Source organism: candidate division KSB1 bacterium (assembly GCA_024655945.1).
GTDB lineage: Bacteria > Zhuqueibacterota > Zhuqueibacteria > JANLFK01 > Oleimicrobiaceae > Oleimicrobium.
This window is the reverse complement of sequence record JANLFK010000002.1, coordinates 346,030-403,700: the sequence shown is the minus strand read 5'-3', so window position 1 is coordinate 403,700 and position 57,671 is coordinate 346,030. Positions and strand designations below refer to the sequence as shown.

The following is a 57,671-nucleotide window of genomic DNA, read 5'->3' as shown; positions in this document are numbered from 1 at the left end:
CACCTTCGGCGTAATCGACTTTGTCGATGCGGACCCATACTTCCAGAGCATCTACCCTTACCGCATCATCGGGGTGTTTGGCAAGGGCTGGGACGAGCTCCAGGTGCTGACCGACGAGTTCGTGCGTGCGGCCAAGGAGAAATCGAGGCCGGATCGGCGGGTGATCGTCTCCAATGAACAGGACTTTTTCGAAGATTTCGAGGCGACCTACGGCGACCAGCTCCCGCAACTGTCGTGCTCCTTCGGCAATGAGTGGGACCTCTATTGCGCCTCCATGGCCGAAGTGTCGGCCCGGGTGAAGCGCAGTGTGGAAAAGCTGCGCACCGCCGAAGCGATGGCCGCCCTGGTCGTCACCAGGGACGCCACCTTCATGGCCGGCAGGGAGCAGGCGCGCGACCTGGCGTGGATGAACATGGGGCTTTACTTCGAGCATGCCTGGACCGCCGACGGGCACATCAGCAAAGAGGCGCGGGCAGCATGGCAGCGGCGCACTGCCCAGGCCATCGAGGCCTACGTCGAGTCCCTCTTCCGGGACGCGAAGACTCGCTTAGCGGAGATGATTCCCGCAGGGCCTTTCCCGCGCTTCTACGTCTTCAACTCCCTCAGCTGGCTGCGCACCGATTACGTGGACCTTCCCTACGAAGGCCCCTTCCCCTGCGTCGTCGTGGACGTGGCAACTGGAGAGGAGCTGCCGGCGCAACGCAGCACAATGGCCGGCAAGCCCACATTGCGCGTGCTTGCCTCAGGAGTTCCGCCTGTTGGCTACCGCGTCCTCGAGGTCCGTCCTGGCCAAGGCCGACAATTCCCTGACTGGAGTCAGGTGGAAGGAGGGACTGCCCAGACAGACTCCTATCGCCTGGTCCTTGCGGGAAATGGAGCGATTACCAGTCTGGTAGACAAGCGGCAGGGCAACCCGGAGCTGGCCGGGCAGGCGGGCGGACTGAACAACTTGGGGCCGGGTGCGGGTACCGTGGAGCTCGAAGAGGCTGGCCCGGTTTCGCTGACGCTGAAAGCCACCTGCGGCACGCCGTTGCCCCATGTGACGCGCGTCACCCTGGCGCGCGACGTCGATCGCATCGAGATCGAAAACACCATTACCAGTAACTTCTCTGAGCTCTACACCTGGGACTTTGACTACACACCTCCTGGAGCGGAGGTGTGGCATGAAGAGGTGGGTGCGGTCATCCTGGCGCGTCTCACCTCCGAGGGCGGCCATTACTCGCCGCACACGGCCCGCTACGACTGGTTGACTCTCAATCACTTTGCGGACGTGGGGGGCAACGGACCCGGCTTTGTGTTCTCCAACGCCGACTGCTACTTCATGCGCCTTGGCAACAGCAGGCCTAACTGGTTGGACGTAGCGACACCGCGCATCTCGGTGCTGGCCGGCGGTCAGGTGGATGGCCCGGACATTGGCATCCCTAACCAAGGAGGCGACCGCTACTTTCTGCAGCGGTTTGCTTTGCGGGGCCGCTTCGGCTTCTCTCCTGTGCAGGCCATGCGCTTCGCCTTGGAGCACCAGAATCCACTGGTGGCAGGAAAAGTGGGAGGGGGCTCCGCCTTGCCGGCAGACACTTTTTCCCTGGTGCAGATCGACAATCCGGAGGTCCTCCTCTGGGCCATTAAGCCGGCAGAGGAGAACCCTGCCGGTGAGCTGGTGGTGCGGGTGTGGAATCTTGGCGCGCGTGCGAGCGATTTTCGCCTCTCCTTAGGCGGGGTCTCCATCAACCGTGCCCTGCGGCTCAGCCACATAGAGACACCGCTCGGCGAAGCCACCTGCGACGGCAATTCAGTGGTGAGCCCCATCAATCAGCAGCAGTTGCTCACCTTGGGTCTCGCCATAGAGAGCCCCTCCGGATTACTGCCGGCCCAAGGGCTGGAGGCCGTCTTGGAGGGCCACGCTATCCTCTTGCGCTGGCGCTCGCCCTATGATCCGAAAGTCAGAGGCTTTCGAGTCGAAAAAAGCATCGGCGGGGGCAGCTACGAGGATGTGGCCTTTGTCGAACCGCAAGAAGGGGGCTTGGGCGACATGCTCGAGTACACCTGGCGGGACTTTGCAGTGCCCAAGGGGCTGCTAATCTATCGCATCGCAACTCTCGGCAGCGACGGAAGCGCCTGGTACTGCGCTCCGGTTAGAGTGGAAGCCTCGGTTCCAGATACCTTCGGAATTCGTGGGTGCTTTCCCAATCCCGCCGCAGGGCAGTTGCAAACGCTCTTTGTGATCCCAGAGGAGCCTACCGATTCCTTGCACCTGCAGGCGACACTTCTTGCCGTATACAATCTGCAAGGGCAGATGGTGCGAAAGCTGGTGGACAAACCATTGCCCCCCGGTTTCTACACCACTGCCTGGGATGCCCGCGACGAGCATGGCCAGCCAGTGAGCAGCGGCATCTACCTCTGTGTGTTGCAACACGGCGACAGGACCGATTCCCGGCGAATGGTGATTCTGCGATGAGCACGCCTTGCCAGCGCGAGCAGAGCAACAAGCGAGTCTTCGTTCTCCTCGTGCTCGGCTTTGCCATCTTCTACGCGGTGCAGGTGCCCAGTTGCACGGTCAGTTCGGACGTCATTGTCTTCGCGCTCAGGTCAATTGCCCCGCGGCCCCTCGTCCACCATGCTTACCTTGACGACCGGAGTTTGCTCCATGGGGCACCATTGCCAAATTACCACCTCGCGCACACTGTCCTGCTCTGGCTCGCGTACAAGTTCGTCCCTGGCTGGCTCAGAGAGAGCATCGTGCCTGCCGGGCTCTTTTCCGCCTTATGCGGCGGGCTGATCGTGGGTTTGACTTTCCTGCTGTGGACGCGATTGGGACTGCGCAAGCGAGAGGCGATGGCCGTCGCTTGCGTCGCGGGGATTGTTCCCAGCATCTGGTACCATAGCTTGATCGGCGAAGTCTATGTGCCCCAGCTTGCGGCCGTGCTCCTTTTTGCCCTGCTCTTTTTGTACTCGCGCTACTTCCTGGCTGCGCTGGCCTTGTTGCTTGCCCTGCTTGTCTCCCCGCTGTCGGCTCTGTTATTTCCGCTAGCGTTCTTAGGAGGGTGGAACAAGAGGGCCATCAAGTTTGCAGCGATGGTCGGCGGGTTGGCAGTGCTCGGTTACTTGGCGGTGCACATGGCCCTAGGATCTTCCCCCCTTGCCTTCATCAGGGGAATCGGGCATGAGGCAGTGGCGAGGCCGTTACCTTACAAGCTCCTTTGTCTCGTTGGCATTCTGATGCTGAACCTGAACGTTCTGCTCTTTCTGCTGCTCAAGGGATTGCTGGTGTGCCTGCGGGAGAGAAGGGAGTTGCTCCTCACTCTGGCCTTGGCGACGGCCCCATACCTTTGTCTCCCTCTGGTCAGTGCCGACTTTCTCGTGGACAAGGGCTGCTTCCTGCTGCCACTCTTTTGGGCGCTGGCCATGCCCATTGGGGTCGCCATTGTGCGGGGACGATTCTTGCGCACCGGCGTCCTCCTCTCCCTGGTGGCCGTGACTGTGGTGACAATGGCCGTGTGGACTTTGCCCAGTCAGCATTTGGCCTCACGCCGAGCAGAAGTCGGCGTGACCTTGCGCGCGCGCTTCGGCGATGGGATAAAGGTGATGGGGGACTGGGGAACGGCTCTTCCGGTAACCGTGAGCATGGTGGGATGGGACTATGAGCGGGTGGCCTCGCACTATTTCGATGTTTCGTTCCCGTCACAGGCAGACTTTGAGGCGAGCGGCGAGGATTCGTTGCTCATCGCCGTGGGGAGAAAAGGCTCGCTCCGTCGCCAGGCGGCAAGACTCCCCCTGCCAGGGTTTGCGGTCGAAGGCTATGTGCCCAAAGTCGCCAGCGCCGATGGCCATCTGGAGTCTATCCTCGCCAACGAGCATCTTGCGGTCTACCTCTGGACCAGGCGCCACTGACTGACTGCCGGCGCCCCTGCCCAAAAGACTTCATCAGACTTTAACCGCTTGACTTTTAGCAGCAATTGGGTTATCTTTGTCCCAGGAAACGGGCGAGACCACGTGGACATTGAGGCGGTCGCATGGCGCGAAAGCACTTTGTAGCAGTGGCAGGCAATATCGGCGTTGGCAAGACCACGCTCGCCAGGTTGATTGCCGAGCACTTTGGCTGGCAGCCCTTCTACGAGCGGGTGATCGACAACCCGTATCTCAGCGATTTCTACCGGGACATGAGCAGATGGAGCTTCAACCTGCAGGTCTACTTCCTCTCCAAGCGCTTCATGGACCAGAAGCTGATCAGCGAGAGCCCTGTGTCGTGCGTGCAGGATCGCTCGATCTATGAGGACGCGGAGATCTTTGCCTACATTCTCTACAAGCAGGGACACATGGAGCAGCGCGACTATGACAACTATCGCGAGCTGTTCTACTGTATGACCAGCTACCTGCGCAAACCGGACTTGATTGTCTATCTGCGCGCATCGACGTGGACGCTCATCACGCGCATCCGGCGAAGGGGCCGGGATTTCGAAAAAGGGATCACCCCCGAGTATTTGCATGAGCTTAACCTCGCTTACGAGCGGTGGATCAAGAACGCTAGCAAGGAGATGAATGTGCTGACGGTGGAAGCCGACCAGTTCGAATTCGAGCACGACGTAGCTCGCAGGGAGCAGCTCTTTACGCAGATCAGGGCCTTCTGCCCAGAAGAGTAGCGAGGGAGGAGATTGAGCCATGATGTGGAGAGCAGCAGTTGCGATTGTCGGCCTCTGCCTGTTCCTGCAGGTGCGAGCACAGGAGCGCGCCTCGGACGTGGCCTCTTTCCTGCATTGGTACGGGCACGCCTCGTTCCGCCTCCAGGACGGGGAGCGGCAGATTTACATCGACCCCTGGAAGGTACCTGGCACAGCGCCGCTGGCCGACATTGTGCTGGTGACCCACAGCCACTTCGACCACTTTGCCCCGAGCACTATCGCACAGTTGGCAAAGGGGAACACGCGACTGGTAGCGCCGCGCGACGTCACCGCGCAGGCGGAAAAGTCCAAGGAACTGGCCGGACTGCACGCCAAGCCTGGGAACCTCATCGCGGTTGCCCCAGGGGACACCGTGCAGGTGAATGGGGTGGAGATTGTCGCGGTGCCGGCCTACAACATGGGCAAAGAGTTCCACCCCAAGGCGAACCGGTGGGTAGGATACCTCGTCAGGATGAGCAGCGGGCTGGTGGTTTACCACGCCGGCGACACGGATTTTGTGCCTGAGATGGCACGGCTTCGGCCGGACGTGGCGCTCTTGCCCATAGGCGGCACCTACACCATGGGGCCGGAGGAGGCGGCCAAGGCGGCGCAGGCAATGGGTGCGCGCGTGGTGGTGCCGATGCACTACGGCGAGATCGTCGGCAGCGCCAAGGACGCCGATCGGCTGCGCGAGCTCCTCGGCAAGAGTGTGCTGGTGCTCAGCAGGGAGAAGTAGGCGGGATGCCTTCGCTTGCTGCCGCGAAGGGGCGCAGCGGCATCGTGACGCTGCTGACCGACTTTGGCACGGCAGACGCCTTCGTGGGGGTCATGAAGGGGGTGATTCTCGGCATCAACCCGGCGGCGCGCCTGGTGGACCTTACGCATGAAATCCCGGCCCACGACGTGCAGGCCGCAGCCTTTGTGTTGCACACCGCCTATCGCTTCTTTCCGGCCGGCACGGTGCATGTGGTGGTGGTGGACCCAGGGGTGGGCAGTGCCCGACGTGCCATCGCCGTCGCGGCGGGCGGACAACTCTTCGTGGCGCCGGACAATGGCGTGCTGAGCTACGTCTTCGCCCGTGAGCCGGCCTACGAAGTGGTGGCCATCGAGCGCCGGGACTTGTGCCTTGCGGAGGTGAGCGCCACCTTCCACGGGCGGGATGTCTTTGCCCCTATCGCGGCGCACCTCTCCTTGGGTTTGGCCTTGGAGGAACTGGGGCCGCGTGTCGAGTCGCCGGTGCAGACAGCCATAGCGGAGCCTGTGGTGGAGGGCCGCAGAGTACGAGGCGACGTCGTCTACTTCGACCGCTTTGGCAACGCCATCACCAATCTGCCACGCGGGCTGGTGGCGGACGACGCTCAGGGCGGGGTGAAGGTTGTGGTCGGGGGGCACACGATCCATGGCCTGGCCCAGTGCTACGAGGAGGGAGGAGAAAAGAGCCCCATCGCCTTGTGGGGAAGCAGCGGGTACTTGGAGATTGCGGTGCGAAAGGCCAGCGCACGCGACCTATTGGGTCTGACCAGAGGTCATGAAGTGGTCATTGAATGGTGAGGAGAGTGATGAGGTTTCCTGAACTTCCAGACGGCTTGCCCGAGTACTACCCGCCTGCTTCTCCAGCCTTCCGCCCGAGCAGGCGCGCGCGTCTCTTCTATCGGCTGACTCCACACCGGCCGGTGAGCAACCTGCTGCTCTTTGTGGCTACGGTTGCATCCACCTTCTTTGTGGGTGGAGCGGTGTATTGCCTGTCGATTATGAGCATCTTGCTGGCGCACGAGATGGGGCACTATCTGATGTGCCGGCGGCATGGCGTTGGGGCAACGCTGCCATATTTTATCCCGTTTCCATTCCCGATGCTCAATCCCTTTGGCACCTTAGGAGCGGTGATTCGCATGGATGCGCGCATGCCCGACCGGCGCGCCCTCTTCGACGTGGCAGTGGCCGGACCCTTAGCTGGACTGTGCGTTGCCGTGCCGGTTATCTTTTTTGGCCTGCAGAGTTCGCAGATCGTGGCAAAGGCGGCGGCGGGACCGACAGTTCTCTACCTGGGGGAGTCGCTCCTCTTCAAGCTGATTGCCAAGCTCGCTGTGCCGGGGCTCACGCCGGACGTGGACATCATGCTCGGGCCCATGGCGTTCGCAGGGTGGGCCGGGCTGTTTGTCACCTCCCTCAATCTCTTGCCCATTGGCCAGCTCGATGGCGGCCATGTGCTGTACGCTCTGTTCGGGCAGAAGGCGCAGCGAGCCTACCTCTTCATTCTCATCGTCTTTGGCGTTGTGACCCTGGTCTTCTACCCTGGCTGGGCGTTGCTCATCGTGTTGCTGGTTGTCTTTGGCTTTCGCCACCCTGTGCCACTTGACCCCTGGCTTCCCCTGGACAGCAAGCGCAAGGCATTGGGTTATGCCATGCTGGTGATTTTCGCGATTTCCTTCACGCCCGTGCCGTTTAAGATCTGAGAAAGGCTCTCAGGTGTTCGGCCACACTCGGTCGACACCTGGGTTCGTCAAGGGGTGTGATTTCGAGGAAGAGAGAGATTCATGAACCGGAGACCACTGTTGAAGGAACGCACGAGCGGGGCAATCGAGTGCCCTCTGTGCGGCACATGTGTGCGCAGGAGCTTGCGCCTGCACATCGTCCGCGCCCATGGCGAAGAGGAATTCCGCAAGGTCATACTGGCGGAAGAGAGACGTGGCACGCCTGACGAAGAGATCGGCCAACGCTACGGAGTGTCTTTCGGGACAATTCAGCAGCTGGTGACCGAAACGTATGGTGCTAACGTAAGCAGCTTGAGAGCACGCAAGCGTATCAAGCGCTGGCAACCAGCGCATTTCCGGGAAGAAACGACAACAGTTTGGAGTTTCAGGCAGCGGGGCGACTGGGCCACGCACGACGGCAGGTATCGGGGTAACTGGTCTCCGTATATCCCGCGGAATGTAATCCTGAAGTACTCGAAGCCGGGGGAGGTAGTGCTGGATTACTTCGTTGACGGTGGAACTACGGCTGTGGAGGCCAAACTTTTGGGGCGGAGATGCGTGGCGAGGGACATTAACCCGTCCGCTATCTCCATGACGATCGAGAACTTGAATTTCTCCGTGCCCCCCTCGTTCTTTGGGGAAGCCTTGCCTCACATGTTCGAACCCCAAGTGAGTGTCGGAGATGCGAGGGCGCTGTCGGACATTCGCGACGCAACGATTGACCTCGTTTGTGCTCACCCTCCTTATGCGGGCATTATCCAATACAGCACCCGGATCCCAGGCGACCTTTCCATGTTGTCCATTGGTGAGTTCTTGACCGAAATGCGCAAGGTCGCCATGGAGAGCATGCGTGTTCTTAAGCCAGGGGGAAAGTGTGCCATTCTTATCGGCGACGCGAGGAAAGACAGGCGTGTGGTACCGATCGGCTTCAGTACCATCGGGGTGTTCCTGGAAGCCGGGTTCGGGTTACGCGAGTTGGTGATAAAACGGCAGCATAACTGCAAGACCACAGGCTTTTGGTACACCAGGAGCATTCAGCACAATTTCTTGCTTTTGGCGCACGAATACCTCCCCATCTTCGAAAAGCCACCCGCCAAGCGGGTGGCGGAACAAGGCAGCCTGTGGGCCGATATTCCTGCTCGCTGGCGTGCCGACGTAACGGAGGTGCCCAAGATCGGGGACGAAAACCTCGAGACGACAACAGTCTGGATATTCCCCGAGGAGCGCATCGAGTCAGAAACAAGGCGCAACCTACTCAGAAGATTTGGAATGGCAGGCGGTGCATTCTCGGAAGTGGTGTGCGACGGCGGGCGTGATGCTGGCCTTCCGGAGTCGCACGAACGCATAGGTGTCTTGTACGTTGACCATGCCTCGCAACAAGACCTGAGCGCGTTTGGTCGCTACCGCGCAGCGCTGCGGAACATCGTCACGCAATCGAGGCAGGCCCTTGCCCCGGGCAGCTGTCTAGTCATACGCGCGAGGGATTTCCGTGCCGCCAACCGCTTGGTCCCGGCTGGGTTCTTAGTGTGGAAGGACATGGACCAGCGACAGGACTTCAGGTTGAGGGAGATCATAATTGTGGCGCCCGAGCAAGCCGAAAGAGCAGAGGGAGGAGAGCAACTTAGCATAGTCCACAGCTACCTCCTCGTGTACGAGAAGACGGATACCGAATAGGGACCAAACCACATGAATCCGAGGAAAACCACCACGGGGCTAGTTCTCGAACAGATGATTCTGCCTGCCCTTGCCCACGGCGGATACCGGTGCACGATGCATGTAAACGTGGGGCAACGGCTGGGGGAGGAAGGCATGTCATTGATGCACTTGCAGAGGATGCCAAGGGGAGGCGGTTCCTGATTTCGCTTAAGTGGCAACAAGTTGCGGGTAGCGCCGAGCAGGAGGTACCATTTGAGGCAATGTGCTTGGCGGAGGCTGTGACCTCATCCCATGGAAAGTTCCACAAGGCTTACCTGGTGCTGGGCGGAGACGGCTGGAGGCTTCGCGACTTCTTCGTGGGGAGACAGCTGAAAGAGCTTCTCCGACTGGGGGATTCCGTCGCTGTCGTGACGCTGGAGGCGTTCATCGGGTTAGCCAACCAAGGGAAGCTGTAGTCCTGCCGCTTGCAGCCCGCGCTATGTACCCGCCATGGGTACAGGCCGTTTGCCAAGCGGTGCATTGGAGGAGCAGAGGGGTAGGCACTGAGTCTGCGCTTGCCCGGTGTCCACGGGATGCTTGTACCTCAGCGCCATCTGCCCATGTAAGAGTCAGCGGCCTTCAAAGACAGTCTTCCCGCCGACCACCGTCATCACCACCTTTGCCTCGGCAATTTCCTCAGGCGGGATGCGCATGATGTCGCGATCTAAGACGGCAAAGTCAGCTAATTTGCCAGGTTCCAGCGTGCCCTTTTCTGCCTCTTCGAAGGAGGCGTAGGCGGCGCTTGCCGTGTAGGCGCGCAAGGCCTCTTCTACCGTGATCTTCTGCTCTGGCACCCAACCGTCCGGATTCCTGCCATCGATGGTTCGCCTGGTCACCGCGGCGTGGATGCCCAACAGGGGGGAGGGCGGCGCCACGTACCAGTCGCTGCCAAAGACTAGGTGAGCCCCGCTGTCTATCAGCGAGCGGAAGGCGTAGGTGGTCTTGATGCGCTCCGGACCGATGACCTTTTCTGCCCACCGCCCGTCGTCGATGGCGTGGTACGGTTGCATGCTGGCGATGACTTCCAACTGGGCAAAGCGCGGGATATCGGCAGGGCGCAGGTGTTGGGCATGCTCAATCCGAAATCGCCGATCGCGCGGGCCGTTCCGGGCTGCTACCTGAGCATGGATGTCCAGCAGCAGAGCATTGGCGCGGTCGCCGATGGCGTGTACCGCCACCTGCAGGCCGGCCGAGTCCGCCTGGCTGACCCAGCGAAGAAGGTCCTCCGGCGCGTTTACCAGCAGACCAGAGTCCCCCGGAGTGTCGGTGAAAGGCTCGAAGAAGGCGGCCGTGTGGGAGCCAAGCGAGCCATCCACAAAGCACTTCAGCATGCCGATGCGCAGCCACTCATCACCGCGTCCGTGGGCACGCACCTCCTTGGCGAGAAGTTGCGCAGTGGTAAGCGGCACTGCCGCGTAGATGCGCGTGATGAGCTTGCCAGCGTCGTGAACGCGCCTAAACAGGGCCAGGTCGTCCCAGGTACCCATGTGGTGCACGCTGGTCACGCCCTGGCTGGCGACGTAGCTCATTGCTGCCTGCAAGGCCCGCTCCCTCTGGGTTTGATCCGGCTCTGGAACCACCCGGTCGATGAGCACCATGGCATTGTCCTTGAAGATGCCGGTGGGATTGCCTTGCGCGTCACGAACGATCGTGCCGCCTGCCACGTCGGGGGTCTTTGCCGAGACGCCAGCTGCCTGCATGGCTAAGGAGTTGGCCAGGGCCATGTGCCCGTCGAGGCGGCGCACCCACACTGGGTTGCGCGTGGAGACGGAGTCGATCCACTGGTGCGTGGGCAGCTCGCCTCCCCATAGGGCGTGGTCCCAGTCACCGCCGGTGATCCAGACGCCGGGCCCTACCTGCTCAGCATATGCCTTGATGCGTTTGATGAACTCAGCGGGTGTGGAAGCATCCCGCAGCTGTACCGAAGAGAGGCGAAAGCCCCCTTCGAGAAAGTGCACATGGCAGTCGATGAAGCCTGGGACCACCATCTTCCCTTGCGCGTCGATTACCCGCGTGGTGGCTCCTGCCAAGCGGCCGACTTCTTCGGATGAGCCCACTGAGACGATGCGCTCGTTGGCTACAGCAATGGCCTCTGCCCAGGGTTGAGTCTCGCAGCCTGTCCAGATGCGCGCATTGGTGACGATCAAGGTGGGGCGGACCTTGTCTTCTGAGTCTTGCCGACAAGTGAATGTCAGAAGGGCAAGGCAGATCATGGCGATTCCAAGTCTTAGGCACGACGTGTAAGACACGCCGCCGATGTGTCCGTGCATCAGTGGATTCTCCTTGGCTACGATGTGCACGTTTGCCCCCCGGCCGATGGCTCATGTTCCTCAGGGCCCCAGCCGGCGAGGAATCCTCAACGGGCTTGATCTTTGGGAAGTTGCCCGGCAGTTGAGACCGCACCGCTGCAACAGGGTGTGCAACAAAGGCCCTCTGGGTGCAACGACTTTCACCTCGGCAACGGAGCCGATCCGTGGAAAATGGCTCACGGGCCATATCGCCAGCGACCTCGCCGACCACATCTTGATCCCCGTGCCCGGTCGGCGGCAGCTACGGCCGTAACAACTGGGGGTTGTCCACTTTTGTTCCACAGTGCGGCCGGCCTGTGCTCAGCTACTCCTCAGCGCGTGGCAGCGCAACCCCACTCCCATCGGCTTCCTCTGTGGCAAACTCGGGCATCCCGTGGCCTCTGTCTAAGCTTCGCTCTTCCCGCTCGGCTGCAGCTTGGAGATCGTTCGCGTGCCCATGGATCGCCTCTCCCGCGAGAGAACGACGTTCCGAGTAGGTCCGCGCGCACGGGTAGTTCCCTGACCGTCGGGAGAATACCGCTGGTGCCAGGGTAACAATCCTCGCGCGCCTCGGACACGCGGGACGGGCAGATTGCTCCGTGGTACTCACCCGCATTCGGCCGCACCGAGCTATCCATTTGCTGCGGCACAAATCGCATTGAGGCACCGCGCGGCCAGCGCTCTTTGCACGGAAAGCACTGCCCCGGCGACCAAAGCCGCTTCCCCTTTGCTCATGCCTTAGGTAGCTGACCTACCTGGCCTACGCGGGAACTCCGTCAGTAGGCTTGCCACTTCGTACCGGTCAGCCGCGGGATCGGCATTGATCTCCGCCACTCCTCACACGCTTCAGCAGCAAGGGAGCCGCTTAGCCTTTCTCACGAGAGCACGCCCCAGCTACCCGCATGGCCATGACCTGCTGGGGACATTGCCGGCCTGGTGCCGTCCCTCCAAGCAGTTCCCCTGCGCTCGCGGAGAAGCCGCCAGCTCTATCCTCTCGTATCCCTTTGTTGCTTGAACAAGGCCGGACCCCTCCCTCTGCTCGTTGGAAAGCCACAGGTGACGAGGCCGTTTCAGGAGATGCCGACCTTCCCTGGCCTCATGCTATTTCCTCAGCTCCGTCATGCGTTTCCAAATGAGGTACACGGCCGGATACACCAGGAGCTCCATCGCGAAGCTTGTGAAGATCCCCCCGACCATGGGCGCGGCGATCCGTTTCATCACGTCAGCGCCGGTCTCGTGGCTTTGTGCACACATGATGGGCAAAAGGCCGATAAAGGTGGTGGTAACCGTCATCATCTTCGGGCGGACGCGCCGGACCGCTCCGTGGATGATGGCCTCCTTGAGGTCACCCAATGAGCGCATGAGGCCTTTTCTTCGCCGCTCCTCATAGGCGAGGTCGAGATAGAGGAGCATGATCACGCCTGTCTCGGCATCCACCCCAAGGAGGGCGATGATGCCCGCCCAAACCCCGAGACTCAGATTGTAGCCCAGCAGGTAGAGAAGCCAGACCGCTCCCACCAGGGAGAAGGGCACCGCCAGGAGCACGATGAAAGTCTTGGTGACGGAGTGCGTGTTCGTGTAGAGGAGCAAGACGATGAGGAATAGCGTTAGCGGCACGACCAACATCATCTTCCGCTTCACTCGCGCCATGTACTCGTACTGGCCGGAAAACGCCAGCGAATAGCCTGGAGGAGGCCGGAGTTCCTGCTCGAGGGCCCGTTTCACGTCGCGCACATAGCGACCGATATCGCGGCCCGCCATATCCACGTACACGTAGCCGGCTAGACGCCCGTTCTCGTCGCGGATCATGGAAGGACCCAGGCGCAGCTTCACCTCGGCCACCTGGGAGAGCGGAATCTGAGCGCCATTGGCAGTGGCGACGTAGACCCGGCCGAGCTCGTCCACATCGTCGCGCAGCTCCCTGGGATAGCGAACGTTCACCGTGTAGCGTTCCCTGCCTTCGACGGTCTGGGTCACCACCTCCCCTCCGAGGGCCGCCATGATCGTCATTTGCACATCTTCCACCGACAGGCCAAAGCGAGCCAGCTGCTCGCGGTTCAGCTCGATGTCCACGAAATAGCCTCCCCCTGCACGCTCGGCAATGACGCTCCTCGTCCCCGGCACGGCGGAAACTATGCGCTCGATCTGCGTCCCAATTCGCTCGATTTCGCGGAGGTCATCGCCGTAGATCTTGATCCCAAGGGGTGTGCGCACTCCGGTGGTGAGCATGTCAATGCGGCCTTTGATGGGCATCGTCCAGCTGTTGACCACCCCCGGGAGGCGCAGAGCCTGCTCGAGACCGCCCTCGCCGTAGATCAGTTCCTGCCAGGAAATCCGATCCGGCCAAAGGATCCGCAGCGGCCCCTGGAGGAACCTCGGAACCCAGCCGGAATACCAGCGCGGTTTCCTGCGCCACTGGCTCTGCGGCTTCAGGAGGACCGTGGTCTCCATCATGGAGAAAGGAGCCGGATCCGTAGAGGTGACAGCTTTTCCTGCCTTTCCGAAGACGCGCTCCACCTCCGGGAAGTTCTTCAGAATCCGATCCTGGACTTGAAGCAGATGCGCAGCTTCGGTGACCGAGATCCCGGGCAAGGTGGTCGGCATGTAGAGGATCGACCCTTTGTTCAGAGGCGGCATGAACTCTGAGCCCAGCCGTAGGTACACAGGCACGGTCGAAAGGACAATACCTGCTGCCACCAGGACCGCAAACCAGGGCCTCCGGAGGATGCGGACGAGCACAGGCTCGTAGATGCGAAATAGGAAGCGGCTCACCGGATGCTCCTCCTCCGGGCGAATCCTGCCCCGGATGAAAAGACCCATCAATGCGGGAGCGACGGTGATGGCCATAAGGGCGGCGAAGGCCATGGAAAAGTTCTTGGTGAAGGCCAGCGGCTTGAAGAGCCTCCCTTCACATGCCTCCAGGGTGAAGATGGGCGTGAAGGCAATGGCAATCACCAGTAAGCTAAAGAAGATAGGCCTGCCCACCTCCTTGGCGGCCGAAACCAGTACCTCGAACGGAGGGGCCTCACGGGGATTGTGTGCTTCCAATCTCTTGTGCGCGTTCTCCACAAGCACGATGGAGGCATCCACCATGGCACCAATGGCAATGGCGATTCCGCCCAGAGACATGATATTGGAAGTTAGCCTCATGTAGTACATCCTGATGAAGGCCAGAAAGACCGCCAGAGGCAACGTCACGATGGGGATGGCAGCGGAGCGAAGGTGCCACAGAAACAGGATGACGACTGCCGAAACAGCCACCATCTCTTCCAACAGCTTGCTCCGGAGAGTGTTGATGGCGCGTTGGATCAGATCGGAGCGGTCGTAGGTGATCACCACCTCCACGCCTTGGGGGAGCTCCACTTCTCTCAGCCTTTGCTTCACCCGTTCGATCACCCGTAGGGCGTTCTCCCCGTAGCGCATGACCACAATGCCGCCTACCACTTCCCCCAAGCCATCGAGCTCCCCAACGCCTCTGCGAATGTCTGGCCCAATGGCTACCTCCGCCACGTTCCCGATCGTAATGGGAACCCCGCGCGGGTCGACCTTGATCACCGCCCGTTTGAGATCCTCCACCGAGCGCAGGTACCCGCGACCCGTGACCATGAACTCTGTTCCCGCGATCTCCAGCAGACGGGCGCCCACCTCCGCGTTCGCCTTGCGCACGGCCGTTACGACCTCCCCCAACGAAAGCCCGTAGGCGAGCAGCGCTTCGGGACGGACGATCACCTGATATTGCTTCTCGAACCCGCCCACGCTCGCCACCTCGGCGACCCCCTCCACCGATTGCAAAGCGTACCTCAGATGCCAATCCTGAAAACCCCGCAGCTCCTGCAGGGAATGCTTGCCGCTACGGTCCACCAGAGCGTACTGAAACACCCACCCCACTCCGGTGGCGTCCGGGCCCAGCGCCACTTTCACGCCTTGCGGCAGGGTGGGCGTCACCTTGCTGAGGTATTCCAGTACGCGCGAGCGAGCCCAGTAGACATCGGTGCCGTCCGAAAACAGGACGTATATGTAGGAAAAGCCGTAGTCCGAAAAGGCCCGGATGTCCTTCACCTTGGGGGCTCCCAACAACGCACTCACGATGGGGTAAGTCACCTGATCCTCGATGATGTCTGGGGGACGATCCCAGCGGCAGAAAATGATCACCTGGGTGTCGGACAGGTCTGGGATGGCATCCAGCGGAACCCGGCGAATACACCATATCGAGTAGAGCACCGCGAAGGTCGCGCCCAGGAAGACCAACCAGCGGTTCCTCGCCGACCAATCGATGATCTTCTCAATCACGGGGGGACTCCTTCAATGAGAATGGGTTCGGCTGAGGGCCAGCCTGAGCTTGCTCTCGGAGTCGAGGAGGAAATTCGCCGAGGTCACTACCTGATCGCCGGGGGCGATGTCCCCCGTAACCTCGACGAAATCGTCCGCTCTCACACCGGGGCGAACCTCCCGGGGCTCCAGCATTCCATTCCCCCGATGGACAAAGACCAAATAGCGTACTCCCGAAAACATCACCGCCTGCTCCGGCACCACCAGACGTTCGCCGAGATCCGTCGCGATCTCCACCGTGGCGAACATGCCGGGCACAAGCCGCCCCTCCGCATTCGACAGCCTCACCCTTACCTCCGCCGTTCGGGTTGCTCCGTCCAGGTAAGGATCGATGTAGTCGATGGTGCCTTGCAACTTGCTCCCCGATTCCCCCACGAGCTCAGCGGTGACGGGCTGCCCCGTCCGCAGAAGTCGCAGATCCTCCTCATAGACCGCTGCCTTGAGCCAGACCTTCGAGATCTCCGCGAGCCGGTAGAGGGTTTCACCCGCCTCAATGTGCTTTCCCTGGAACACGCTCTTCTCCACCACGAAGCCTGTCACCGGGGAATGCAGCGTCACCACGCGCGAGGGCTTTCCACTCCTTTCCAGCTCGAGGATCTGTGCTTCGGAGAGGTCCCAAAGGAGCAGCTTGCGGCGAGCCGCCTCCCGAACAGCAGGTACCGATCCGCTGGCGCCCAAGGCCAACAGATACTCCTCTTGTGCGGCTACAAGCTCGGGGCTATAGATGGAAAAAAAGCGGCTCTCCTGCGCGGACCACCTTCCCGGTGAAGTCCGCGTACAGCGACTCCACCCACCCGGAGAACTTGGTGCTGATCTCTTTCAGCCGCGTTTCATCGTAGGTGATGCGAGCCACCGCGCGGATCTGTTTGTGCAGCCTCCGTCGTTCTGCTACGCCGAAGGTCACACCCACTGCTCGGAGCGTTTCCTCAGGGATGTGCAGGGTTCCCACCGAGTGCGGCGTCGCTTTCGGCTCCTCGGTCTTCACCGGGACCAAGTTCATGCCGCAGATCGGACTGTTGCCCGGCTTATCGGAGGTGTATTCCGGATGCATTGGGCAGTGGTAAGTCGTCTTCTGTTCCTTCGGGGCCGTGGGCGTTTGGGCGGGCGCCTTTTGCTCATGCTGCCTTTGCGGGACCTGCTCGCCAGGCATCTCATGACCGGCATGTCCCTCCTCCGCCGCCTTTTGCGCGCCTTGCTCCTTACTCCCGCAGGAGATCCAAAACAGCGCAAGGCACAGGGTCGCGAAGGCGATCCCTAGCAAGTCCTCTTTTCATCACGGCACCTCCTCTGGTTGTGTATCCGGAGCTACTGGGATCTTATTTCTTTGCTGTCAGGATTTCCGCCCCGGTCAGCTCCTCTACTTGCGCGGCGGCGATCCAAAGGTCCGCCAAGCTCTTGGCATACTCCATCTGGTAGGTGATCAGGGCATCGATATCTGATAGGAGGCTGAGGAAATCCGCTCTCCCCACCATGTAACTGGAAAGGGTTGCCTGGAGAGAGCTCTCCGCCTGAGGGATGGTCCGCTGTCGATACAGAGCGATGCGTGCCTCGGCACTCTTCCCAGCCACCCAACTTTCGTGCAGCGCCGCGGCTATTTCATTCCGCAGGTCCAGCGTCTGGAGCGTTGCACCCTGCTGACGCAGCTTGGCCTCAGCCAGGAGATTCTTCTCTCGCTTCCAAAAGTACAAGGGGATCTCGACTCCGACCATTGCCTCGTACACATCCCCGAACCGGCCACGAAACATTCTGCCAGCGCGTATCATGAAGTCGGGAAGAAAGTTAATGCGTGCGAGGTTCTCCTCCACAGCCGCCTTTTCCGCCTGCAGTTCCGTCCGCCTCAGGCGCGGATTCTTCTCCTGCGCCCTGGCCAGAAGCTCCGGAGCGTCGAGGGGCAGCGAGGATACCGGCAACTCGCCAGCTATGACTTCTAGCGAATCCACTGGCACGGAAAAGAGGGATGCCACGCGCCCCCGCAATCCTTCCAGGATCGCCTCGGTCTCGAGGATCATCTCTGCGGTTTGGGAGATCTCCACCTGGGCCTTGAAGAGGTCCGACTGAATCGCCTGGCCCACAGCGTAACGGGCCTCGGCAAGCCGCGCTCCCTCCTCCAGCAGGGATTTCCTCTTCTCGAGTAATTGGCGGGAACGCTGGTAGTAGAAGAGTCTGGAGTATAGCTCTTTGGCTTGACGCACGAGAGCTAACCTTGTCTCCTCCTGCAGGAGCGCTTGTTGGTCTGCTTCGATCCGAGCCGCGACCCGATGAAGCTTGAGCTCCCCGGGAAAGGGGATCCCCTGGTTAACCGAGACGCCGAAACCGCTCATCATCTCCTCGCCCACGGTGAGGCGGCCCCACCCCACGTTCTTGAGCTCAAAGCCGAGGGTCGGATTCGGGAGCACGCCGGCGGCTGCGGCGCGTCTACTCAAGGCTTCGGCTTCCAACTGCTCCGCCTGCAGCCTTGGGTTGCGTTGTAGGACAAGAGCCACTAATTCGTCCAATCCGGTCACTCTGTGCTGTGCCTTGACGGGCAGGGCGGCCACCAAACTGAACAGGACGAGGACTACAGACGATACTGTCATTGTTGGCCTCCTCAGCGCCGAGTCTTGCGCAGCAACTCGATGATCTCATTGACCTTCGTCGCTCGCTCTGCATCGCTACCCGCCGCGACGGTTTCGGAAACGCAACTGCGCAGGTGTCGCTCCAAGATGCTCTCCTGGACGCGTTGCAGCGCCCCTTGCACCGCGGCAATCTGGGTGAGGATGTCGATGCAGTAGCGCCGATCTTCGATCATCTTGATCACGCCGCGGATCTGCCCTTGAATCTTGCGCAGCCGCCCTAGCTCCTCCAGGTGAGTGGTCTTGTGCTCCTGCATAAGCCTCCTCGAGAAGGGAAACAACCTGTCCGGCCGGGGACCGACAACCTACCCCTACCGGGTAGGGGTAAAATAGCAACTCCCTCCCCAGTTGTCAAGTAGTTTCTTTTCGCCGCCATCTGGCGTTGCCCCACCAGCTAATCGCAGCAGACACAAGTGCCCCACATCATTGCAGGGGAGGCAGGGCGACACGCGCTCATCCTTCCGGGCCACCACCTCTCAGGTGGCTACCCGGACCGTCGGCCACGGGTCTGCTCACGGGTGGAAGACATGGCGCCGACGGTGCCCCCTCCCGTCACCTACCGCGGGGAGGATTAGAAGTGTCGGGGGGGAGTGTAGAGGCGCCGCCGGCCGTCCCAGAGAGGCGTCGCCTGAGCTTCCACCCCTTCGGCAAACTCCTTGCATATTGCCGGCGAATTTATTACTTTTCGCTCGCGGCTGGGGGAACATCCGGGACGAGGTGGGGCAAGGAGGAGCGCGGACCAAAGGAAAGGGACGGAGATGGATTTGTCAGGGGGTAGGAGGCGCAGGCCACACCGTACAGCAGCCAAAAAGAAGTTCATCGTAGGCATCGGCGAAGTGCTATGGGATCTCTATCCAGACGGGAAATTCCCAGGGGGAGCCCCCGCCAACTTTGCCTACCATGTGCACCACCTCGGACAAGAGGCGTGCATCGTCAGTCGCGTGGGGCGCGATGAGCTGGGCGACGAGCTCGCCGAGCGCTTGAGCATGGCGGGGCTGGATGCCGGGTATCTCCAACGCGACGCAGCACGGCCCACCGGGACTGTCAAGATAAGCCTTGACCGCCAGGGAATGCCCAAGTTCCAGTGCACCGAGGACGTGGCCTTCGATTACCTGGAGCCCGCCCCGCTATGGCAGTCCTTGTACGCAAAGGTCGACGCGGTGCTGTTCGGCACCTTGGCGCAGCGCCGAGAAGGCAGTAGAAATGCAATCAGAGAGTTTCTTGCTCAGGTGCCTTCTGCCCTGCGCATCTACGATGTGAATATCCGCGGCTGGAACGACATCACCCGCCAGTTAGTCGTGGACTCGTTGCGACTGGCAAATGCCCTCAAGCTCAACCAGGAGGAGCACGACTTGCTCCGGGATGTCTTCCACTTCCAGGAAGACCAACCCGCCGCGTTTCTGCGGTTTCTGGTGAAGGAGTTCGACCTGCGCCTCGTGGCCCTCACCTTGGGCAGCGAGGGCTGCGTGCTTATCGACCAAGCGGAGGTCGTCTACGAGCCTGGCTTCCGCGTGGAAGTGGTCGACACCACCGGCGCAGGCGATGCTTTTGCCGCCGCACTCGTGGTCATGTTTCTGGAAGGCATGCCGCTTCGCGAAGTGGCACGGTTCGCCAACGCCCTGGGGGCGCTTGTGGCTTCGCGCAAGGGGGCAACGCCAGGGTGGAACCTCACGGAGTTGCGTCGCCTGATCAGCTCCACCAGCACAAGAGTGTGGTCGGAGACGTATCAGCAGTTCGGGTAGGGAAACCGCTTGGTGCCCCTCCGCCGACGGGGAATGGACGAAAGATTGGGAAAGTCATGAAGCGGACGATGCTTGTACCCGTGGGGCTGCTTCTCGTCGGGCTTGCCGTGGTGGTGGCATTGAGTTTCTACCTCCGCACGTTCGAGAAGCAGGCTAAATTGATCCGCGAACAGATACCGCCGGTTCCGGATGAGCCGGTGGTCACGGTGGCGGGACAGTACTTTTTTGATACCATCGACAGATTTAGCTTCAAAATGCCGGGCGATGGGTGGCAGGTGCACGTGCTCGTGCGGCCCGATACTCTCCCTCCGGAGATACCGACGCGCGCAATGCTCAAGAACATGGTGCCTCTTGCAGTGCTCGATCGCGTTGCTGGATCGGATACGATGGCCAAGGCGACTGTCGGGGTCATGAGGCAGACCGTGATGCGCAACGCCGAGGACAGCGCAACCCAGATGTTGGGGGAGCTCATAAGTCAATGCGAGCGGGGGCCTGCGCGCCTGCGCTTGCTCAAGGAGGTGACCACCGCTGGCACGGGCGTTCACGCGGCGGCCTACTTCATGGTCGTTTTGCCGCCGGAGGCACAGGAGCCCCTACCGGTGTGGGTCTGCAGCGTCACAGTGCGTGAGGGCTTGAGCATCATCTTTCTGGCGCAGACTACCGAGGCGCGCTACCCGGAGGTGCGGGCCGATTTCGAGAAGATTGTGGAGAGCTTCCGCTGGTTGTGATGCACTTTTCATTTGCCTGGAAGATGAAGAGGAGGTGGCTTGATGATTGTGCTGACGGACATGGATACGCGGCGCTCTTTCCTGCGCAAGCTGGCAGCTGGCGGCTTGGCAGCGTCCCTGGCCTTCCCACTGCGCAAGGCTCTCTCCTCGTGGAGCCTGGATGCCAGTGCCTTGAGCCGTCCCGATGGCGGCTCCCCTGAGGACGAGGATTACTGGCGACTGGTGCGGGAGCACTTTCCCTTGACCACTGAGCGCACCTATTTCAACAACGGCGGGCTTGGTCCTTCACCCCGCATAGTCCTTGAGACCTACCGGGAAGCTTGTTTGCGTCTTGAGAAGATTTGTGAGACCGGCCACGAAGAGGTCGGTGCGGTGCGGGCCAAAGCCGCTTCCTTCTTAGGGTGCGAACCCACCGAGATCGCCTTTACGCGAAATACCACCGAGGGGATGAACATCATCGCCTGGGGGCTTCCCCTGCGCAAAGGGGACGAGGTGGTAACCAGCACCCACGAGCACCCGGGTGGCGCCATCCCCTGGCTGGCAGTGGCCAAGGAGAAGGGCGTAGTCGTGCGGCTCTTCGAGCCTGCGAAGACCAAGGACGAGAACCTCCGCATCATCGAGCGGAGTGTGACGCGCAAGACCAGGGTGCTGTCCCTGAGCCACATCACCTGCACGACTGGGCTCCTCTTCCCGGTGAAGGAAGTCTCAGCACTGTGTCGCCAACGCGGCATATGGCTGGTATTGGACGGAGCTCATCCGCCGGGCATGATTCCGGTGGACCTGCACGGCTGCGGCTGCGACTTTTACGCAACGTCTGGGCACAAATGGCTCCTGGGCCCCAAAGGGACAGGTCTGCTGTACATCCGCAAAGAGATGTCTGACGTGTGGCGGCCCACCTACGTGGGTGCCTATTCCGACGCCAAGTACGATTTGGACACCCTCACCCTCGAATACCGGCGCGAAGCCGAGGTGACCGAATACGGCACGCGCAACACGCCGCTCATCCTGGCGCTTGGCGCAGCCTTCGATTTCCTCGGCGCCATAGGCATGCCTCGCGTGGCAGCGCGCGGGCGCTTTTTGGCGGAGCTTCTGAAGAAAGAGTTAGCGGCCACGCCGACTGTGGAGATCCTCACGCCGATGGAACAAGATTCGGCGGCCTCCATCGTCACCTTTCGTCCGACGGAGATGAAGACCAGCGCCCTCCTCGATGCCCTCAACAGAGAGGGGTTCAGGGTTCGCTCGGTGGGCGAGCACCGTTTGGACGCCGTCCGGGTCTCGGTGCACGTCTACACCAGTGTCGCGGAGGTAGAGCACTTCTGCCACACCGTGCGCCGCATTACCTCAGGTGCTTGAGTGGGGCGGCAGTTGCGCAACGGTGACGGCGCGCCCTTGCATACCGCCAATCCGGTTCTGTGGCGCCGCTGGAGCGCTCCGGGCGGCTACGCGGAGCTCGTGCGCGTGGGGGTGCCGCTCATCCTCAGCACGGGTTTCTGGAGCATTCAGCAGTTTGTTGACCGCATGTTTCTCTCCTGGTACTCGCCGGAGGCAGTTGCTGCCGCCTCGCCCGCTGGCCTTGTCGCTTGGACCATTGCCAGTGTCTTTGTGGGCACTGCCGCCTACGTGGACACTTTCGTGGCCCAGTACTACGGCGCCCGCCAATATGGTCGTATCGGCCCAGCGGTATGGCAAGGGGTGTACCTGACGGGGATAGCTGCGGTGGCAGGGGTAGGCGCTTTCCTCGTCGCAGAGCCACTTTTTGCCTTGACCGGACACCCGCCTGGCGTGCTTGCTCTGGAAGTGCGCTACTATCGAGTGTTGTCGCTGGGCATGTTCGCTCCGGTACTGGGCTCTGCTCTGTCAAGCTTCTTCAGCGGCAGGGGCGACACCTGGGTCGTCATGTGGGCGAGCGCCATCGCTACTCTCACCAACGTCGTGCTGGACTATGCGTTGATCTTTGGCAAATGGGGCATGCCCGAGTTGGGGATCACCGGCGCGGCTCTGGCCACGGTCGCCTCAGGATTGGTGGCGGTGGCAGTCTACGCCGTGCTTTTCCTTGGCCAGCAGCACGACGGGGAGTTCCGTACCAGGAGAGGGTGGCGCCCGGAGGGAGAGTTGTTCAAGAGGCTGTTGCGCTTTGGCCTGCCCAGTGGCATGCACTTCTTCTTGGATATCCTTGGCTTCACCGCTTTTGTCATCATTGCCGGCCGGCTGGGTACTGCGGAACTGGCTGCCACCAACATCGCCTTCAATATCAACTCGCTGGCCTTTATGCCGCTCTATGGCATCGGCATTGCCGTGTCCATCCTGGTCGGACAGTGGATCGGAGCTGACAGGCCAGACCTTGCCGAAAAGAGCACTTGGTCTGGATTCCACCTAAGTGCTGCCTACATGACGCTGTTTGCCTTCGGGTACCTGGTATTCCCGCGGGTATTTCTGAGGCCGTTCGCCGCCCAGGCCGATGCTGCGCAGATGGCACGGGTGTTTGCCACCGCCGTGGTCCTCCTGCGCTTTGTGGCTGCTTACTCCCTTTTTGACGCCATGAACGTCATCTTCGGCTCGGCGATCAAAGGGGCGGGAGACACGCGCTTTGTGGCACTGGTCAATGTGGCCCTGTCGTGGGCAGTGATGGTCATTCCCAGCTATGTGGCGGTATCCGTGTTCGGCAAAGGTCTGTTGACCATGTGGGGTGCGGCAACTCTCTACATCATGCTGGTTGGCCTCACATTCCTCCTCCGCTTCTTGCGCGGCAAGTGGAAGTCGATGCGGGTAATAGAGGTGCCGAGAACAGGGGTGTTGCGCGTGCCGGAAGGTTGCCACGCCCCAGAAGGTCTACTGGGGGCTTTGCCCGCAGGGACCACCGAGGAAGGAAGGGAGGGATTGCCCCGGGTAGCGGGCTCGAACGGGTCAGGGAACTGAAAAAAGCTTGGAGACAAAGGTGAAGAGGAAGTTCATCGTCTTGTCGGGGCCATCTGGTGTGGGCAAGACGCCGCTCCTCAAGGCCCTGCGCCGCATGCACCCAGAGGTGGCATTTGGCACGCTCATTCTCTACATTAGCCGGCAGCCTAGACAAGGTGAGAAGGACGGCGTGGACTCTTATTTTCGCACGGAGGAGGAGATTCGCTCCCTGCCCGCAGGACGCTTCCTTGTGGGCAAAGGGCGAGTAGTCTGGCAGGCCTTTGATCTGTTCGAGGTCCAGCAGGTCCTGCGAGCCAAGCCGCTGGTTGTCGTCGAAATCTATCCGACTCTGGGTCGGAAGCTCATGTCCCACCCCGCAGTACAAGGACTCCTCGGGGAATTCGAAGTCAGAACCGTCTTCCTTTCGCCTTTGCACCAGGATGAGCTCGATGCGCTGGCTGCCGGGTTCCCGAGTCACCGGGAGGCTTTAGCGGCGGTCATGCTGCCGAAATTAGTGCAGCGCTCCTTGCAGCAAGGCAAGCTCCTCACCCTCGCGGAGCTGGATGACCTGCGCGCCAGGGCGCTCAAGGCGTTAGAGGAAGTGGAGATGGGGCGCGACTACACCGACGTCATTGTCAATCACGACGGCGAGGATTCGGTCAACTGGCGCTTTACACCACCCATTGGCGATGCGGGTCGCACCCTCCGGAAATTTGTAGAGACCATCGTGGAGTGAAAAGGGCCTCGACGGCCACTTGCGGATTGGAGGAGCATGGATAAGCAGATTGTCGTGGTGCCGCGCGAAGAGTTGTTTCGCGAGTTCTGCTTTCAAGGGTTTTTGCCTGCGCACAGGTACGACTTCGAGGCGAGGGTGCGCCGCTATCTTGGCTACGCCATTCGCTCGGTGGCAGAAACTGATCCTTCGCTGAAGCAGCCCATTGCCTACTGCCTTATCGTCAATCCGGCCAAAAGACTGGTCTTTGCCTACCGTCGGGCGACCAGGAGCGAGGACTATCAGGAAACCAGATTGCAGGGGAAGTGGTCGTGGGGCGTAGGCGGCCACATGGAGCGATATGACCTGGCCGCGCATCCGGTGCGGGCGAGCATGTTGCGTGAATTGAGCGAGGAGGTGGACATCCCAGGCGAGGTGGAGGTGAGCGTGGTTGGCTACATCAACGACGACAGCAATCCTGTTGGACAGGTGCACTTTGGCATCTTATACAAAATTGCTACGCGCGCGAGCCGTGTGTCGCCAAAAGGTGCCGAGATGGCTTGGGGAGGGTTCGTGGACCTGGCGCGGGTGGAGGAGATTTTGGAGGCCCCGGAATGCGACGTTGAGACCTGGTCACGTATTGCCATGCCGGCTTTGCGCGAGATACTCGCGCCGCGCAGTTCCCGATCCTGACTGCGCTTGCGCCTTCATTGTAACGGGGAGCGTGCAAAGGTTGATGAATCATTTCTTGTTGCGGCGCATCTAATGCTCGGCGTCTGAAATTGGTCTACGGGGCCATAGGGGTGTGAACGATGGAATGCGTCTCCAGAATGGCAGGGCACAGGAGTGCGACGAAAAATGGATCTTCTCTGGTTAGTACTGATCGCGGCAGGCTACCTAGTGCTGATGAGGTTTGTGCTCCCTCGCTTTGGAGTGCCCACGTGAATGTCCAAGGCATGCGGTGTTCCGGCGGAACGCGTGGTGCAAGACAAGGGCGAAAAGGAAGACGCGGCAGGAAAGGGAGAAGCCGAGCAGGCTCGAGTTGGTGAGAAGAGGAAGTAGGTGTGCCCATCTACGAATACCAATGTCGACTCTGTGGTCATGTGTTTGACGTGCTTCAGAGAGTAGGCGAGAGTGGCGAACATCTGCGCTGTCCACGCTGTGGTGCGGACAAAGCGACGCGCATCTTTTCCCCATTTGCCCAGAGCGGCAAGGAATCGGTAAGCAGCGCAGGCAGCTGTGCTCCTCGGGGCGGATTTTCCTGAGGCGGGTAGTGGGTGGCCGTGTGCCACCAGGCAAATGGTAGCCATCCTTCCCCAAGTCTGGGTGCGTGCACGCAACAGGTGTGCGCCGATTACCTTCTTTCCAGAAGCCGAGTGAATCTCCCAGAGGTCGCCCAAGGCGCAGGCCACGTCTCCTTCACTTCGCATGTCTCACCCTTTGAGCAGGAAAAGGCTTGATTTTTACACCCAAGTTGTTTACTTTGGTGCTGGCAAAAGCTCCCGTCTCCAGGAAGGAGGGTTTGCAGCGACGAACGTGTTGGTGGTGCAAGGGAGTTGCTGGTGGCAACGGACTCCGTCTGCCCGCGGTAGCGCCGGGTAGGCCCAATCCGGGGAGGGACCTATGCCTATCAACGCCGTCCTTTTCGACGTGGGGAACACTCTGGTGTACGAGCACGAAGACTGGCGCACGCTGGAGCGCGAGGGGGTCGAAAGGCTCATGTTGACCCTCCGTGGCCACGGCATGACTGTGGACGAGGCGCGCCTGCCGGACGTCTTGCTGCGCATCCGCGAGGAGAACTTTGTCCGGGCACGGGAGAAGGGCAAGGAGATCACCGCTGCCGAAAGCATCAGTGCCGCACTCCAGGAGGTCGGGGTAAAGGAGATCTCCAAGGACCTGGTGAGCCTCTGCGTGGAGGCCCATTTTCATCCAGAGGAGGAGCGCAGTCGGCTCCTCCCGGGTGTTGAAGAAGGACTGCGCGCCCTGTTCCACCGCGGTTTTCAGCTGGCAGTGGTCTCCAATGCCACCTCGGCGTTGGTGGTGCGAAGGATTCTCGAGATGCACGGCATTCTGCACTGGTTCAGGGCGTGCATCGTCTCCGCAGAGGTGGGCTACCGCAAGCCGCGCCGGGAGATCTTCGAACTTGCCTTGAACGCCGTGGGCTCTGCGGCGCGCAATGCCGTGTTTGTGGGCGACCGACCAGATATCGACATCCAAGGTGCGCACAGTGCGGGACTGCGGACCATAATGCTCAAGGCCGTAAGGCAGGAAGGCCCCGCATTGGATACTACTCATGCAACCTGGGTTGCCACCACCTTTCCCGAAGTGGTGGACATTTTGACCAGGACGCAGGAGAAACAGGGAGAACGCGCTCGATGAGAAGGTTGTCAATCGCCTTGGCCCTCTTGGTTGCCCTTTTGGGCCGCCTCCATGCCTCCCAGGTGGGCGATGTGGTCGCTTCTTTCCCTACGCCCGGTCCGTGCCCCACTGGGCTTGTGTGGGACGGCAAATACCTGTGGTTAGCCGATCGCAAGACGGACACCATCTACAAGATGACGGCAGAGGGCAAGGTGGTCGGGACCATCCCCTCGCCGGGTTACTGGCCCATGGGCTTGGCCTTTGACGGCACCCACCTTTGGAACGTTGACCTCGGCGAAAAGAAGCTTTACAAGATCGACCCCACCGACGGCACCATCCTGGCGGCGCTCGACGCACCTGGGCCATCCCCCAGCGGCCTTGTCTGGGATGGGACTTCGCTCTGGCTTTCCGATAACAAGGACGACAAGGTGAGTCGCATCAGCACCGAAGACGGCACGGCGATCGTTTCCTTTCCGGCTCCTGGCGGTGAAGCGCAGGGCCTTGCCTTCGATGGCAGGTACCTATGGCTGGCAGACCGCAGCGTCGACGAGCTGTACATGATGACTCCCGAACAGGGTTACGTGCTGTGGGTGGTGAAATCGCCTGGCCACTTCCCCACTGGCCTCGCATGGGACGGCACCCACCTGTGGTGCGCCGACTTTGAGTCGGACAAGGTTTTCCGCATTGATGTCGAAGGTAAAGAGCCTCTGCTGCGAACGAACGAACGGCATGCCATCGTCGAGTACACCCACCAGCTGCGCAACTACGGACCAGGCAGGATCAAGAGCGCGGATGTCTACATCGCTTTGCCGCGCAGCCGCGACTCCCAGCAGCTCGAAGGCCAGCCGGAATTTCTCCCGAAGCCGTTGGGCACCGTCAGCGACCGCTGGGGGCAGGTCTTTGCCCATTTCCGTAACGAGAATCTGCCGCCGGCGCGCACCGAGACCGTCACCATGAAGGTGAAAGCCCGCATCTGGGAGGTCTTCTACTATGTGCGACCCGAGCGGGTGGGCTCGTTGGAAGAGATTCCTGCCGATATCAAAGAGCGCTACTTGGTTGATGGGACAAAGTACTGCCTCACCGACCCACTCATTCAGCAATCGGCGCGCGAGGCAGTTGGCGATGAGCAGAATCCCTACTGGATTGCGCGCAAGATCTACCATTGGCTGATGGGGAAAATGTACTACGAACTTGCCGGAGGCTGGAACGTTGCCCCCGAGGTATTGCGCCGCGGCAACGGCTCCTGCTCGGAGTACAGTTTCGTGTACATTGCCCTGTGCCGGGCTTCCGGCCTGCCGGCGCGCTATGTGGGTTCGGTGGTGGTGCGAGGCGACGACGCCAGCATGGATGACGTCTTCCACCGGTGGGTCGAAGTGTATTTGCCTGGCTATGGGTGGATACCGGTCGACCCGAGCGGCGGCGACCAGGAATCGCCACGCGCGCAGGCCCTGTACTTTGGCCATCTGGCGAACAGGTTTCTCATCACCACCGAGGGTGGCGGCGATTCGGAGTATTTGGGGTGGACGTACAATTCCGCAGAAACTTGGACAGCGGAAGCAAAGTGTAAGGTGGTGGTCGAAAACTTTGCCGACTGGAACCCAATTCGTTGACGGCAAAGGGGAGTGCGCATTGTGCCGTGAGGTGTGGAGTAGATGACCCAAATCCTTGAGGCGCGCAAGGGGAACATTACCCCAGAGATGCGCGCCGTGGCTGCACAGGAAGAGATTGACCCCGAGCTCTTGGCCACCCGCATCGCCGCAGGGGAAGTCGTACTTCTCAAGAACAAGAAGCACGCGATCGACAAGCTCTGCGGGGTTGGCAAGGGGCTGCGTACCAAGGCAAATGCAAACATCGGCACCTCCTCTGACGTGGCTGATGTGGAGCTGGAGGTGGAGAAGGCGAGAGTGGCCCTCGCGGCGGGTGCCGATACCATCATGGACCTCAGCAGCGCTGGCGACCTCGACCGCATCCGTTCCGCTGTCATGGCGGCAGCTCCTGTGCCCATCGGCACGGTGCCCATCTACCAGGCGGCCATCGAGAGTGCGGCCCGCAAGGGGGGCATCGTCCACATGACGGTGGACGACCTGTTTGCTGTGTTGGAACGGCAGGCAGAGCAAGGAGTTGACTTTTTCACCGTCCATTGCGGGGTGACCCTGAGCGCCTTGGAGCGACTGCGCAAGGAGGGAAGGGTGACGGACATCGTCAGTCGCGGCGGGAGTTTTCATGTCACCTGGATGGTGGCCAACGGCCGCGAGAATCCGCTGTACGAGCATTTCGACCGGCTGCTTGCCCTGGTCAAACGCTATGACATCACGCTCAGCCTGGGTGACGGCTTTAGGCCGGGGTCTCTGGCGGATGCGACAGACCGCGCCCAGGTGCAGGAGCTTGTCACGCTGGGTGAGCTGGCCAAGGTCGCCTGGGATGAAGGGGTGCAGGTGATGATCGAAGGCCCGGGTCACTTGCCGTTGGCAGAGGTGGAGGCCAACGTCCTCTTGGAGAAGAAGCTCTGCCATGGAGCACCGTTCTACGTGCTTGGGCCTCTGGTGACCGATATCGCCCCAGGCTATGACCACATCGTCTCGGCGATGGGCGGTGCCATTGCCGGTGCGGCAGGAGCCGACTTTCTCTGCTATGTGACCGCGGGCGAACACTTGCGCTTGCCCACTGTACAGGACGTGCGGGAGGGGGTCATCGTGACGCGCATCGCCGCCCATGTGGCGGACATTGCCAAAGGGATTCCCGGTGCCGCCGAGTGGGATAAGGCAATGGCGCGGGCGCGCAAGGCTTTAGACTGGGAGCGGCAAATCGCACTCGCCATTGACCCTGAGACCGCACGGCGTGCACGCGAAGAATGCCCACCTGAGCAGAATGACGTCTGCACGATGTGTGGCGAGTACTGCGCGCTGAAACTCGTCACCGAGACCCTCGGCCAGAAGGACTGACCGGCTATGCCCCACTGGGCCCTGCGGCTCGACGTCGCCATCTTTTACCTGGTCAACGTGCGACTCGCAAGTCCCCAGTTCGATGTCATCATGCCCTTCCTCACTGACATCGACAACTGGCGACTGGTCATTGCCCTGGGGTTGCTTGCACTCCTCATTCTTGGCGGCAAGAAGGGCAGAATTTGCGCCCTCTTGCTCATCGTCACGATCACCCTCACTGACCAGACGAGTAGCAGTCTAATCAAACCGCTTGTTGAGCGAGCGCGGCCGTGCAGCGCGCTTCCGGGGGTACGGCTCCTGGTTGGTTGCTCTGGCGCCTTTTCTTTCCCTTCCTCACACGCCACCAACCTTTTTGGTGCAGCCTCACTCCTCTCGCGCTTCTATCCTGCGCTCTGGCCCATCTTCTTCACGATAGCCACCATGGTCGCGTATTCGCGCACTTACGCGGGCGTCCACTATCCGTCGGATGTGCTCGGCGGTGCCCTCCTTGGTGTGCTCTGCGCCTGGCTGGTCACTGCCTCGACGCGTCCTTTGGTCTCCCGCATCCTGCGACAGGGATAGCCGCTTTCCCCTCTCCTTGCCTGACAATCCAGTCCCACAGGAAGGAACTCGCCCTCCTCGCGACGGCTTTCCCAACCGCGAGGAGGCTCCTGCCCTTCAACATGTCGTGCCCATCGCCATGAACTTCGCAATATGTTGATATTTTGCTTGACATTTTGCCTGGAATTCGTTATATTTCGCGCAAACGGCGGGGAAGACCAGTGGGGCCCACGAAGGGCAGCTGGACAGGGACGAGGTGGATGGTGCTGCGAGCCTGGATAGAGAGCTGAGGTCCGGGTCAAAGCACGCCATTTGGTGCGCACTTGGCGTTGCACTGGAGAGGTGAGGCGAACGGGGATCGGCTGGTGGTGGAGAGGACGTCAGTCCTCGCTGGGAAATGGGAGGGGTAGATCCCGTCATGAGAGCGCAAGAGAGGGTGCAGAGAGCCACACGTGACCTCGTCGTGGGGGCAGGTGTAGTGCTGGCGGTGCTCATCTGGTCATGCACACCGGCCCCGAGAACATATTGGCCCCAAGCCAACAGCGGCGAGCGACCGTACCGCGGGAGCCTTTTTGGCCCCAGTCCGAGCAGAAGTAGGGTTCAGGAGGGACTCTGTTCATGGGTGGGGAAGGAATTCGAGGGCAAGCGAATGAGTAACGGCGAGCCCTACGAGCCGCTGGAGATGACGGCGGCGCATCGCCATCTTCGCATGGGCACCGTCGTGCGGGTGACCAACTTGAACAACGGCCGAAGCGTGCGGGTGGTCATCAAGGATCGTGGCCCATGGGTTAACGGCCGCCTCATCGACGTCTCCTACGGCGCAGCACATCGGCTTGGCATGGTCACCCAGGGGGTTGTGCCGGTGACGGTAGAGGTCATCGGCGACATTCGCGACCCAAACGTCACGGTGGATGAGCGCCTGGTGGAAGCCACGCCCAAGCAGTCTGAGTGGCTGGGGAAGGCGGTGCAAGGTTTTGAACGACTCGTCGATTGGGTCTTGAGCAAGAACTGACTGACCCCGTGCATGCGCGAACTGGGGTAGTCACGGTAAGGACGCGCTCACTTACATAGCCTGAAGAGGAGAAGACGCTCTTGCTGTTCAAGAACTTGCTGAAGCGGACATTTCACAGGAGTGAGCACCGTATGGAAAAGGGCAAAGTGAAGTGGTTTAGCAAGACCAAGGGCTACGGCTTTATCACCCGCGAAGGGGGTGGAGACGTCTTCGTGCACTACAAGGCCATCGTGGGCGAAGGGTTCAGGGCCCTGGAGAAAGACCAGGAGGTTACTTTCGAGATCGAGGAGGGACCGAAGGGACCACAAGCCGCCAACGTGCGAGTCGCGTGAGTTGTCTTCAACGCCGGTCGCGGCCTCGGCATTGCCGAGGCCGTTTTTCGTTCCAGGCCTCGGAAGAGCACCGCTTCAAGCCCGAAGTGCCCGCTAAGACCACCATCGGCACAGTTTCCCTTCCAGAACGGCCTGTTCAGCTGCTAGCAGAGCCTGTTTCGTGCCGAGGTCCCACCATGGCGTGCTGCCAAGATCGTAGGCCAGAATCGGATGCTCGGGGCAAAGGCGCACTTCCGCGTCGATGATGGAGAACGGGGGTCTCTCGGAAAGGAGGCAGAGCAGGGCCGGGGATATCACCTGAACACCGTTATAGCCGACCCATCTCACCGGGCCTTCCGGTTCTCTCGCCAGGGGGTAGCCCTTTCTGCCGCATAGCCTCCCAGAGGAGTCGACGACCAAGGCTCGTGAAGTGGGACGGTCCTGCACGGCCAGCGACGCCACAGCACCGTGGCTGCGATGGAAGGCCAGGAGATCAGACAGGTCCATCTCGAAAAGTATATCGACGTTGTGCAGAAAGAAGGGTTCCTCGCCCGCGAGAAACCACGCTGCCTTCTGCAAGCCGCCGCCCGTGCCGAGGATGACTGGCTCATAGGAGAACTCGATGCGAATGCCGAAACCGCGGTGTGTTCGCACGTAGTCCACAATCATGTCTGCCAGGTGGTGCACATTGATGATCACCTGGTCTACGCCCGCCTGGATGAGACGTCTGATAACGATTTCCAGCAGCGGGGTACCGCAGAGTTCCACTAAGGCCTTCGGACGATGCTCAGTGAGGGGCCGCAGGCGTGTGCCCAGACCGGCCGCCAGAATCATCGCTTTCATCCCTGGCCCTTTCCCAGAGTCAGGTGGCGTATTTCGACGCTCACGCCTGCCTGCCGGAGATGCGCGGCCAGCGACTCGGCACAAAAGACCGAGCGATGCTGTCCCCCTGTGCAGCCGAACGCCACCATCAAGTGCTCAAACCCGCGCGCTGTGTAGTTGGCTACTGCCATGTCCACCAGGGCAAAGACGTGGCGGAGAAATTCCTGTACCTCGGGGCGTTCTTCTAAGTATGACCTCACCTCCGTGCTCAGGCCGTTCACCGCGGCAAACGCCGGGTCACGACCAGGATTGGGCAGCAGGCGACAGTCGAACACAAACCCGCCGCCGTGCCCGTAGGGGTCTGTGGGTATGTCGTCGCGCACGTAGCTAAAGCTCGCGAGGTACACCGTCAAGCCACCGGCCATTTACGTCCCTCGCAGCTCGACATCTTTGACCAACTCCTCGTACACCCCGCGCAAGGTCGGTAGCTGGCGCAGGAGGGGAAAGTCCATTTCCAGCATCAACTCGAGATTGCGGATCGCATACGGCACGCTGCGGAAAAAGTGCTTCTTGCCCTTGACGACGCTGAGATAGCCGTAGGCGCCAAAGGCCTGCATCATCCTAATCAGGACAAAGCCGCAAAAGTAGTGCAGGAAGCGTTGCCGGTCGATCGGCGCGAACTGCTGCACCCAGTCAAGATAGTGGGCCAGCAGCTCCTGGCGGACCGGCTCGGGGATGTCGGCCTTGGCATCGTAGAGTAACGAGGCGACATCGTACTGCAGTGCGCCGCGTCTTCCCGACTGGTAATCGATGTAATAGGGCAAGCCGTCGACGATCATCACGTTGCGCGATTGCAAGTCGCGGTACATGAAGTAGTCGCGCGGTTCCTCCAAGAGGAAAGCGCGCAGCTGGCGAAAGTCGCGCTCCAGGGCCGACCAGTTGAGGTTGCCCTTGTAAAAGACCTCCAAGAAGCGATGTCGGAAATAGTGCAGGTCCCACGCCATGGAGTCTTCGCCGAACTCCCGATGTTGATGGCAGAGGTTGTAGTCAATGCTCTTGCCTGCCACGATCTGAAATAGCGGGAGGTCCTCCAGCACTTTGCGGTACATCGCCACAATGCGCGGAGAGAAGCCTTCCTTCTCCCGAATGCCGACCATCCAGTCGAAGAGCGTCCAATCCCCCAGGTCCTGCTCCAAGTAGACTCCCTGGGAGAGGTCCTCTGCGTAGATGGCAGGAACGCGGAGGCCATGGTCGGCAAAGTGGCGGCTGAATTCCAAGAAGGACTCGTTGAGGGCGTGGTCTTCGCTCCAGATGCCAATCACCGACTGCCTGTCGTCGGCCAGGCGGAAGATGTGGCGGTCTGAGCCGTCGCCCTTGAGTTGCACGATCGTCAGCGGCTGCCGGCCGTAGGTTCTCTCATATAGTCGGGCAAGCTGTTCCATGCTCGTTGGGTCTGATTCCTGTCTGAGAATTGACGCCGGCAAATCTACGCATTTCTCGTCAAGAATCAAAGACCTTTTTCGGAGCGGCCACTGGTCGGTGCCCGGGCTAGGGCCGTGCCTGGTGAAAGAGAGCCAAATCTGTTCGGCGCGCTGCAAACTCAGGATGTTTGGAGACGTCAGGTATCTTCCCCCATCACCATTGCAGAAATCCGTTGATTTTTCCCTGGGGAATGCTACCTTTAGGGTGTGCAGAAAGAGCCCCCAAATAGCCGGCGTGCCCTGCTCTACGGCGGTGTTGACCCCAGCGGCAGTCCGCTGCGACCAAGCGGGGTGGCAATCCTCGATGACCGGCTTGGCGTGATAGCCGCGGAGACTCGCTTCGACGACGCCGAGCTCATCGCCTTCTTCGCGAGACATCGCTACGGCCTGTTTGCCGTTGGTCTTGATGGCCCGTGCGCTTTGCCGGTCGGGCTGCAAGAATGCTGTTTCCAAAGCGGGGAGCCGACCTGCAGCCACGAGCAGCCCGAGGGGCGAAGGGGCCGCCTCTGCGAAAGGGAGCTCGCCCGACGGGGGATCGGCTGCTTCTTCACGGTGAAAAGGAGCTTTGCCAAGAGTTGGGTGCTGCGCAGCATTGGGCTGTATCGCCAGCTGCGCGGGGCAGGTTTCGTGGTGCACGAGGTCTACCCGTACGCCAGCAAGCGCCTGCTCTTCGGTCCGCAAATGGCGGCCAAGCAAACCAGTGCCGGCCGCGTACTACTCGCGTCCGCGCTCACCCAGTTGGGGATTGTGCTCCCCCGACAGCAGCTCAGCCATCACGAGCTGGACGCGATCGTGGCCGCCCACACGGTCTATCTCCTTGCCCATGGACGTGCGGAGCTGGTGGGCGATGCCCAGGAGGGCTACATCGTGATTCCAGGGGGAGTGGCGAAACCATGACGAGCTGGTATCGCGAGCTGTTCGAGCGGCTCGGAGTTCGTTACCTGGACTATCGGTTCACGCAAGGAACCGAGCAAGAGGTCACTTTTCTCACCGAACAGCTGCGCCTGCACCCGGATGAGCGCATCCTGGACCTTGCCTGCGGGGCGGGCCGGCACTCGATAGAGTTGGCGCGACGTGGCTTCCGGCCGGTGGGGGTAGATCTGTCGGCGCGCATGCTGCAGGTGGCGCGAGCCTGCGCCCGCCAACACGATGCCAAGGTGCACCTGGTCCGTGCCGACGCCCGGGCGTTGCCTTTCGCCGGAAACTTCGACGTGGCCTTTTCCCTGTGCGAAGGGGCATTCGGCATCTTGGAAAGCGATGCGGACAACCGCCGGGTGCTCTCCGAAGTCCATCGCGCTTTGCGCCCGGGCGGCAGGTTCCTCCTCAACGCGCTGCATGCGGCCTTCGCTTTCCGGCGTCCCGAAGGTGACGAGCACCTGGACGTGGAGAGATGCGTCGGCTACTGGACTGAGCGGGGCGTTGACGAGCAGGGCAGAGAGTTCAGCCTCGCCTGTTCAAACCGCTATTACACCTGCCCGGAGATCAAGTTGCTTTTGGAGATGGCTGGCTTCGAGGTGGTGGAGATCTGGGGCGCGCTTGCCGGGAGTTTCGAGCGTCGGCCGGTGCGCCTGGATGACTTTGAGATGCTGGTGTTAGCCCGTAAGCCCGCCGTGGGGAAGGCTGAGTAGACTGTTGGTGCGGCCCCGAGAATGACCTCTCCACAGAGGACGCGTCGTAGGCAAGAAGGAGGGAAACGGTGCAAGGCAGGCTTTTGCTGATGGGCTCTGTACGCACGAGGGGTGTGCTGTTGCTCGTGGGCGCTTTTCTCTTTTGCGCTGCCTCGCCAAGCCGAGGCCAGGAGGCCGTGTTCGACCAGCGTCACCTGTGGGAGGTGCACCCCCGGGTGAGGGTGGCGCCGGAGCGGCCACAGGAGCTCCGCCACGCGGAGCTTTGCCTCATCCTGCGCCAGTTGGTGCGGTCGTCGCCGGACCTCCAGCTCGAGGAGGTAGGCCGCTCAGTGGAAGGGCGGGCCCTGCATCTGGTCCGCGCAGGACGTGGCCCGCAGCGCGTGCTGCTCTGGTCGCAGATGCACGGCGATGAACCAACGGCTACTGGCGCCCTGCTGGACGTGCTCTCCTACCTGTCCCAGCATCGCAGGGAGCCTTTCGTGGCGCGCACGCTGGAGGGGGTCACCATCTTAGCGATGCCCATGCTCAATCCCGACGGGGCCATGCGGGCACAGCGGCGCAACGCGCTGGGCATCGACATCAACCGGGATGCCCGCGCGCTGCAGACGCCTGAGGGACAAGCGCTGAAAGCCGTGCGGGAGCGCTATCAGCCCCAGTTCGCCTTCAACCTGCACGACCAAAGCGGCAGGAGGACGGTGGGAGGCAGCGGCAAATTGGCAGCAGTGGCACTTCTTGCCCCGCCGTTTGACTGGGAAGAGAGCGATAATCCGGTGCGGGTGCGCGCCAAAAAGCTGGCCGCAGTCATTGCCCAGGGCCTTGCACCTTTCGTCTACGGCCACATCTCCCGCTACGACGCCGGCTTCATGCCCCGGGCATTCGGCGACGCAATGCAGGCATGGGGCACGAGCACGGTCCTCTTGGAAACGGGCGGATGGTACAGAGATGACCCCCAGTTCATGGTGCGGCTCAACTTCGTGGCGATTCTCACGGCGCTGCACGCCATTGCAACCGGGGCCGTCGAATTGGCCAACCCCGCCCTGTACGATGCCCTCCCCGAGAACGGTGACCCTCTCTACGACCTCTTGGTGATGGACGCACTGGTGTGGGATGGCGTCCATGACCAGACTTTCCGCGGCGACCTTGCCATCAACTTTGACGCCGCGGGGAAAGCAGGAAGCGACACACTGGGCGTGATCGCCGACATCGGTGACCTCGACGGTATTGCCGCTAAGGATACCGTAGATGCCAGCGGCAAGGTGGTCGTGCCTGGGTTCTTCGCCGTGGTGCAAGGCGCCGAGCAGGTCTCGCTTGCGGATTCGCTGCGTGCGCTTCTTGCTGCAGGCTGCACTTCGGCGATCTGCGCCGCCCCGGTGCAGAGTGCCGGCCAGTTCCTGACGCGACTTGCCTCCGAAAAGTACATGCCGACGAATGTGGGCGTGGCGGTCTACGCCAATGCTTTGGATGTGAACGATACCTGCGCGGCTTTGCGACTTGCCGCCTGTCTGGCCAACGGGGCGCTGGGTGTCGTGGCGAACGACGACACAGCGGCCAAGCCAGGCGGTCTTGGGCAAGAGGTCGTGCGCTGGTTTGGTCGAGCGGTTGTAGGCGCGGAGAAGCTTCCTTTCCCCGCGGCAGCGCCGCCAGCTACCTGGGAGGGCCTGAGAGCACGGACCTCGACCGTGGCCGAGGCCTTTCACCTTCCCGACCGGGTTTCCATTGCCGTGGGGAAGGTCGCCGACCTGACCTTGCTGAAGCTTCCCGCAGGAGCCCTCCCGCAAGGGCTCGCCACCGCGCAGGTGACGCAGGTGCTGGTCGGTGGCAGACTGGTGTGGGAGAACGGTCGACTCCTGCGCGCTGACGGAGGGCGACTTCTGGCCAGAGTTGGCGCTGGCCAGCACTGAGCTTCCGCAGCGCCGCCCCGATGCGGTATAGGGGGATGTCCCTAATGTGAGCGGAACCGCCGGCAAGGCAACAAACCAATTGACTTTTAGAATGGCGTTTTGTAAATTGACATCCGTTTCTCCGAGGAGGCTCACAGGTGATCGATGGCGTGAAGCTCAAGCGGTTGCGTGTCATCCCAGATGAACGCGGCCGCCTCATGGAGATGCTGAGGGCTGACGACGAGATGTTCTCCAAGTTCGGCCAAGTCTACATGACCACCACCTACCCCGGCATCATTAAGGGGTGGCATTACCACAAGCTGCAAGAGGACAACATCGTCGTCGTGAAGGGGATGCTGAAAGTGGTGCTTTACGACGACCGCCCAGATTCGCCCACCCGGGGCGAGGTGAATGAGTTCTTCATCGGAGAGCACAACCCGGTCCTGGTACATGTCCCTGTCGGGGTGTTGCACGGCTGGAAGTGCATTGGCGAGGATGAGGCGATCGTGGTGAACACGGTGACCGAGCCCTACAACTATGCTCAACCGGACGAGTACCGCCTGCCGTTCGATTCGCCTCAGGTGCCGTACAATTGGGACGTCAAGATGGGCTAACTGACGAGGGAAATCTCGCCCATGACCACGTACTTGGTGACTGGTGGAGCCGGCTTCATTGGCAGCAACTATGTGCACTTTCTGCTCCGCACCTATGACGACGTGCGCGTCATCAACCTGGACAAACTCACCTATGCGGGCAATCTGAACAACCTCCGCGACGTGCAAAGTGACCCGCGCTACCGGTTCGTGAGGGGAGACATTTGCGACCGCGCTCTGGTCAGCCAGCTAATGAAGGGGGTGGATGTGGTGGTCAACTTTGCCGCCGAGAGCCACGTGGACAGGTCAATCGGTGCGCCGGATGACTTTATCAAGACAGACGTTTTTGGCGCCTTTGTGCTGCTGGAGTGTGCCCGCGAGCATGGCGTGCAAAAGTTCATCCAGATCAGTACGGACGAAGTGTATGGGAGCATCGAGCAGGGCTCGTTCACCGAGGAGTCGCCCCTCAAGCCGTCCAGCCCGTACTCCGCCTCCAAGGCTGGTGCGGATCGCCTGGCGCACTCCTACTTCGTCACCTACGGGCTGCCGGTGATCATCACGCGCTGCTCCAATAACTTTGGGCCGTATCAGTATCCGGAGAAACTCATTCCGCTGTTTGTCACCAATGCCCTGGACGACAAGGCGCTGCCCATTTATGGTGACGGCAAGAACGTGCGGGACTGGATCTACGTTGAGGACCATTGCGAGGCGATCGACCTCCTGGTGCACCGTGGCGGTGACGGGGAGACCTACAACATCGGCGCGGGGAACGAGAAGAACAATCTGGAAATCACGGCCATCATCTTAGAGGAGCTGGCCAAGCCGAAGGAGCTGATGACCTTTGTCAAAGACCGGCCTGGCCATGATCGGCGCTATTCGGTGGGCACAGAGAAGATCCGGGCCTTGGGTTGGCGGCCGCGCCACCAGTTTCGGGAGGCGATGGCCTCCACTATCAAGTGGTATCGCGACAACCGTTGGTGGTGGGAACCCCTCAAGAGCGGCGAGTATCTTGCATACTACCGGGCGCACTACCAGCGGGATCTGTAGACTCGCTGCTCGCGCCCAGTTTGTGGAGTGGAATGGTCATCCAGTTCGGTAGACCGCTCGACCATTCCATTCTTTTTGAGCGATGAGAAGAACGTTGCACGGACCCAACTACCACTGACTGGGGAGGAACAGATGCAGGACAAAATCGCGGACAGGACGGCAAAGATCGGCATCGTTGGTCTGGGGTATGTGGGACTCCCTCTGGCAGTGGAATTCGCCAAGAAGGGATTCCCGGTGGTGGGTATTGACAAGTCGGCGGCCAAAGTGGAAAAACTCAACCGCGGCGAGAACTACATTGACGATGTGGACGAGGCGGAGCTGGCCGCCTGCGTGAAAGAGGGCAAACTCACGGCAACCACTAGCTACGGGTGCGTGCCCGACTTGGACGTAATGTACATCTGCGTGCCGACACCTTTCACCGACAACAAGGGGCCTGATGTATCCTACATCGTCGATTCGGCCACGGAGATTGCCAAGGGGCTGCGCCGGGGACAATTGGTCATCCTCAAGAGCACGACTTTCCCGGAGACGACCGAGAAGATCGTGCAGCCGATTCTCGAAAAGACCGGGCTGAAAGTGGGAAAGGATTTCTATCTGGCCTTTTCGCCGGAACGGATCGACCCCGGCAACAAGAAGTTCACCACCGCCAATACACCCACGGTGGTCGGCGGCGTGACCAAGCGCTGCACGGAGCTGGCCTGCGCCATCACGGGACAGGTGGTCTCGCAAGTGGTTCCGGTTTCCAGTCCGCGCGTGGCGGAGATGGAGAAGCTGCTGGAGAACATCTTCCGGAGTGTGAACATCGCCTTGGTCAATGAGCTTGCCCGTCTGTGTGACCGCATGGGCGGCATCGACGTGTGGGAAGTCATCGAGGCGGCGGCAACCAAGCCGTTCGGTTTCATGCCGTTCTACCCAGGCCCCGGTATCGGCGGCCATTGCATCCTCGTGGACCCGTACTATTTGGCATGGAAGGCCAGGGAGTACGATTTTCACACCAATTTTATCGAGCTGGCGGCCGAGACGAACGAAGATATGCCCTTCTACGTCATGGGCATGGTGCGGCGCGTGCTGTGCGACCGCGGCATTGCTTTTGGCAAGGCAAAGATCCTCATTCTGGGCGTGGCCTTCAAGCGCGACATTGACGACGTGCGCAATTCCCCGGCACTCAAGGTGATGGAGCTGCTGGTCAACCGCGGTGCCAAGCACGTCTCGTACAACGACCCCTACGTGCCCAAGGTGGAGGTTGACGGCAAAGAGTTTCGCTCCGTGAAGCTGACCACGCAGGCCATCGCCGGGGCGGACTTGGTGCTGATTACCACCGACCATTCCTGCTACGACTATGAAATGATTGTCCGCCACGCCAAGAACATCGTCGACACGAGGAACGCGACGCGCAACGTGAAGGGCCGCGAGAAGAAAGTCACGCTTCTGGGCGGCGGAAGGCGGTTGTAGGCGCACTACCGGCAGGGTTAGGGGCCCTGTGGTTGCGTATTCCGGTCATCTCTGCATCGGCAATAGGGGGACATGTGGCAGACGGATTGTGAGAACCGGCAAAGTGGAGGAAGGTAGCGCAGCGAAACTGCCGAGGGAGGGTACCCTGCAGGACCTGATCGTGCGGTTGCTGAAGCATTCCGGGGCCTATGCTTTGGCCACAGTGCTCAACCGCGCGGTCAGTGTCGTGCTGCTCCCCCTCTATGCGCGCATGCTAGTCAAGGCCGAATTCGGCGTGCTGGAGATTCTCACCGTCACCTCCACTGTGGTGATGCTGGTGTTGCAACTGGGGATGGACTCGGCGCTCTTTCGCAGCGCCCTGTACCGGCTTGGGGTGGACAGGAGGGTCCTCACAAGCACCGCTCACTACTTCCTCGTGCTGACTGCACTGGTGGCGGTGGCGGTGCTCGTGACCCTGGCCGGACCGATATCTCGCCTGCTGTTCGGCGACATGGGCTACGGCTGGCTCCTGCGCTTGATCTTTGTGGGTGACTTTTTCCTGGTGTGCAACACCATTCCCATGGCGCGGCTGCGCATCGACGAAAAGTCGCTCAAATTTGCCCTGATTGCCAGCGCCAATTTTGTGCTGAGCATTTCGTTGAACGTCCTGTTCGTTGGGGTCCTCAAGCGGCGGGTGGAGGGGGCGGTGATGGCCAACACCCTGGCGGCGTTTTTCTTCGCGTGCATCTACCTGGCGGTGATTTGGCCTGAGCTGGGCCCGGCGATCTCCCTGAGGGAGCTGAAGGAGATGCTGGCCTATGGGCTTCCGCTGGTCCCTGCTGCCGCATGCAACATGGTGCTGATGATGTCGGACCGCTACCTGCTGCGTTTCTTAGCGGACTTTGAGCAGGTGGCGATGTACGCTGCCGCCACCCGCCTTGGGGTGATGATGATGCTCCTGGTGAGCGCCTTTCAGTTAGCGTGGCCGGCGATCTTTTTCCCCATTGCCAGGCGGCAGGATGGGCCGCGCACGTTCGCGCGCCTGTTCGAGTTCTTCATGCTGGGAGTGTGCACCTTCGCCCTTTGCCTGGCGGTCTTTGCCAGAGACTTGATGGAGCTGCTGGCCACCAAGAGCTACCTGCCGGGCGCGCGGGTGGTGCCTCTTCTTGTGGCTTCCTATGTGCTGTATGGCGTGTACTACTTCACCGCCATTGGGGTGCAAGTGAGGAAAAAGACCTTTTTTCTCCCGCTTGGCATCGGTATGGCAGCGGCGTTGAATTTGTTCTTGGGGTTGCATCTGGTGGCCCGTACCGGCATGATGGGTGCCGCGCTGGCGAAAGTGCTCGCCTACGCAGTGCTGGCGGCGGTGATGTGGACGATCTCGCAGCGGCTCTACCGCGTGCCGTACGACATGGGCAAGTTCGTTTTCCTCCTCGCAACAGGAGTGGGTCTGTTCTTTCTCAGCACGCTGACGCCGCCGCGCCTAGCAGTGATGCCGGTACTGGAGCGCCTGGCGATTGTGGGCGCGTTTCCTGGTGTGATGCTCCTCTGCGGATACGTGGAGCGCGGCACTGTGCGCCGTGTTGCCAGCGCCATCTCTTCAAGCATGGCAAGGGGCAGGGCGAGGACAGACCGTGCGCCGCGCGATTGGAGCGAGATAGGCTGATGGATGATGCTATCCCTCCTTTCTGGTCGTGAGCGGGGAGAGGGCAAAGACTCGCAGGCCGGGTGTGGGGCGCTGTTACTGAGGTAGCCGCATCTGTATACCGTTTCTGGAAAAGTAGCCCGCAATGCCGTGTGCGTGCTCTTGGGCAGAATCGCGGTGTTGGGGCTGAACATGGTGACCATCGTCATCCTGGCACGGGCGTGGGGCGAGGAGATGTTCGGCATCTTTTCCTATGCCCTAGTGGTGGTAGGCCTGTTTGCCCTGCTGCCTGATTTTGGCATGCAGCCGGTGCTGATTCGCGAAATGGCGCGGCGACGCTCACAGGCGGGCCGGATTGTCGGGCTTGCCCTCTTCAGCAAAGCGGTGCTTGCGCTGATTGCTTTTCTGCTTTTGGCGGTTGCCGCAGCCGCCTTCTACCCCGAACCACGCCTGCGCATGGCCCTCGCCTGGCTCAGCCTGACCATCCTCATCTCGGCAAAGCTGAACACCCTGCGCGTGGTACTGGAGGGCGTCTTCCATGCCGATATGGACATGGGATTGCCGGTCGTCTTTCAGCTGCTCGATGGGGTGCTTCAGGTCGTCTTAGTGGGGGGACTGGTTCTGATCAAGGCGACGCCCGGCCAGGTAATTGCCGGCTACGTCTTTTCTAACCTGCCTGGCTTGGTGCTGACGCTGGCTTTTGTGCTGAAGCGGGTTCGTCCGCTCTTTTGCGTGGAGCGCGCCCAGCTGCGGTGGCTGTTCGAAGAGTCGTTCCCGCTGTTCCTCTACCTTGGCCTGACGATGCTGTACGAGCGCCTCGACGTGCTCTTTCTGAAATCGCTTTGGGGCGAAGCTGCCGTTGGGGTCTATTCGACGGCCTTCCGCTTCACGGCGCCTCTCGGGTTTGTGCCTTTTGCCGTGGCTACCGCGCTCTATCCGGTGATGGCCAGGGCGGCGAGCGCCGACGACGAGAAGCTTGGGTTGGCCTTCCGCATGGGCGTGAAGGGCCTGCTGCTCATTGGCCTTGTGCTTGGCGTGGCAGGAACCGTTGTCGGGAGGCCTCTGTTTCTTCTCCTCTTCGGCGAGAGGTTTGCCGACGCGGCCCTGCCGTTCCAGCTGTTGCTGTGGAGCCAGTGTTTCACCTTCTTGACGTTCTTTGTCGTGGACTTTAACAACTCGCGTAATCGGCAGGCGCGGAACACACTCTTTATGCTGTGCATGCTGTTGCTGGCACTGCCGGTGCAATGGTGGTTCATCAGGCGCTATGGGGTGACGGGCGCCGCGTGGGCGAAGCTGGGGCTCAATGGCGCCGGGCTTTTCGTGCTCTATCGGCTCTCGTGGGCGGCGCTGACGGCCGAGCAGGCCAGGCTGGCGTGGCGCGCCGGTGCAGCGCTCGTGCTCTTTGTGGCCCTTGCGGTGACGTACTTTCTGTGGGGTGGTTCTGTGATAGCCTTTGCAGTAGTTCTTGCGGCTCTGCTACTGGCCGGGCTATACCGGCTCTTCACTCCACAAGAAAAGTCCCTTCTCCGGCAGGCGATACGCACCTCTGTTGCCGTGCCGCCGCCAGCCGGGATTGGGTAGATGGGACCTTCCGCCATATGGCGAAGAGCAGCGGAGAAAGAACCTTGCGAGCTGTGGGAACTGAGACGACGCGAATGGCCGCGGTGAGGTTTTTGTCTTCTGGACAAGGGCACGGACGTGTGCTGAGCAACGCGTTGGCGAGGCATGCCCGTGGCCCCATGGGCGTTGTCCGCCTTGGTGTTCGCCTCATGCGTCCCTTTGCACAGCGGGAGGCCGCGTAATGCTGGCCCGCATCGCCTTTTGGTTGAGCTTGGGGACGATTCTCTACACCTACGTAGGATACTACCTGATCCTCCTCGTGTGGTCGCGCTTGCGCCCGCCTGCCAGGCGCAAGGAAGAAGGCTTCATGCCCACGGTTTCCATGGTCATCGCGGCCCACAATGAGGAGAAGGTTATCCGCGATAAGATAGAGAACTGTCGTGCCCTCGACTATCCTGGGGAACTCGTAGAGTTCCTCTTCGGATCGGATGGCAGCACCGATGCCACGGTGGATTTGATCAGCTCCTGCGGAATTGCAAACGTCCGCCTGCTCGCCTTTCCGCAGCGGGAAGGTAAAGCGCGGGTGCTCACCAAGCTCGTTCCGGAGGCGCGAGGCGAGGTCCTCGTCTTTTCCGATGCCAACACGATCTATCGGCCTGATGCACTGCGCAAGATGGTGGCGCATTTCGCGGACCCAAGCGTCGGGGGCGTGTGTGGCTACTTGCGGCTCATCAGCCCCGACCGGCGGGCGAGCAGCCAGGGGGAGGCCGTCTATTGGGACTATGAGAATCGCCTCAAGCAGATGGAAGGGCGCATCAAGACCGTGTTTGGTGCCACGGGCGGCATCTATGCCATTCGGCGCGAGCTCTTCGTCCCTTTGCCCACGCACAAGATGGTCAACGATGACTTCCTGATCCCCTTGCGGATTGTCGAACAGGGCTACGATGTCGTCTACGAAGGTCAGGCGGTGGCCACAGAGTATACCTCGCCGCGGGTCAAAGGTGAGTTTCTGCGCAAGGTGAGGATCGGTGCAGCCAATTTCAATGTCTTGCCCGAAATTCGGGGCCTGTTGCATCCCCGGCGTGGGTACGTGGCCTTTGGCCTGTGGTCGCACAAGCTCCTCCGGTGGCTGGTTCCGTTCATGCTGGTCTTCTTGCTCGCGGCCAATCTCTGGGCGCTGGGTACACCCTTTTTCAACTACTTTTTTCTCCTGCAGAGCCTGTTCTACTTGTTGGTCATCTTAGGCTGGCTCTTGAGTCTGGTGGGTGTCCGCCTGGGGGTGGTGACGTACGCCTACTACTTCGTGGCGATTCACATGGGACTGTTGGTGGGGTTTTGCAAGTTCTTGTTTGGCAGGCAGCCCTCGGCGTGGACGCGCGTAGAGCGATAGGCTGCCGGCGTCGGTCGTAAACGGGGGAGCTTGAGAAGAAGCCGTGCCCAAGACGGTGCAAAGAATACTGCTTCTCCTTTCGGACTGCATAGCGTCCATGGGTGTGTTCCTGGCGTGGTGCTGGCTGCGCAAAGGAATGGGCTTCTTTGCCGAGACGCAGGTCGGGAACCAGCTGGTCTTTGCCGCAATTCTGACTACATTCTGGGTGGTGGTGTTCTTCCTCTCGGGCCTGTACCGGCCCTGGTACGCGCAGTCGCGCATGGACGAACTCATCACCGTGCTCAAGGCAGTGACCTTCGGCATGGTTCTCCTGCTTTTGGCCACCACTGACTGGGAGCGTGACCTGTCGCGGCCCCCGTCGCTCAGCAGGATGATGAGTGTCAGCTACTGGGGCCTCATGGCGGCGGCAGTGGGTGGTGGGCGCGTGCTGTTACGCACCATCCAGCGCAAGCTGCTGGAGGCGGGGATCGGCGTGCGTCGGACGCTCATCATTGGGTGGAACGACAAGGCGCGCAGGTTATTCGACGATCTCCTCCGCTATCCGGCCCTGGGCCACCGCGTGGTGGGATTCATCGACGCTTCGGTAAAGGAGGGGAAAGGCCAGCATCGTGGGTGCCCGGTACTGGGCGGCCTGCGCGATTTGGGCGAAGTGGTGCTCAGGGAGCAAATCGAGGAAGTCATCATCGCGCTGGAGGGGAACTCACGGCGCAAGACGGTGGACGTCATCGCCCGCTGCGAGGGGCTGCCGGTGAACATCAAGATTCAGCCTGACCTGTACGACATCGTCACCGGCCAGATGCGCACGAACCAGATCTACGGATTTCCGCTCATCGAGGTCTTTCCACAGCTCATGCCGCCCTGGGAGCGGAAGGCAAAGCGCGCCCTGGATGTGGTCGTCTCGATCATCGTCCTGGTGGGATTTCTGCCTCTCTGGTTGCTGGTGGCGCTGCTCATCAAGTTGGACTCCCCAGGGCCGGTGTTTTACAAGCAGAGTCGGGTTGGAAGAGGAGGGAGGCACTTTGAAATCTACAAGTTCCGTTCCATGATCGTCGGTGCGGAGAAGTTGACCGGCCCGGTGTGGGCAGGCAAGAACGACCCGCGCGTCACCAGAGTCGGGCGCATCATCCGCCGCCTGCGCATCGATGAGATCCCCCAGTTCATCAACGTGCTCAAGAACGACATGAGCCTGGTGGGACCGCGTCCGGAGCGGCCCTACTTTGTGGAGAAGCTGAAGCGCCACGTGCGCCTGTACACAAGGAGGCTGATGGTCAAGCCGGGCATTACCGGGTGGGCGCAGATCAAAGGGACCTATGACGAATCTTTGCAGGACGTGAAGAGAAAGCTGGAGTACGATTTCTATTATGTCGAGAACATGTCGCTGCGCATGGACATGAAGATTGTCTTGCGGACGATTTGGGTGATGCTCACGGGCAAAGGGCAATAGAGGACGAATCGCGATGCTTGATCTGAAATTCATCCGCGAGAATGTGGACCTGGTGCGACAGGCCATTGCCAACAAGCGGGAAGACGTCAATCTGGACAGGCTGCTGGAGTTGGACGAGCGGCGGCGGGCCATTTTGGCCGAAGGCGAAGCGCTCAGGGCGCAACGCAACAAGGTTTCCGAAACCATCGCCTCAATGAAGAAACGGGGCGAGAACGCCTCCGCCTTGATCCAGGAGATGGGCAAGGTTGCCGACCGCATCAAAGAGCTGGACACGCAGCTGGAGGAGCTGGAGAAGGCCATCTACGAGGTTCAGATCAGGATTCCCAACGTTGCGCACCCCAGCGTGCCGGTAGGGGATGAATCGGCCAACGTGGTCATCAAGCACTGGGGGACTGTGGAGACTTTTGATTTTCAGCCCAAGACCCATTGGGAGATCGGCGAAAGCCTGGGCATACTGGACCTGGCGGGAGGTGCGAAGGTGGCCGGTGCCTTCTTCGTCAACTTCCGCGGACTGGGAGCCAAGTTGGAGCGTGCCCTGATCAACTTCATGCTTGACCTGCATGTGCAGAAACACGGCTACATCGAGGTCTTCCCCCCCTTTGTCACCAAGCGGGAGAGCATGTTCGGCACCGGGCAGATCCCCAAGCTCGAAAAGGACATGTACCGCATTGAGGAGGACGACCTTTTCCTGATCCCAACAGCGGAAGTGCCGGTCACCAACCTGCACCGCGACGAGATTCTGGACGGCGACAGACTGCCCATCTACTACACGGCGTATACGCCCTGTTTTCGGCGCGAGGCCGGTTCCTACGGAAGGGACACGCGTGGCCTGGTGCGCATCCACCAGTTCGACAAGGTGGAGATGGTGAAATTCGTCAAACCGGAAACCTCCTACGCTGAGTTGGAAAGTCTGCTGGCCAATGCCGAGGAGGTGCTGCAACTCCTCAATCTGCCGTACCGGGTAAAAGTCTTGGCCACTGGCGACCTCAGCTTTGCTGCCGCCAAATGCTACGATATCGAGGTCTGGGCAGCCGGCATCGGCAAGTGGCTGGAGGTCTCCTCTTGTAGCAATTTCGAGGCGTTTCAGGCACGGCGCGCGAACATCCGCTTTCGCAGGGCAAAAGGGGCCAAACCGGAGTACGTGCACACTCTGAACGGCTCGGGCGTGGCCTTGCCGCGCACGGTCATCGCCATTCTGGAGAACTATCAGACCGACGAGGGCACCGTGGTGGTGCCAGAGGTGCTCCGTCCTTACATGGGCGTGGACCTTCTGCGCTGAGCTGCTCCTGTCTGCTTTGCATGGGAGGAAACGCACCCGCTCCTGGGTGAACCTCGCCACCTGGAGGTGTTGTGGACACTGCGGGTTGGATTTCCATTTTGCCACCTCTGGTTGCCATTGTCCTGGCCATTGGCACCCGGCAGGTGTTCATCTCGCTCTTCGTTGGCATCTGGCTCGGATGGACAATACTTGCCCGTGGGAACCCGGTGAGCGGCTTGGCGCAGGCTTTGGAAGGGTGCGTGCGGGTTTTCCAGGATCCGGGCAATGCCAAGGTGATCCTCTTCAGCGCCATGGTAGGTGCCTTGATCAGCTTCACGCAGTACTCCGGGGGTATGGAAGGGTTTGTCGAGTGGGTGACAAGAAGGGGTTTGGTGAGGGGACGGCGGAGCGCTGGGCTCTTGGCATGGGCGCTCGGGGTAGTGGTCTTTGTCGAGTCGAGTATCTGCGTGCTCATCTCCGGAGCGGTCTGCCGGCCATTGTTCGATCGCCTGCGCATATCCCGCGAGAAGCTGGCTTACATCTGCGATTCCACCTCGGCCCCGAAGTGCATCCTGATTCCCCTCAACGCTTGGGGGGCGTTTGTCATCGCCTTGTTGGCAGAGCAGCGGGTGGCAGACCCGGTGCACTGGCTGGTGCTCTCCATGCCGTTGAACTTTTACGCCATCCTCGCTCTCTTTCTGGTGTTGATGGTGGTGCTCCTCGAGCACGATCTTGGGCCGATGCGCGGGGCTGAGCGACGCGTGCGCGAGGAAGGGAAGCTCTTGCGCGACGGGGCAGAGCCGCTGGTCTCCGCTGAGGTAACCGGGGTGGCTACCAAGCAGGGCGTCAGGCCGCGCGCCATCAATATGCTCTTGCCCATCGGCGTAATGGTGACGATGATGCCGGTGGGGCTGCTCCTCACCGGCGGAGGCAACATCATGCGGGGCTCCGGCTCGACCGCCGTCTTCTGGGCGGTGACTGCCGGTATCGGCGTGGCGGCTGTGGCTTATCGCTTGCAGGGGATCATGTCCACCAGAGAGATTGTTGACCAGTTCATGAGGGGTGTGGGCGGACTGGTCCCCCTTGCGACGCTCATGATCTTTGCCTTTGCGATTGGCGCAGTGTGCCGTGAGCTGGGGACGGGACCTTTCGTGGCTTCTGTGGCCAAGATGTGGGTGCATCCCGGTCTGGTGCCAGCGCTCCTCTTTCTTGCCGCCAGCGTAATTGCCTTCTCCACCGGCACCTCCTTTGGGACTTTTGCCATCATGATCCCCATCGCGGTGCCCATGGTGGCGCGCATGGGTTTGCATCCAGGGGTGGCCCTCGCCGCAGTCCTGGGAGGCGGTGTGTTCGGCGACCACTGTTCGCCGATCTCCGACACGACGATTATTTCGTCGATGGGGGCGGCCACCGACCACATCGACCACGTCAACACCCAATTGCCTTATGCGCTGTTGGCAGCGGCACTGGCCACTGTTCTCTATCTGGTCGCTGGTTTCGCTACGGCCGGGTGATGGGCGCCATGAGGCTCGGGCTCATTGCCGACACCCACGGCTGCCTGCACCCGTCGGTGCCAGGACTCTTGGCGGGGGTTGACCTGATCCTTCATGCAGGGGACATTGGCTCTTCTGCCGTGCTCGAGGAGCTGGCGAAAGTGGCGCCGGTGCAGGCGGTGGCGAGCAACATGGACCGGCCGCCCCTCAGCGCGATGCAGCCGCCCTGGCGTGTAGTCAAAGCAGAGGAGACGACGATCGTTCTCGTGCATCGACCGCCGTCTTTGCCGTGGCTGTGGGAGCTCGCCAAACAGGAAGGTTTGGACGAGATAGGCGTGGTGGTGCACGGCCATACCCATTGCCGGCGCTGCGAGAAGCGCCACGGCATCCTGTTTGTCAACCCGGGTGCGGCCGGTGGGCAGGGGAGTGCGAGCTCGGTAGCGGTGCTCACCATAAAGCAGGGCGAGGCGCCCCGGGTGGAGTTCTACGAGCTTGAGCCTTAGGGCCAGCCAAACTATGGCGGGAGGCCCGGTAGATGCGCGGACGTGATGCCGGTCCTGAGGCGCGCAAGGAGGGCCGCAAGCGCGCTATCCATGCTTTGCCTTGCCGGCTGCGGCCCGCAACGTTAGTCGCGCCTCGGGGGGTGCCTGCTGGCCGGTTGTGCGACGCGGCGCTCTCAGGCTGGACAAGAACCGCTTGATATGTTTGGCCGAAATGGCTACCTTTACGGCGACTCTTGCTCCGAGGGCTGGCAGGCGTCCTCGTTTGAATGGCAGGAGGCGACCGAGTTTACTGCCTGAGGCGTGCGAGGAACTTGGTTGAGCCGAGTGGGTGCCCAGGTTCCTGAGCTCTCGGGCCGCGCCGGGCCGGCGGAGCCTCAAATAGGCGATGTGGCTCCTGGTTGACGGCGGATGCTTTTCGGAATCTGGCGAAGGTGAGGAGTTGTGCTCATGGGCAAAGATTCCCCCACCGTGAGAGGAACACTGGCGGGAGTGGCGTTTCTTCTGTTTGTTTGGGGCGCTTTTGCGCCGCGGGCTGTTGCTCAGGAACGGGAGCGGCTGCTGGAGCAGTTGTTGCCGCGCTCCGGCAGGACGCAGATCCCCGGTGAGACGACTGTTGCGCTTGAGGAACCCATCGACCCGAAAACGTACATCGTGGGGCCTTCCGACCGCATCACGGTGTCCATTTGGGGGAGCCCCTCGGCGATCTACGAACTCACGGTGACCCCAGAGGGCACGCTGCTCATCCCAACGGTGGGCGAGATACAAGTGGCCGAGCTCCCCCTCTCTGAAGTCAAGGAGAGAACCGTGGCCGAAGTGCGCAAGAAGTATGTGGCAGGACAGATCACGGTCACGCTCACGCACCCTCGTTCGGTGGTGGTCACGGTCACCGGTGTGGTCATAAAGGAGGGCTCCTACACTCTGCTGGCCACCGAGCGCGTGGATAAGGCCATCGCCATGGCCAATATGGCGATGGACACGGCGCGCGAGGAGCGCGAACGGCAGAAGGCCCTGCTGCAGACCGCCTCAGCGCGCAACATCGTGCTGCGGCGCCGCGATGGGACGGTGAGCCGAGTGGACCTGCCGCGCTTCTATGCCACGCGCGATGCCAAGGCTAACCCCTATCTCCGCAATGGGGACGTCATCCTTGTGCCTCGCCGCGACTTGAAAAAGGACTTTGTCAGCATTTACGGCGGCATTAATCGCCCCGGGCAGTACGAGTACGTGGAGGGGGATCGCCTCACCGACCTGCTGCTCATCAGCCACGGTTTCACACCGCTCGCTGACTCCAGCCATGTGGAGATCTCCCGCCTCGACGAGCGAGGCAACCGCATGGTCAACTGGGTGGTGGACGCCAAAGCAATCCTGGCCGGGGAGGCGGAGGATCTTCCGCTGCAGCGGGGCGATCGTGTTTTTGTCAAGGAGAAGCCCCAGGAACGGCGCAACTTTGTGGTGGAAATCCAGGGGGAGGTGCCCTACCCGGGTGTCTATCCGATCACAAAGGAGAGCACCAAGCTTTCTCAGATCGTTGCCAGCGCCGGTGGGTTCACCGAGCATGCCTTCCTGCCAGGCGCAGAGATCATCCGCACCTCGTTGACGGAAAAGGAAATGGACCTGGAGAGGTTGTTGAGTGCGCGTGGCTACATCACGCCCACAGATAGCGCCTACTACAACACCGAGACAAGCATCCGCCTCCGTCGCGAGGTTGTTGCGGTGGATTTCGAAAGACTGTTCCTCCATGGGGATTCTACGCAGGATGTTACACTCCACGCCTGGGACTTGATCAAAGTGCCTGCGCGCAAGAAGACCGTGTACGTCTTCGGCCAGGTGGTGAGCCCCGGCCACGTGCCGTACGAAAAAGGGCGCTCCTACGAGTACTACATCCGCAAGGCGGGCGGTTACGCTGAGCGTGCGCGCAAAGGCGATGTCAAGATTATCAAGGGCAAGACCAAGCAGTGGCTGGATGTGGGCAAGACCGAGGTCGAAGAGGGCGACAACATCTGGGTGCCGATGAAACTCCACCGCGACTTTGCCTACTACATGAACCTCTATGGACAAGTGGCCAGTGCACTGAGCGTCATAGTGGGCATTGGGGTGCTCATCATGCAGGTGAGAAGCCGGTAGGCCGCCTGCGTGCCAGGGCTGGTTGTGAGGAGAAAGCACATGACTCCACAGAAACCGAGAACCAGGGAACCAGGGGATGGTCAACTCCGCCCCTCGTACCTTTTTGACTATCTCTATATCCTCTTCAAGCGTCGGCGGTTTATTCTCATAACCGTGGGCACGGTGGCGGTGGTCACGGTTCTTGTGAGCCTGACGCTCCCCAACTGGTATGCGGCCAGGGCTTCCTTGCTCCCTCCCAAGAAGCCGGGGGGCATCACCAGCATGCTCGAAGGGGGGCTCTCCTCGCTCATGAAGGGCCTTTCCGGGCTTGGCAGAGGCTTGGGTACCTCAGAGGAGGCCTATAGCTACCTTGCGATTCTGCAGAGCCGAACGGCCATGGAAGCCGTGGTGCGCAAGTTCGATTTGGTGCGCGTCTACAAGATCAAGGACGGTTCCATGGAGAAGGCGGTGCGGAAGCTGAGCAAGAAGGCGGAATTCGATATCGGGAGCGAAGGGAATATCAACATTACCGTCTACGACCGGGACCGACAGCGCGCCGCGGATATGGCCAACTACTTCATCGAGGTGCTTAACGAGATCAGCGTGCGTCTCGGCACCCAGGAGGCGCGGAACAACCGGGAGTTTGTGGAGCGGCGCTACCAGGAGAACTTGCGTGACCTAAGGATTGCCGAGGACAGCCTCAAGGCCTTCCAGCAGCGCTACGGTATCTACGCGCTGCCGGAGCAGACAGAGGCGGCAATCAAAGGGGCCGCCGAGCTGAAGGGGGAGGCGGTGGCAAAGGAGATCCAGCTGCGCATCGCCGAGCGCAGCCTTGGTGCCGACAACCCCGAGACGCAGTCGCTCCGCCTGCAACTGGCGGAAATGAACAGGAAACTGCGCGAGATGAAGTTCGGCAGCAGCGACTGGTTCGCTGACCAATCTCTCAACTTGTTCGTGCCGTTCAAGGATGTGCCGGAGCTGGGGATAGAGTACATCCGCCGCTACCGCGAGTTCGAGATACAGAACAAGCTCTTGGAGTTTCTGGTCCCCTTGTACGAGCAGGCCAAGCTTGAAGAGCAGAAGGACATGCCAGTCGTGTTAGTGTTGGATCGGGCTGTGCCTCCCGAGCGCAAGGCCAAGCCGCGCCGCAGCCTCTTGGTGCTCATCTTCACCGCCTTGGCAGCACTGTTCGCAACTTCCTGGGTCTTTGTTGCGGAACTCTACGAGCGGGAAAGGGAACACAACCCCCGTGCTGCCGCTCTGGCGGAGGCGTTGCCGGGCAGGGAGGCGTACCGCAGACTCGTCCGCTCCATGAGAAGAATTGGTGTACTCCAGGGGAAACACAGGGGATAAGGGTGGCTGCAGTGAGCAGTTGCAAGGTCTGTGGCAGTGCCGGCCCGCATGCTACCTTCTCCGTGCGGGAAATGATGTTGGGTTTGGGAGAGGAGTTCCCCTATTTCCAATGCCGGGAGTGCGGCTGTCTGCAGCTCCGCGAGCGACCGGCAGACCTCAGTTGCTACTACCCTCCAGCCTACTACAGTATCAACCAGCAGCCGCTGTCCACCGACGGCAACCCTGTTCGTCGCGTGGCGCTCCTGCTGCGCGATCGTTATGCGCTGTACAACTGTGGAATCCTGGGCCGCTTCCTCTACGGCCACTTCCCTGATGAGGCGCTGCGCAGCCTGTCCGGGGTTCCTGGCCTTTGCACGCAGACCAGGATATTGGACGTTGGCTGCGGGACTGGAGCCCTTCTCTACCGCCTCAGGCAGCGCGGGTTTCGCTACCTTTTGGGAATCGATCCCTGGTTGCAGGACGACATTCAGTACACGAATGGCCTGGTGGTGCGCCGGCAAAGGTTGGAGGAGGTGGAAGGAAGGTGGGACCTGGTGATGTTCCACCACTCCTTTGAGCACCTCGCGGACCCTGAGGAAGCGTTGCGCCTGGTGGCGCACCTTGTGCCGCAGGGCGGCACCTGCCTCATACGTACACCGGTCATTCCCTGCTATGCATGGCAGCATTATGGCGTGCATTGGGTGCAGTTGGACGCACCGCGCCACCTGTTCATCTTCTCCCGCAAAGGCATGGAGCTTCTTGCCGCGAGAACAGGGTGGAAACTGGACAAGGTGGTGTTCGACTCCACGGAGTTTCAGTTTTGGGGGAGCGAACAGTACGTGCACGGCATTGCGCTTCTGGCATCCAATTCGTACGAGGTCAATCCCCACGCGTCCCTTTTTGGCAAGCGCCAAATGGCCTCGTTTCGCTCCATGGCCAGGGAGTTGAACGCGCAAGAGCAGGGCGACTCGGCGGCTCTCTACCTTCGGCGGCTTGCCGCGATTGGCTCAAACAAAGCCCAGGCGAGTTAGGGCGATGACGGACCCGGTGCCTCTTCTTTTACTCTTCTGCGGCTTGGCAGGCATTTTGTTGAGCCGTGCCCTGTTGGGGCGATGGTTCAACCATTTGGCCCTTTACTCACTGATTTGGGGCGTAGGCATGGCGGCCTATTCTCTCCGGCTCATTAGCTACAAGCCGATGAGCACCGAGGTATGGCTGATCATTGCCTACGGGTGGGCGGCATTTGCGGCTGGCGCGTGCGTGATTCCGCTGGGCAGAGTGGCACTCGGTGTTCCAGAGGTTGCCAGCGAGGCGGCGGTGCAGCCGGGCGTTGCCCCCCTGGAGCGCAAGCTGCTGGTGGGGGCCATTTTGCTGCTCTCGGCCATCGGCTTGGTGGGGGCGTTGCAGCACTGGTCAGTGCTCATTTCCCGGTTCGGCAGCGTGGCCATGGTGATCGTGCGCGGCAACCTCATCTATCGCATGCGGGTCAGCGATGAGCTTCCCGGGATGATCCCCTACGTCGATTCCTTTGCGTTGGCTGCCGTGTTCTTGGCGGGGGTGTACAGCGCGCGTTCCGGCAGAATAAGGCCCATTGCGCTCTTGCCACTTCTGGTCATCATCGTGGGCGACATTGCGCTGGTGGGCAGGGCGAAGATGCTCAACGGCATTGTGCTCTTTCTCAGTGCGTATTTCTTGGGCCGGCTGGCTCCCGGCTCCGCCAGAGTGCCCGTACCAGTGGCACGCTGGAAAAGGGTGGTGGGCCTGGTGCTGGTCCTGGCGCTTTTCCTGGCCGCTGCCGAGTTTGTGCGTGGCTTCCGCGGCACCTTCGAGCGTTTCTATGGCGCCTCCAGGCGACTAACCAAGCTGGAGCGCAATTTCATCATCACACCTTCGCTTTATATGTACATCAGCTCCCACCCGGCCGTGCTCAATGCCTACTGGAAGGCGGGTGGCGAGCATCCTTATCCGGGGTCCAACACCTTTGCGCCGGTGTTTCGCATGTTGGCGCGCTTCGGGCTGGCCGACGATGTGCCGGACTACCAGAAGTTCTACCCGATCCCCTTTCCCTCGAACACTGCCACCTACCTGCGAGAACTGCACGCCGATTTCGGGTTGGCCGGAGTGCTGGTTGGTCCCTATCTGCTGGGGCTCTTGTGCACGGTGTTCTGGTTCAAGGCGAAGCGGCAGCCGAAGTTGACCACACTCGCGTGGCTGGGGCATCTGTATGTCGTGGTGGCTTTCAGCTACCTCTACCAGGCGACCAGGGCGGGGTACTGGGTTATCAGCCTTGGCCTTTCTCTTCTCGCCGGCATGGTCATTCACCAGTGGTGTCACCACGCAAGTCGACGGTTGATGGAGGCACACGCGTGATGCCTGCCCTAAGCACGTTTCCCGCTTTTGCGGACAGCACTCGGCGAGTATCTCCTGCCGAAACTTTGGCCAGTCCGCCTTGCCACTTCCCGAGAAGGTACCTTCGCATCACCTCATGGTAGATGAAGCGCAAAATGTCCGCCGAGCTCTCCATAGTCATCCCCAACTACAACACGCGCGACCTCTTGGCCGGCTGTCTCCGTTCCATTTTCTCGACGGCCGGTGGCATCAAGATGGAAGTGATTGTGGTCGACAACGCTTCTACCGATGGGAGCGTCGAGCTGGTCAGAGCCCAGTTCCCGCAGGTGCGCATGGTGCACAACAGTGCCAATGTCGGATTTGCGCGCGCGGTCAATCAGGGCCTGCGCCTGGCGCAAGGCAATTATCTCCTCTTGCTCAACTCCGACACAGAACTCAGGCCGGGGGCGCTTTCGCATTGCCTGGAGTTCCTCAAGAAGCGCCCAAAAGCTGGCGCGGTCGGGTGCAGGCTCGTCAATCCTGACGGCAGTCGGCAACCTTCGTGCGAGAGCTTTATGACCTTTGCCGGCATCCTCTGGGAGGCGCTGCTGCTGGACAAGCTTTTCCCACAGAGCAGGCTCTTCGGTCGCATGCACCTCACCTACTTCACCTACGACCGCCTGGAGCAGGTGGACTATGTGAAGGGGGCATTCTTGATGACGCGGCGCGCCACGCTCGAGGATGTTGCGCTTTTGGACGAGCGGTTCTTTTTCTACGGCGAGGAGCAGGACTGGTGCTACCGCGCCAAGCAAAGAGGGTGGGAGGTCTGGTTTACGCCCGAGGCGACGGTGGTCCACCATGGCGGCGGAAGTGGCGACCCAGTAGCACCGCGCATTTTTGTGCAACTGCACAAGAGCCGTTACCTCTTCTACCAGAAGCACCATCACCCGCTGAGCAGCGCACTGGCGCGGATCGTGCTGGCAGCCGGCTCCCTCCTTCGCGTGGCAGGATGGTGGCTGTTTGGGATCTTGCGCCCGGAGATCCGGAACCTGTGCCGCAGGAAGGCCGAGGCCTTTTGGGCGGCTTTCATGTGGTACATCGGCAGAGAAAGGTAGTACATCTGCATGACAGGAGTGCGTAAACCCATCAAGGTCATGGTGGTGTTTGGAACGAGGCCCGAAACGATCAAGCTGGCACCGGTAGTAGCCCGTCTGCGGCAGCAGCCTGAGCTCTTTGCCACCACCGTGGTGGTGACCGCGCAGCACCGCACCATGCTCGACCAGATGCTCGAGGTCTTTGGCATAGTGCCAGATGTCGACCTGGACATTATGGAAGAGAACCAGAGTTTGGCGAGGGTGACCTGCAATGCCCTGCAGGGCCTCGACGGGGTGGTGCGGCGTGTGATGCCCCAGGTCATCATCGTCCAGGGGGACACGACGACGACGTTTGTGGCTTCCCTGTGTGGCTACTACCACAAAGTGACCGTGGCGCACGTGGAGGCGGGTTTGCGGACCGGGCAAAAGCACAGCCCATTTCCTGAGGAGCTGAACCGCAGGCTCACCTCTGCGCTCGCCGACCTCCACTTTGCGCCGACGCGGCTTGCCAAGGAAAACCTCCTGCGCGAGGGCGTGAGCGCCGAATCCGTCTTCGTCACCGGCAACACGGTGGTGGATGCCGTGGAGTCGATCTTGGAGGAACGACCGCGCTTTCGCGACCCACAAGTGGCTGCCATCATGCAAGGTAACATGAAGACCGTGGCCGTGACCGCCCATCGCCGCGAGAACTGGGGGCCCGCCATGGAGAGCATCGCGCAGGCGATCCTCCAGCTGGTGAATCTGTACCCCGACCTGCAGGTGGTTTTCCCTGTCCACCTCAATCCGAACGTGCGTGCGGTGTTCAAGGAGCGACTGCGAGGCCATGCGAGGATTCATCTCCTTGAGCCGTTGGACTATTACTCGTTCATCAACCTCTTAGGCCGTTCGCTGTTCCTCCTCACCGATTCTGGGGGCATTCAGGAGGAGGCACCTTCCTTGCGCAAACCGGTCTTGGTGATGCGCGAGGTGACCGAAAGGCCGGAGGGGATCGCAGGGGGCTGGTTGCGGCTTGTCGGCTGCGACGTGTCGCGCATTGTGGCCGAGGCGCGGAAGCTCCTGGACGACGCTGCCCACTACAAGCAGGCCATCGCGGCGCCCAATCCGTACGGCGATGGACAGGCGGCGCGCCGCGTTGTCGAGGCGCTGCTGTTCCATTTTGGCCTGCGCGATCGTCGCCCTGACGAATTTTACCCGGGAGCATGAGCGCCCATGAAGGTATGCATGCTCTTTCAGAGTGATTTTCCGCCCGAGGTGCGTCTGGGGCGCACGGCAAAGGCTCTCCTGCGCGCTGGCCACGAGGTCTGGGTGGTGTGCGACAATCGCAAGGGGCGGCCGCACCAGGAAAGCTATGG

The 57,671-nt window shown here is 61.1% G+C and carries 50 protein-coding genes (2 of these 50 only partly in view); 41 read left to right on the top strand and 9 right to left on the bottom strand.

The window, feature by feature from the left end:
• From NUW13_04685 to NUW13_04650, 8 genes are all read left to right on the top strand, one after another.
• Positions 1–2,455 carry the 3' portion of a T9SS type A sorting domain-containing protein gene (locus tag NUW13_04685; protein ID MCR4438323.1) on the top strand. Its footprint begins 665 nt before the window's first position, so the window shows 2,455 of its 3,120 coding nt (coding positions 666–3,120); its start codon lies beyond the left edge, outside the window; the stop codon is at positions 2,453–2,455.
• Positions 2,452–3,888: a hypothetical protein gene (locus tag NUW13_04680; protein MCR4438322.1), complete on the top strand. Its 1,437-nt coding sequence runs from the start codon at positions 2,452–2,454 to the stop codon at positions 3,886–3,888. The genes NUW13_04685 and NUW13_04680 overlap by 4 nt, the downstream gene beginning before the upstream one ends.
• Positions 3,889–4,010: 122 nt before the next feature.
• The gene (locus NUW13_04675) at positions 4,011–4,637 is read left to right on the top strand and encodes a deoxynucleoside kinase (GenBank protein ID MCR4438321.1); all 627 of its coding nucleotides are present in this window, start codon (positions 4,011–4,013) and stop codon (positions 4,635–4,637) included.
• Positions 4,638–4,656: 19 nt separating this feature from the next.
• On the top strand, positions 4,657–5,391 hold the full coding sequence (locus NUW13_04670; GenBank protein ID MCR4438320.1) for an MBL fold metallo-hydrolase: 735 nt from the start codon (positions 4,657–4,659) through the stop codon (positions 5,389–5,391).
• 5 nt (positions 5,392–5,396) lie between these two features.
• A complete protein-coding gene (locus NUW13_04665; protein ID MCR4438319.1) occupies positions 5,397–6,206 on the top strand; it encodes an SAM-dependent chlorinase/fluorinase in 810 nt (269 codons plus the stop codon).
• A gap of 8 nt (positions 6,207–6,214) precedes the next feature.
• Positions 6,215–7,108 (top strand): site-2 protease family protein, encoded by an 894-nt coding sequence (locus NUW13_04660; GenBank protein ID MCR4438318.1) that lies wholly within the window; start codon positions 6,215–6,217, stop codon positions 7,106–7,108.
• A gap of 81 nt (positions 7,109–7,189) precedes the next feature.
• Positions 7,190–8,800 (top strand): DNA methyltransferase, encoded by a 1,611-nt coding sequence (locus NUW13_04655; protein ID MCR4438317.1) that lies wholly within the window; start codon positions 7,190–7,192, stop codon positions 8,798–8,800.
• A 260-nt stretch (positions 8,801–9,060) separates the two neighbouring features.
• Entirely contained in the window at positions 9,061–9,237 is a 177-nt protein-coding gene (locus tag NUW13_04650) for a hypothetical protein (protein ID MCR4438316.1), read from the top strand.
• 153 nt (positions 9,238–9,390) lie between these two features.
• Here the strand turns inward: NUW13_04650 and NUW13_04645 are convergent, their stop codons facing one another.
• The 6 genes from NUW13_04645 to NUW13_04620 all read right to left on the bottom strand — a co-directional run bounded on the left by NUW13_04645 (position 9,391) and on the right by NUW13_04620 (position 18,307).
• A complete protein-coding gene (locus tag NUW13_04645; GenBank protein MCR4438315.1) occupies positions 9,391–11,091 on the bottom strand; it encodes an amidohydrolase in 1,701 nt (566 codons plus the stop codon).
• Positions 11,092–12,210: 1,119 nt separating this feature from the next.
• The gene (locus tag NUW13_04640; GenBank protein ID MCR4438314.1) at positions 12,211–15,399 is read right to left on the bottom strand and encodes a CusA/CzcA family heavy metal efflux RND transporter; all 3,189 of its coding nucleotides are present in this window, start codon (positions 15,397–15,399) and stop codon (positions 12,211–12,213) included.
• A gap of 12 nt (positions 15,400–15,411) precedes the next feature.
• Positions 15,412–16,164 carry an efflux RND transporter periplasmic adaptor subunit gene (locus NUW13_04635; protein ID MCR4438313.1) on the bottom strand — a complete coding sequence of 251 codons (753 nt, stop codon included), beginning with the start codon at positions 16,162–16,164 and terminating at the stop codon, positions 15,412–15,414.
• Positions 16,157–16,699 (bottom strand): efflux RND transporter periplasmic adaptor subunit, encoded by a 543-nt coding sequence (locus tag NUW13_04630; GenBank protein MCR4438312.1) that lies wholly within the window; start codon positions 16,697–16,699, stop codon positions 16,157–16,159. Before NUW13_04630 ends, NUW13_04635 begins: the two co-directional genes overlap by 8 nt.
• A gap of 55 nt (positions 16,700–16,754) precedes the next feature.
• Complete coding sequence (locus tag NUW13_04625; GenBank protein ID MCR4438311.1) at positions 16,755–18,014, bottom strand: TolC family protein; 1,260 nt, start codon at positions 18,012–18,014, stop codon at positions 16,755–16,757.
• Positions 18,015–18,025: 11 nt separating this feature from the next.
• A complete protein-coding gene (locus NUW13_04620; protein MCR4438310.1) occupies positions 18,026–18,307 on the bottom strand; it encodes a metal-sensitive transcriptional regulator in 282 nt (93 codons plus the stop codon).
• A gap of 501 nt (positions 18,308–18,808) precedes the next feature.
• Between NUW13_04620 and NUW13_04615 the strand changes: the two genes are divergently transcribed.
• The 13 genes from NUW13_04615 (at position 18,809) to NUW13_04555 (ending at position 31,311) form a co-directional block, all read left to right on the top strand.
• Positions 18,809–19,792, top strand: a complete 984-nt coding sequence (locus NUW13_04615) for a carbohydrate kinase (protein MCR4438309.1) — start codon at positions 18,809–18,811, stop codon at positions 19,790–19,792.
• A 56-nt stretch (positions 19,793–19,848) separates the two neighbouring features.
• Positions 19,849–20,520 carry a photosystem II reaction center PsbP family protein gene (locus NUW13_04610; protein ID MCR4438308.1) on the top strand — a complete coding sequence of 224 codons (672 nt, stop codon included), beginning with the start codon at positions 19,849–19,851 and terminating at the stop codon, positions 20,518–20,520.
• 42 nt (positions 20,521–20,562) lie between these two features.
• Complete coding sequence (locus tag NUW13_04605; GenBank protein ID MCR4438307.1) at positions 20,563–21,873, top strand: aminotransferase class V-fold PLP-dependent enzyme; 1,311 nt, start codon at positions 20,563–20,565, stop codon at positions 21,871–21,873.
• Positions 21,874–23,436 carry an MATE family efflux transporter gene (locus tag NUW13_04600; GenBank protein ID MCR4438306.1) on the top strand — a complete coding sequence of 521 codons (1,563 nt, stop codon included), beginning with the start codon at positions 21,874–21,876 and terminating at the stop codon, positions 23,434–23,436.
• A 19-nt stretch (positions 23,437–23,455) separates the two neighbouring features.
• Complete coding sequence (locus tag NUW13_04595; protein ID MCR4438305.1) at positions 23,456–24,151, top strand: hypothetical protein; 696 nt, start codon at positions 23,456–23,458, stop codon at positions 24,149–24,151.
• Between the two features lie 36 nt (positions 24,152–24,187).
• Positions 24,188–24,820, top strand: a complete 633-nt coding sequence (locus tag NUW13_04590) for a hypothetical protein (protein ID MCR4438304.1) — start codon at positions 24,188–24,190, stop codon at positions 24,818–24,820.
• 371 nt (positions 24,821–25,191) lie between these two features.
• Positions 25,192–25,392, top strand: coding sequence for a zinc ribbon domain-containing protein (locus NUW13_04585; GenBank protein ID MCR4438303.1), 201 nt, complete (start codon positions 25,192–25,194; stop codon positions 25,390–25,392).
• 358 nt (positions 25,393–25,750) lie between these two features.
• Positions 25,751–26,506, top strand: a complete 756-nt coding sequence (locus tag NUW13_04580) for an HAD family hydrolase (protein MCR4438302.1) — start codon at positions 25,751–25,753, stop codon at positions 26,504–26,506.
• Positions 26,503–28,095, top strand: coding sequence for a transglutaminase (locus NUW13_04575; protein MCR4438301.1), 1,593 nt, complete (start codon positions 26,503–26,505; stop codon positions 28,093–28,095). The genes NUW13_04580 and NUW13_04575 overlap by 4 nt, the downstream gene beginning before the upstream one ends.
• A gap of 42 nt (positions 28,096–28,137) precedes the next feature.
• A complete protein-coding gene (thiC, locus tag NUW13_04570; protein MCR4438300.1) occupies positions 28,138–29,427 on the top strand; it encodes a phosphomethylpyrimidine synthase ThiC in 1,290 nt (429 codons plus the stop codon).
• 6 nt (positions 29,428–29,433) lie between these two features.
• Positions 29,434–29,988, top strand: coding sequence for a phosphatase PAP2 family protein (locus NUW13_04565; protein MCR4438299.1), 555 nt, complete (start codon positions 29,434–29,436; stop codon positions 29,986–29,988).
• Between the two features lie 397 nt (positions 29,989–30,385).
• Positions 30,386–30,979 carry a septal ring lytic transglycosylase RlpA family protein gene (locus NUW13_04560; protein ID MCR4438298.1) on the top strand — a complete coding sequence of 198 codons (594 nt, stop codon included), beginning with the start codon at positions 30,386–30,388 and terminating at the stop codon, positions 30,977–30,979.
• A 131-nt stretch (positions 30,980–31,110) separates the two neighbouring features.
• Positions 31,111–31,311, top strand: a complete 201-nt coding sequence (locus NUW13_04555; protein ID MCR4438297.1) for a cold-shock protein — start codon at positions 31,111–31,113, stop codon at positions 31,309–31,311.
• A 93-nt stretch (positions 31,312–31,404) separates the two neighbouring features.
• Here NUW13_04555 and NUW13_04550 read toward each other — a convergent pair whose 3' ends face one another.
• Genes NUW13_04550 through NUW13_04540 form a run of 3 tightly spaced genes read right to left on the bottom strand, consistent with a single transcriptional unit; the run spans position 31,405 to position 33,554 of the window.
• Positions 31,405–32,133, bottom strand: coding sequence for a nucleotidyltransferase family protein (locus tag NUW13_04550; GenBank protein MCR4438296.1), 729 nt, complete (start codon positions 32,131–32,133; stop codon positions 31,405–31,407).
• Positions 32,130–32,537 (bottom strand): hypothetical protein, encoded by a 408-nt coding sequence (locus NUW13_04545; protein ID MCR4438295.1) that lies wholly within the window; start codon positions 32,535–32,537, stop codon positions 32,130–32,132. Before NUW13_04545 ends, NUW13_04550 begins: the two co-directional genes overlap by 4 nt.
• Entirely contained in the window at positions 32,538–33,554 is a 1,017-nt protein-coding gene (locus NUW13_04540; protein MCR4438294.1) for a phosphotransferase, read from the bottom strand. It abuts the gene before it with no gap.
• Positions 33,555–33,800: 246 nt separating this feature from the next.
• On the opposite strand from NUW13_04540, the gene NUW13_04535 reads away from it, so the two are divergent.
• From NUW13_04535 to NUW13_04440, 20 genes are all read left to right on the top strand, one after another.
• Positions 33,801–34,490 carry a DUF429 domain-containing protein gene (locus NUW13_04535; GenBank protein MCR4438293.1) on the top strand — a complete coding sequence of 230 codons (690 nt, stop codon included), beginning with the start codon at positions 33,801–33,803 and terminating at the stop codon, positions 34,488–34,490.
• Positions 34,487–35,221 carry a methyltransferase domain-containing protein gene (locus tag NUW13_04530; GenBank protein MCR4438292.1) on the top strand — a complete coding sequence of 245 codons (735 nt, stop codon included), beginning with the start codon at positions 34,487–34,489 and terminating at the stop codon, positions 35,219–35,221. Before NUW13_04535 ends, NUW13_04530 begins: the two co-directional genes overlap by 4 nt.
• Positions 35,222–35,289: 68 nt before the next feature.
• Positions 35,290–37,122, top strand: a complete 1,833-nt coding sequence (locus NUW13_04525; protein MCR4438291.1) for a M14 family zinc carboxypeptidase — start codon at positions 35,290–35,292, stop codon at positions 37,120–37,122.
• 137 nt (positions 37,123–37,259) lie between these two features.
• Positions 37,260–37,715 carry a dTDP-4-dehydrorhamnose 3,5-epimerase family protein gene (locus NUW13_04520; protein ID MCR4438290.1) on the top strand — a complete coding sequence of 152 codons (456 nt, stop codon included), beginning with the start codon at positions 37,260–37,262 and terminating at the stop codon, positions 37,713–37,715.
• A gap of 21 nt (positions 37,716–37,736) precedes the next feature.
• Positions 37,737–38,741: a dTDP-glucose 4,6-dehydratase gene (gene rfbB, locus NUW13_04515; GenBank protein MCR4438289.1), complete on the top strand. Its 1,005-nt coding sequence runs from the start codon at positions 37,737–37,739 to the stop codon at positions 38,739–38,741.
• Positions 38,742–38,873: 132 nt separating this feature from the next.
• Positions 38,874–40,193 carry a nucleotide sugar dehydrogenase gene (locus NUW13_04510; protein ID MCR4438288.1) on the top strand — a complete coding sequence of 440 codons (1,320 nt, stop codon included), beginning with the start codon at positions 38,874–38,876 and terminating at the stop codon, positions 40,191–40,193.
• 88 nt (positions 40,194–40,281) lie between these two features.
• Positions 40,282–41,838 (top strand): oligosaccharide flippase family protein, encoded by a 1,557-nt coding sequence (locus NUW13_04505; GenBank protein MCR4438287.1) that lies wholly within the window; start codon positions 40,282–40,284, stop codon positions 41,836–41,838.
• Positions 41,839–41,967: 129 nt separating this feature from the next.
• On the top strand, positions 41,968–43,398 hold the full coding sequence (locus NUW13_04500) for a flippase (GenBank protein MCR4438286.1): 1,431 nt from the start codon (positions 41,968–41,970) through the stop codon (positions 43,396–43,398).
• Positions 43,399–43,618: 220 nt separating this feature from the next.
• Positions 43,619–44,767 carry a glycosyltransferase family 2 protein gene (locus tag NUW13_04495; GenBank protein MCR4438285.1) on the top strand — a complete coding sequence of 383 codons (1,149 nt, stop codon included), beginning with the start codon at positions 43,619–43,621 and terminating at the stop codon, positions 44,765–44,767.
• 43 nt (positions 44,768–44,810) lie between these two features.
• A complete protein-coding gene (locus tag NUW13_04490; GenBank protein MCR4438284.1) occupies positions 44,811–46,211 on the top strand; it encodes an undecaprenyl-phosphate glucose phosphotransferase in 1,401 nt (466 codons plus the stop codon).
• Between the two features lie 13 nt (positions 46,212–46,224).
• Positions 46,225–47,490, top strand: a complete 1,266-nt coding sequence (gene serS, locus NUW13_04485) for a serine--tRNA ligase (GenBank protein ID MCR4438283.1) — start codon at positions 46,225–46,227, stop codon at positions 47,488–47,490.
• 71 nt (positions 47,491–47,561) lie between these two features.
• Positions 47,562–48,983 carry a sodium:solute symporter gene (locus tag NUW13_04480; GenBank protein MCR4438282.1) on the top strand — a complete coding sequence of 474 codons (1,422 nt, stop codon included), beginning with the start codon at positions 47,562–47,564 and terminating at the stop codon, positions 48,981–48,983.
• Between the two features lie 8 nt (positions 48,984–48,991).
• Positions 48,992–49,465: a YfcE family phosphodiesterase gene (locus tag NUW13_04475; protein ID MCR4438281.1), complete on the top strand. Its 474-nt coding sequence runs from the start codon at positions 48,992–48,994 to the stop codon at positions 49,463–49,465.
• 447 nt (positions 49,466–49,912) lie between these two features.
• Positions 49,913–51,586: an SLBB domain-containing protein gene (locus NUW13_04470; GenBank protein MCR4438280.1), complete on the top strand. Its 1,674-nt coding sequence runs from the start codon at positions 49,913–49,915 to the stop codon at positions 51,584–51,586.
• Positions 51,587–51,625: 39 nt separating this feature from the next.
• Entirely contained in the window at positions 51,626–52,918 is a 1,293-nt protein-coding gene (locus NUW13_04465; protein MCR4438279.1) for a Wzz/FepE/Etk N-terminal domain-containing protein, read from the top strand.
• 11 nt (positions 52,919–52,929) lie between these two features.
• Complete coding sequence (locus NUW13_04460) at positions 52,930–53,928, top strand: class I SAM-dependent methyltransferase (GenBank protein ID MCR4438278.1); 999 nt, start codon at positions 52,930–52,932, stop codon at positions 53,926–53,928.
• 58 nt (positions 53,929–53,986) lie between these two features.
• Positions 53,987–55,267 carry an oligosaccharide repeat unit polymerase gene (locus NUW13_04455; GenBank protein MCR4438277.1) on the top strand — a complete coding sequence of 427 codons (1,281 nt, stop codon included), beginning with the start codon at positions 53,987–53,989 and terminating at the stop codon, positions 55,265–55,267.
• 134 nt (positions 55,268–55,401) lie between these two features.
• A complete protein-coding gene (locus NUW13_04450) occupies positions 55,402–56,340 on the top strand; it encodes a glycosyltransferase family 2 protein (protein ID MCR4438276.1) in 939 nt (312 codons plus the stop codon).
• A gap of 9 nt (positions 56,341–56,349) precedes the next feature.
• A complete protein-coding gene (gene wecB / locus NUW13_04445; protein MCR4438275.1) occupies positions 56,350–57,522 on the top strand; it encodes a UDP-N-acetylglucosamine 2-epimerase (non-hydrolyzing) in 1,173 nt (390 codons plus the stop codon).
• Between the two features lie 6 nt (positions 57,523–57,528).
• On the top strand, positions 57,529–57,671 hold the start of the coding sequence (locus NUW13_04440; GenBank protein MCR4438274.1) for a glycosyltransferase family 4 protein. 1,075 nt of this gene lie beyond the right edge of the window; only the first 143 of its 1,218 coding nucleotides appear in the window; its start codon is at positions 57,529–57,531; its stop codon lies beyond the right edge, outside the window.

Coding starts and splice junctions, on each gene's coding strand:
- NUW13_04680 (MCR4438322.1), top strand. CDS start 2,452: ATGAGCACGCCTTGCCAGCGCGAGCAGAGCAACAAGCGAGTCTTCGTT.
- NUW13_04675 (MCR4438321.1), top strand. CDS start 4,011: ATGGCGCGAAAGCACTTTGTAGCAGTGGCAGGCAATATCGGCGTTGGC.
- NUW13_04670 (MCR4438320.1), top strand. CDS start 4,657: ATGATGTGGAGAGCAGCAGTTGCGATTGTCGGCCTCTGCCTGTTCCTG.
- NUW13_04665 (MCR4438319.1), top strand. CDS start 5,397: ATGCCTTCGCTTGCTGCCGCGAAGGGGCGCAGCGGCATCGTGACGCTG.
- NUW13_04660 (MCR4438318.1), top strand. CDS start 6,215: ATGAGGTTTCCTGAACTTCCAGACGGCTTGCCCGAGTACTACCCGCCT.
- NUW13_04655 (MCR4438317.1), top strand. CDS start 7,190: ATGAACCGGAGACCACTGTTGAAGGAACGCACGAGCGGGGCAATCGAG.
- NUW13_04645 (MCR4438315.1), bottom strand. CDS start 11,091: ATGCACGGACACATCGGCGGCGTGTCTTACACGTCGTGCCTAAGACTT.
- NUW13_04625 (MCR4438311.1), bottom strand. CDS start 18,014: ATGACAGTATCGTCTGTAGTCCTCGTCCTGTTCAGTTTGGTGGCCGCC.
- NUW13_04620 (MCR4438310.1), bottom strand. CDS start 18,307: ATGCAGGAGCACAAGACCACTCACCTGGAGGAGCTAGGGCGGCTGCGC.
- NUW13_04615 (MCR4438309.1), top strand. CDS start 18,809: ATGGATTTGTCAGGGGGTAGGAGGCGCAGGCCACACCGTACAGCAGCC.
- NUW13_04610 (MCR4438308.1), top strand. CDS start 19,849: ATGAAGCGGACGATGCTTGTACCCGTGGGGCTGCTTCTCGTCGGGCTT.
- NUW13_04605 (MCR4438307.1), top strand. CDS start 20,563: ATGATTGTGCTGACGGACATGGATACGCGGCGCTCTTTCCTGCGCAAG.
- NUW13_04590 (MCR4438304.1), top strand. CDS start 24,188: ATGGATAAGCAGATTGTCGTGGTGCCGCGCGAAGAGTTGTTTCGCGAG.
- NUW13_04580 (MCR4438302.1), top strand. CDS start 25,751: ATGCCTATCAACGCCGTCCTTTTCGACGTGGGGAACACTCTGGTGTAC.
- NUW13_04575 (MCR4438301.1), top strand. CDS start 26,503: ATGAGAAGGTTGTCAATCGCCTTGGCCCTCTTGGTTGCCCTTTTGGGC.
- thiC (MCR4438300.1), top strand. CDS start 28,138: ATGACCCAAATCCTTGAGGCGCGCAAGGGGAACATTACCCCAGAGATG.
- NUW13_04565 (MCR4438299.1), top strand. CDS start 29,434: ATGCCCCACTGGGCCCTGCGGCTCGACGTCGCCATCTTTTACCTGGTC.
- NUW13_04560 (MCR4438298.1), top strand. CDS start 30,386: ATGAGAGCGCAAGAGAGGGTGCAGAGAGCCACACGTGACCTCGTCGTG.
- NUW13_04555 (MCR4438297.1), top strand. CDS start 31,111: ATGGAAAAGGGCAAAGTGAAGTGGTTTAGCAAGACCAAGGGCTACGGC.
- NUW13_04550 (MCR4438296.1), bottom strand. CDS start 32,133: ATGAAAGCGATGATTCTGGCGGCCGGTCTGGGCACACGCCTGCGGCCC.
- NUW13_04545 (MCR4438295.1), bottom strand. CDS start 32,537: ATGGCCGGTGGCTTGACGGTGTACCTCGCGAGCTTTAGCTACGTGCGC.
- NUW13_04540 (MCR4438294.1), bottom strand. CDS start 33,554: ATGGAACAGCTTGCCCGACTATATGAGAGAACCTACGGCCGGCAGCCG.
- NUW13_04530 (MCR4438292.1), top strand. CDS start 34,487: ATGACGAGCTGGTATCGCGAGCTGTTCGAGCGGCTCGGAGTTCGTTAC.
- rfbB (MCR4438289.1), top strand. CDS start 37,737: ATGACCACGTACTTGGTGACTGGTGGAGCCGGCTTCATTGGCAGCAAC.
- NUW13_04510 (MCR4438288.1), top strand. CDS start 38,874: ATGCAGGACAAAATCGCGGACAGGACGGCAAAGATCGGCATCGTTGGT.
- NUW13_04495 (MCR4438285.1), top strand. CDS start 43,619: ATGCTGGCCCGCATCGCCTTTTGGTTGAGCTTGGGGACGATTCTCTAC.
- serS (MCR4438283.1), top strand. CDS start 46,225: ATGCTTGATCTGAAATTCATCCGCGAGAATGTGGACCTGGTGCGACAG.
- NUW13_04475 (MCR4438281.1), top strand. CDS start 48,992: ATGAGGCTCGGGCTCATTGCCGACACCCACGGCTGCCTGCACCCGTCG.
- NUW13_04470 (MCR4438280.1), top strand. CDS start 49,913: ATGGGCAAAGATTCCCCCACCGTGAGAGGAACACTGGCGGGAGTGGCG.
- NUW13_04465 (MCR4438279.1), top strand. CDS start 51,626: ATGACTCCACAGAAACCGAGAACCAGGGAACCAGGGGATGGTCAACTC.
- NUW13_04450 (MCR4438276.1), top strand. CDS start 55,402: ATGTCCGCCGAGCTCTCCATAGTCATCCCCAACTACAACACGCGCGAC.
- wecB (MCR4438275.1), top strand. CDS start 56,350: ATGACAGGAGTGCGTAAACCCATCAAGGTCATGGTGGTGTTTGGAACG.